This is a genomic window from Aquimarina algiphila (assembly GCF_007489275.1).
Taxonomy (GTDB): domain Bacteria; phylum Bacteroidota; class Bacteroidia; order Flavobacteriales; family Flavobacteriaceae; genus Aquimarina; species Aquimarina algiphila.
Map to the genome: position 1 here is coordinate 1 of NZ_VLNR01000068.1, position 57,671 is coordinate 57,671.

General features: G+C 32.6%; 46 protein-coding genes. 31 read left to right on the top strand and 15 right to left on the bottom strand.

Annotated elements, in window-relative coordinates:
* Window positions 1-461 precede the first annotated feature (461 nt).
* Complete coding sequence (locus FOF46_RS24325; RefSeq protein ID WP_143918258.1) at window positions 462-797, bottom strand: winged helix-turn-helix transcriptional regulator; 336 nt, start codon at window positions 795-797, stop codon at window positions 462-464.
* A 105-nt stretch (window positions 798-902) separates the two neighbouring features.
* On the opposite strand from FOF46_RS24325, the gene FOF46_RS24330 reads away from it, so the two are divergent.
* From FOF46_RS24330 to bla, 15 genes are all read left to right on the top strand, one after another.
* Entirely contained in the window at window positions 903-1,502 is a 600-nt protein-coding gene (locus tag FOF46_RS24330) for a nitroreductase family protein (protein WP_167571937.1), read from the top strand.
* A 10-nt stretch (window positions 1,503-1,512) separates the two neighbouring features.
* Window positions 1,513-1,809: a putative quinol monooxygenase gene (locus FOF46_RS24335; protein WP_109437638.1), complete on the top strand. Its 297-nt coding sequence runs from the start codon at window positions 1,513-1,515 to the stop codon at window positions 1,807-1,809.
* Between the two features lie 257 nt (window positions 1,810-2,066).
* Window positions 2,067-2,420 carry an SPW repeat domain-containing protein gene (locus FOF46_RS24340; RefSeq protein ID WP_109437639.1) on the top strand — a complete coding sequence of 118 codons (354 nt, stop codon included), beginning with the start codon at window positions 2,067-2,069 and terminating at the stop codon, window positions 2,418-2,420.
* Window positions 2,421-2,531: 111 nt separating this feature from the next.
* Entirely contained in the window at window positions 2,532-3,383 is an 852-nt protein-coding gene (locus FOF46_RS24345) for a helix-turn-helix transcriptional regulator (RefSeq protein WP_143918259.1), read from the top strand.
* Between the two features lie 73 nt (window positions 3,384-3,456).
* Window positions 3,457-4,179 (top strand): metallophosphoesterase family protein, encoded by a 723-nt coding sequence (locus FOF46_RS24350; protein WP_143918260.1) that lies wholly within the window; start codon window positions 3,457-3,459, stop codon window positions 4,177-4,179.
* Window positions 4,169-4,372, top strand: coding sequence for a DUF7220 family protein (locus FOF46_RS33130; RefSeq protein ID WP_109437642.1), 204 nt, complete (start codon window positions 4,169-4,171; stop codon window positions 4,370-4,372). The genes FOF46_RS24350 and FOF46_RS33130 overlap by 11 nt, the downstream gene beginning before the upstream one ends.
* 552 nt (window positions 4,373-4,924) lie before the next feature.
* Entirely contained in the window at window positions 4,925-5,437 is a 513-nt protein-coding gene (locus FOF46_RS24355; protein ID WP_109437643.1) for a hypothetical protein, read from the top strand.
* A gap of 182 nt (window positions 5,438-5,619) precedes the next feature.
* Window positions 5,620-7,893 (top strand): catalase/peroxidase HPI, encoded by a 2,274-nt coding sequence (gene katG / locus FOF46_RS24360; RefSeq protein ID WP_143918261.1) that lies wholly within the window; start codon window positions 5,620-5,622, stop codon window positions 7,891-7,893.
* A gap of 145 nt (window positions 7,894-8,038) precedes the next feature.
* Window positions 8,039-8,662: a hypothetical protein gene (locus FOF46_RS24365; protein WP_244299740.1), complete on the top strand. Its 624-nt coding sequence runs from the start codon at window positions 8,039-8,041 to the stop codon at window positions 8,660-8,662.
* Window positions 8,663-8,754: 92 nt separating this feature from the next.
* The gene (locus FOF46_RS24370) at window positions 8,755-9,288 is read left to right on the top strand and encodes a Crp/Fnr family transcriptional regulator (RefSeq protein ID WP_143918262.1); all 534 of its coding nucleotides are present in this window, start codon (window positions 8,755-8,757) and stop codon (window positions 9,286-9,288) included.
* Window positions 9,289-9,341: 53 nt separating this feature from the next.
* On the top strand, window positions 9,342-9,755 hold the full coding sequence (locus tag FOF46_RS24375; RefSeq protein WP_143918263.1) for a hypothetical protein: 414 nt from the start codon (window positions 9,342-9,344) through the stop codon (window positions 9,753-9,755).
* A 348-nt stretch (window positions 9,756-10,103) separates the two neighbouring features.
* The gene (locus tag FOF46_RS24380) at window positions 10,104-10,955 is read left to right on the top strand and encodes an AraC family transcriptional regulator (protein ID WP_167571938.1); all 852 of its coding nucleotides are present in this window, start codon (window positions 10,104-10,106) and stop codon (window positions 10,953-10,955) included.
* A 93-nt stretch (window positions 10,956-11,048) separates the two neighbouring features.
* The gene (locus FOF46_RS24385) at window positions 11,049-11,489 is read left to right on the top strand and encodes an SRPBCC family protein (RefSeq protein WP_143918265.1); all 441 of its coding nucleotides are present in this window, start codon (window positions 11,049-11,051) and stop codon (window positions 11,487-11,489) included.
* A gap of 3 nt (window positions 11,490-11,492) precedes the next feature.
* A complete protein-coding gene (locus FOF46_RS24390; protein ID WP_143918266.1) occupies window positions 11,493-11,816 on the top strand; it encodes a hypothetical protein in 324 nt (107 codons plus the stop codon).
* Window positions 11,817-11,977: 161 nt separating this feature from the next.
* Window positions 11,978-12,718, top strand: a complete 741-nt coding sequence (gene bla, locus FOF46_RS24395) for a subclass B1 metallo-beta-lactamase (RefSeq protein ID WP_143918267.1) — start codon at window positions 11,978-11,980, stop codon at window positions 12,716-12,718.
* Between the two features lie 66 nt (window positions 12,719-12,784).
* Here the strand turns inward: bla and FOF46_RS24400 are convergent, their stop codons facing one another.
* Window positions 12,785-13,702, bottom strand: coding sequence for a hypothetical protein (locus FOF46_RS24400; RefSeq protein ID WP_143918268.1), 918 nt, complete (start codon window positions 13,700-13,702; stop codon window positions 12,785-12,787).
* A gap of 356 nt (window positions 13,703-14,058) precedes the next feature.
* Between FOF46_RS24400 and FOF46_RS24405 the strand changes: the two genes are divergently transcribed.
* Together FOF46_RS24405 and FOF46_RS24410 are read left to right on the top strand one after the other, a co-directional pair.
* Complete coding sequence (locus FOF46_RS24405; protein ID WP_143918269.1) at window positions 14,059-14,778, top strand: hypothetical protein; 720 nt, start codon at window positions 14,059-14,061, stop codon at window positions 14,776-14,778.
* 116 nt (window positions 14,779-14,894) lie between these two features.
* On the top strand, window positions 14,895-15,488 hold the full coding sequence (locus FOF46_RS24410) for a hypothetical protein (RefSeq protein ID WP_143918270.1): 594 nt from the start codon (window positions 14,895-14,897) through the stop codon (window positions 15,486-15,488).
* 14 nt (window positions 15,489-15,502) lie between these two features.
* On the opposite strand, the gene FOF46_RS24415 is transcribed toward FOF46_RS24410, so the two are convergent.
* Window positions 15,503-17,815, bottom strand: a complete 2,313-nt coding sequence (locus tag FOF46_RS24415) for a type IA DNA topoisomerase (RefSeq protein WP_143918271.1) — start codon at window positions 17,813-17,815, stop codon at window positions 15,503-15,505.
* Between the two features lie 103 nt (window positions 17,816-17,918).
* Between FOF46_RS24415 and FOF46_RS24420 the strand changes: the two genes are divergently transcribed.
* Together FOF46_RS24420 and FOF46_RS24425 are read left to right on the top strand one after the other, a co-directional pair.
* Window positions 17,919-18,386: a hypothetical protein gene (locus tag FOF46_RS24420; protein ID WP_109437656.1), complete on the top strand. Its 468-nt coding sequence runs from the start codon at window positions 17,919-17,921 to the stop codon at window positions 18,384-18,386.
* Between the two features lie 44 nt (window positions 18,387-18,430).
* A complete protein-coding gene (locus FOF46_RS24425; RefSeq protein WP_143918272.1) occupies window positions 18,431-19,234 on the top strand; it encodes a hypothetical protein in 804 nt (267 codons plus the stop codon).
* A gap of 51 nt (window positions 19,235-19,285) precedes the next feature.
* Here FOF46_RS24425 and FOF46_RS24430 read toward each other — a convergent pair whose 3' ends face one another.
* On the bottom strand, window positions 19,286-19,951 hold the full coding sequence (locus FOF46_RS24430; protein ID WP_109437658.1) for a DUF4386 family protein: 666 nt from the start codon (window positions 19,949-19,951) through the stop codon (window positions 19,286-19,288).
* 119 nt (window positions 19,952-20,070) lie between these two features.
* Here FOF46_RS24430 and recQ point away from each other — a divergent pair, with 119 nt between their 5' ends.
* On the top strand, window positions 20,071-22,203 hold the full coding sequence (gene recQ, locus FOF46_RS24435) for a DNA helicase RecQ (RefSeq protein WP_143918273.1): 2,133 nt from the start codon (window positions 20,071-20,073) through the stop codon (window positions 22,201-22,203).
* A gap of 3 nt (window positions 22,204-22,206) precedes the next feature.
* On the opposite strand, the gene FOF46_RS24440 is transcribed toward recQ, so the two are convergent.
* The 5 genes from FOF46_RS24440 to FOF46_RS24460 all read right to left on the bottom strand — a co-directional run bounded on the left by FOF46_RS24440 (window position 22,207) and on the right by FOF46_RS24460 (window position 26,382).
* Window positions 22,207-22,857, bottom strand: a complete 651-nt coding sequence (locus FOF46_RS24440) for a hypothetical protein (RefSeq protein ID WP_143918274.1) — start codon at window positions 22,855-22,857, stop codon at window positions 22,207-22,209.
* 71 nt (window positions 22,858-22,928) lie between these two features.
* Window positions 22,929-24,059, bottom strand: coding sequence for a flavin-containing monooxygenase (locus FOF46_RS24445; protein WP_143918275.1), 1,131 nt, complete (start codon window positions 24,057-24,059; stop codon window positions 22,929-22,931).
* A complete protein-coding gene (locus tag FOF46_RS24450; RefSeq protein WP_143918276.1) occupies window positions 24,056-24,856 on the bottom strand; it encodes an aldose epimerase family protein in 801 nt (266 codons plus the stop codon). Before FOF46_RS24450 ends, FOF46_RS24445 begins: the two co-directional genes overlap by 4 nt.
* 27 nt (window positions 24,857-24,883) lie before the next feature.
* Window positions 24,884-25,525, bottom strand: coding sequence for an MOSC domain-containing protein (locus tag FOF46_RS24455; protein WP_143918277.1), 642 nt, complete (start codon window positions 25,523-25,525; stop codon window positions 24,884-24,886).
* A 71-nt stretch (window positions 25,526-25,596) separates the two neighbouring features.
* Window positions 25,597-26,382, bottom strand: coding sequence for a tRNA pseudouridine synthase A (locus FOF46_RS24460; RefSeq protein WP_143918278.1), 786 nt, complete (start codon window positions 26,380-26,382; stop codon window positions 25,597-25,599).
* A 149-nt stretch (window positions 26,383-26,531) separates the two neighbouring features.
* On the opposite strand from FOF46_RS24460, the gene FOF46_RS24465 reads away from it, so the two are divergent.
* Window positions 26,532-26,909 carry a LysM peptidoglycan-binding domain-containing protein gene (locus tag FOF46_RS24465; RefSeq protein WP_109437665.1) on the top strand — a complete coding sequence of 126 codons (378 nt, stop codon included), beginning with the start codon at window positions 26,532-26,534 and terminating at the stop codon, window positions 26,907-26,909.
* 252 nt (window positions 26,910-27,161) lie between these two features.
* Complete coding sequence (locus tag FOF46_RS24470) at window positions 27,162-27,527, top strand: hypothetical protein (protein WP_109437666.1); 366 nt, start codon at window positions 27,162-27,164, stop codon at window positions 27,525-27,527.
* Here the strand turns inward: FOF46_RS24470 and cmk are convergent.
* On the bottom strand, window positions 27,524-28,222 hold the full coding sequence (gene cmk / locus FOF46_RS24475; protein ID WP_143918279.1) for a (d)CMP kinase: 699 nt from the start codon (window positions 28,220-28,222) through the stop codon (window positions 27,524-27,526). The two genes, FOF46_RS24470 and cmk, sit on opposite strands and share 4 nt — an antisense overlap.
* Window positions 28,223-28,503: 281 nt before the next feature.
* Between cmk and mreB the strand changes: the two genes are divergently transcribed.
* From mreB to FOF46_RS24495, 4 genes are all read left to right on the top strand, one after another.
* Window positions 28,504-29,541, top strand: a complete 1,038-nt coding sequence (gene mreB, locus FOF46_RS24480; RefSeq protein WP_109437668.1) for a rod shape-determining protein — start codon at window positions 28,504-28,506, stop codon at window positions 29,539-29,541.
* Between the two features lie 429 nt (window positions 29,542-29,970).
* Window positions 29,971-41,499, top strand: coding sequence for a PKD domain-containing protein (locus FOF46_RS24485; RefSeq protein ID WP_143918280.1), 11,529 nt, complete (start codon window positions 29,971-29,973; stop codon window positions 41,497-41,499).
* 69 nt (window positions 41,500-41,568) lie between these two features.
* Window positions 41,569-42,486, top strand: coding sequence for a PorP/SprF family type IX secretion system membrane protein (locus FOF46_RS24490; RefSeq protein ID WP_109437670.1), 918 nt, complete (start codon window positions 41,569-41,571; stop codon window positions 42,484-42,486).
* Between the two features lie 12 nt (window positions 42,487-42,498).
* A complete protein-coding gene (locus tag FOF46_RS24495; RefSeq protein ID WP_109437671.1) occupies window positions 42,499-44,439 on the top strand; it encodes an OmpA family protein in 1,941 nt (646 codons plus the stop codon).
* Window positions 44,440-44,542: 103 nt separating this feature from the next.
* On the opposite strand, the gene lon is transcribed toward FOF46_RS24495, so the two are convergent.
* Entirely contained in the window at window positions 44,543-46,993 is a 2,451-nt protein-coding gene (lon, locus tag FOF46_RS24500) for an endopeptidase La (RefSeq protein ID WP_109437672.1), read from the bottom strand.
* A 222-nt stretch (window positions 46,994-47,215) separates the two neighbouring features.
* On the opposite strand from lon, the gene FOF46_RS24505 reads away from it, so the two are divergent.
* The 5 genes from FOF46_RS24505 to FOF46_RS24525 all read left to right on the top strand — a co-directional run bounded on the left by FOF46_RS24505 (window position 47,216) and on the right by FOF46_RS24525 (window position 51,055).
* On the top strand, window positions 47,216-47,764 hold the full coding sequence (locus FOF46_RS24505) for an RNA polymerase sigma factor (RefSeq protein ID WP_109437673.1): 549 nt from the start codon (window positions 47,216-47,218) through the stop codon (window positions 47,762-47,764).
* Window positions 47,761-48,321, top strand: a complete 561-nt coding sequence (locus FOF46_RS24510) for a hypothetical protein (RefSeq protein WP_143918281.1) — start codon at window positions 47,761-47,763, stop codon at window positions 48,319-48,321. Before FOF46_RS24505 ends, FOF46_RS24510 begins: the two co-directional genes overlap by 4 nt.
* Window positions 48,302-49,393, top strand: coding sequence for a DUF4097 family beta strand repeat-containing protein (locus FOF46_RS24515; RefSeq protein ID WP_109437870.1), 1,092 nt, complete (start codon window positions 48,302-48,304; stop codon window positions 49,391-49,393). Before FOF46_RS24510 ends, FOF46_RS24515 begins: the two co-directional genes overlap by 20 nt.
* 26 nt (window positions 49,394-49,419) lie before the next feature.
* Entirely contained in the window at window positions 49,420-50,154 is a 735-nt protein-coding gene (locus FOF46_RS24520) for a head GIN domain-containing protein (RefSeq protein WP_109437675.1), read from the top strand.
* 163 nt (window positions 50,155-50,317) lie between these two features.
* A complete protein-coding gene (locus FOF46_RS24525; protein ID WP_143918282.1) occupies window positions 50,318-51,055 on the top strand; it encodes a tyrosine-protein phosphatase in 738 nt (245 codons plus the stop codon).
* 10 nt (window positions 51,056-51,065) lie between these two features.
* On the opposite strand, the gene FOF46_RS24530 is transcribed toward FOF46_RS24525, so the two are convergent.
* From FOF46_RS24530 to FOF46_RS24545, 4 genes are all read right to left on the bottom strand, one after another.
* Window positions 51,066-53,420 carry a GumC family protein gene (locus tag FOF46_RS24530; RefSeq protein ID WP_109437677.1) on the bottom strand — a complete coding sequence of 785 codons (2,355 nt, stop codon included), beginning with the start codon at window positions 53,418-53,420 and terminating at the stop codon, window positions 51,066-51,068.
* A gap of 8 nt (window positions 53,421-53,428) precedes the next feature.
* A complete protein-coding gene (locus FOF46_RS24535) occupies window positions 53,429-54,223 on the bottom strand; it encodes a polysaccharide biosynthesis/export family protein (protein WP_109437678.1) in 795 nt (264 codons plus the stop codon).
* Between the two features lie 178 nt (window positions 54,224-54,401).
* Window positions 54,402-56,330: a polysaccharide biosynthesis protein gene (locus FOF46_RS24540; protein WP_143918283.1), complete on the bottom strand. Its 1,929-nt coding sequence runs from the start codon at window positions 56,328-56,330 to the stop codon at window positions 54,402-54,404.
* The gene (locus FOF46_RS24545; RefSeq protein WP_143918284.1) at window positions 56,327-57,460 is read right to left on the bottom strand and encodes a DegT/DnrJ/EryC1/StrS family aminotransferase; all 1,134 of its coding nucleotides are present in this window, start codon (window positions 57,458-57,460) and stop codon (window positions 56,327-56,329) included. Before FOF46_RS24545 ends, FOF46_RS24540 begins: the two co-directional genes overlap by 4 nt.
* Window positions 57,461-57,671 lie beyond the last annotated feature (211 nt).

Sequence of the window (57,671 nt, forward strand, 5' to 3'; positions counted from 1 at the left end):
TCCTTTTAAAACCTTGAGTATTTTATCGTAATTTGCTTGAAAGTTGTGCATATGAATTATAGTGTCGTAACTACAATTTACTGCCTTTTAGCAGTTTGCGCAACTTTTTCTAAATGCACAACGGGTTTTATTAATATTGTCATAATAAAAGACTTTTCTCATCCTATTTATTTATGTTTTCTCAAAATCAATGTAGTATAGTTCAATAGCAATAAATATGTAACACACCTTTTACAAATAATTATAAATCCTTGTAAAAGGATGTATGTTATAATTTATTAATTATGGTAAATTATAACATATGCTGGTTAAGTTAATTACATATAAAAATAGCTCACCAACTAAAACAATCAAATCAAAAAATAAAAATTTAGATAGTAAGTCAATAGATAATGTAAATCAAATAAAATTTTCAATTTTAATGACCTTTTAAAATAAGAATAGCAAGTTAATTGGAACACTTATTTCGAATAATTTTCAACCACATAGTCGCCCCAGTCAGCAATAGATTGAATTAACGGAATTAAAGTGTTACCAAAATCTGTTAAAGAATATTCTACTCTTAAAGGAGGTTTTGAAGTGTAAACCTTTCTTTTAATAATTCCATCTTCTTCCAAAGTCTTTAACTGTAAACTTAAAGTTCGTTCGGTTACTGTTGGCATTTTCTTTCTTAACTCATTGTAACGCAACGTTTTTCCCATTAAGTAGAATAAGATTACTGTTTTCCACTTTCCTCCAATAATTCCCATTGTTAGGCTTGCACAACAAGGGTATTGTCTTCCATTAAATTTATGCATAACTCATATAAAATTAAACTATCCTTTTTGACCGTTATTGCAAAACTATAATACTATACTTAATTTTGCAACTATAATTAGTATAGTTAAATTAAAATATAGAATATGAGCTTTCTAGAATCAATGCAGCAACGCTACACAACCAAAAAATATAACGCAACAAAAAAAATTGAAAGTCAAAAAATTCAGGAATTAAAAGAGATTTTACATTTAAGTCCTTCTTCAATAAACAGTCAACCTTGGAAATTTACTTTTGTTTCAGATAATGACAAAAAACAAAAACTTTCAAAAGTTTCGTGGTTAAACACAAACAAGGTTCTTGATAGTGATACTGTTGTGGTATTTAGTCGTATTAACAATATAGATGTATTCGAAAAACAAATTGATCAAGAACTACCAAAAGGTGCAGTTGACTATTATAAAGAATTTATAAAGCCCCAATCTGAGGAACAAATAAAAGCCTGGTTTGATCGACAAGTTTATTTAGCTTTGGGTGTTTTATTGAGTGCTTGTGCTGAAATGGGAATTGATGCAACACCAATGGAGGGAATTGAACCAAAAAACTATGACAAAATCTTAAATCAGACAGACTACTCCACCCTTATGGCTGTCGCAATTGGCTATAGAGACAAAGAAGATTTTAATCAACCAAGCAAAAATCCAAAATCAAGAAGAGACATCAATAAAGTTATTACAACAGTATAAAATAGAAAGAATGGAAAATCAAAAGTTAACAATCGTAGCTAGAATTTTAGCAAAAGATAAAAAGAGAGAATTAGTCAAAAATGAACTAATAAAGCTTATCGACATCACAAGAAAAGAAAAAGGATGTATTAATTATGACCTGCATCAGGACAACCAAAATAAAAACTTATTTCTGTTTTATGAAAATTGGGAAAGCAGAGAACTATGGCAAACGCATATGAATAACACCCATTTGGCTGAGTATATAAAAGCAACTGATGGTGCTGTCGAAGAATTTATTCTCAATGAAATGTCCCATATCGGATAATAACCACACACAGACAACATATAAAAATAGCAGAAAAGAACTACATTTTAAAATGTAGTTCTTTTCTGCTATCACAGTTTTAAATCAAGTCCATCAAATCTTTTTGGTTTACAACAATCTCTTATTATAAAGTGCTTTAGTACACTCCTTCTTATCCATTTAAATCAAAAAGTGCAATTTTTAGTCCTTTTTTTGTACTTAAAAAGCTTTAATTCTACTTCATCTTTGTAGTGTATTAATCACTAAAATTTAGAATTATGAAATTTGTAACCAAAAGAATACATGCTTTTTTAGATTATCCAGTAGCAATTGCATTAATTATACTTCCATTTTTACTAGGCCTAGGTGCATCTAACCCATTTGCATTTTGGCTTTCTATTGCCACTGGAATAGCAGCACTAATTTTAACAATATTAACAGATCATCATTTAGGAATAGTACGAGTTATTTCATACAAAGCTCATTTAATCGTAGATTTTCTGGTGGCTATAGTTTTTATACTAGCACCATTTATTTTTTCTTTTAAAGGAATAGATGCGTACTATTATTGGATTAATGGTATTGCTGTATTAAGCGTTGTGAGTTTACATAAACCAGAACTAGCTGTTTAGTATTGACTCACAATATATATAGACAATAGCGATTTGAATTGTAATTCAAATCGCTATATTTTTATTTTGTAAATTACTTTTCGAATATAGAGGTTACATTATTCTAATTTTATGGTAAAACTTGAAGAAGTAATAGATATCCCAAAATTTTCAAATCAGTTAGAAAATAAGGTGTTATATTCTAATCACTCTGATGATATTTCTATATCTTATGATTCTACATATACATTAAAATATGTCATAGAAGGTGTAAAACATTATAGCTTTAATAATCAAAATATTGAGGTATCAAAAAATCAATATTTAATTTTAAATAACAATAGTAGAATTACTACAAACGCAAAAAGAGGAACAAAAGGATTGTCATTCTTCTTGTCACCTAAACTCATCAATGAAGTATATAGTTATCATACCAATACTAAACCTCAACCTGAATTTCTAGAAGTAATTCAAAAACAAACCAATAATAATGTAAGTCTGCTATTGGAAAAAATAACTCATCTTTATGAGAAAGACTCTATTACTTTCAAAAATCAAATAGATCATTTGTTTATTCGACTTTCTGAAACAATTATTCAGGAACAAATCAATATTGATCATAAATTTTCGGCATTAAAAATAATTAAACACAATACAAAAAAAGAGCTCTTTCAAAGGGTATCTTTGGCTAAAGAATATTTAAATGATAATGTAAGTAATACTGTTTCACTAGAAAAAATCAGTAGCAATATTGGAATTAGTAAATATTATTTACATCGATTGTTTACAGAAATTAACGGAATTACCCCTTTAGAATATCTCACTTCTATCCGTTTAGAAAAAGCCAAGAATAGATTACGTTATTCTAAATGTTCTATTTTTGAAATTGCTATTGAGTGCGGCTTTGATAACATTTCCTATTTTTCTAATACATTTAAAAAGCATATAGGTTCTTCTCCAACTCAGTATCGAAATAATGTATAGAAATCTGCAAGATTCTATAAATACATTATCAATCGCATAGGTACTTTTGTTTTCTTAATTAAAATAAAGATTTATGCCTATTAGATTAGCACATATCACTGATTTACATTTGGATGAAGAGTTACCTTCAAAAAATGGTATATCAACAAGAAAACGACTCGATGACATTGTAAAGGATATAAAAAATGAAAAAATCACAGAAGTAATTTGTACGGGTGATATTGGTGAAAATGAAGGAGTATCTTATTTCTTCGAACAACTTAAAACGATCTCTTTATCGATTACTCTTGGCAATCATGATTCATTTACCGAAATTTCTAAATATTATGGTAAAGGAGCGCATTACGATTCTCTAAAATTATATAGTAGTGTGGAGAAAGAAGAATATAAATTCATATACTTAGATTCTTCTGAAGGTATAATTGATAGCCAACAACTATTTTGGCTTGAAAAAGAACTTGTTTCGCCAAAGCTCATTATCATTTTCATGCATCACCCTGTAATCGGTTTGAATTTAGAAGTTGATAATATAGGAAAGCTTAAAAATAGAGACGCCGTACTGTCCATATTAGAAAGTTATCCTAATAAGATTACTATTTTTTGTGGCCATTATCATATGGAAAGTAAAGTTGTTTACAAAAACATCACTCAGAACATAACTCCCGCTGTTTCCTTTCAAGTTGAGAAAAACCCAAATACCATAGAAATAAACACATCTATTTTTGGTTACAGAATTATTGAGTTAGAAAAAAATCATCAATCTTCAACAATTAAACTTTTAAGCGATGCAAACTAAAAAACAGTCGCTTATAGAAAGCTTAGTTAATGTTACTGTTGGTTTTTTTATTACTATGATTTCACTACATATTATATTTCCAATACTGGGAATAGAAAATGATTCTGGAAAAAATGTAATCTTAACAATATACTTAACCTTTTTAAGCATACTAAGAAATTATTTTCTTAGGCGATATTTTAATCAGAAGTAAATACATGATTAGGATTCAAAAATTGGTTTCAATTACTAATAAAAGATATAACAGGATTATGTAAATAATTTGTTAGCTAGCTAACAAACTTTCAAGTTTTATAATATTAGATTTGAAATACCAACTTAAATCCTCTTATTACATGAAAAATCTAATTAAACTTTCCGTTTTCTTGACAAGCGATATTTATGCCTATTTCAACTTTAATTGAAATAGGTATTTTAATATTCTACATTTTTTCCATTTTATCTGACTAGTCACGAAGTGATATAGATTTGTATCTATTTTAACTTATATCCGGTATACCTATACCCATAAGTCAGATCAATATCTTGGTAGAATATTGTTAATTATATTCTGATTCTTTTCTAAATCTAGAGAAACCTTCTGCTACAGCATATTTTTAAACAAAATATGATAATCAAAAGCGCTAGTCTCTACAAACTCTATTTGAAATACTAGGAAGATTAATGCATCGTCCTACATATTACCATACATCATACAATATGTAAATCATTTTTAATTTTTTAATAATCTTTAAAATAAAATGTCATGACTCTAAAACCGTCCTTTTTAATTGTTAGTATTCTATTTCTATCTTTAAGTGTTTACAATGTCCGAGGGCAAAACACTATCGGTGGTCACTTTGGTTTTGTTCAGCCCATAGTAACCATTCAGGATGGAGATACCACTGATGGATTTGATCCGTATACTATTGGATTTCCAATAGGTGTTACGATTCGCAAAAGTGAAAAATTTGCTTTTGATGTAGAACTCGTTCCTTTTATAAGTTCTATTGAAGATTCTGATGGAGATAATACTAGTGCTGTAAATGAGCTTCTAATACATCCTGGTTTATTATGGGGCATTGGTAATAAACTTACGTTTGGAAATCGGATCGCTTATGAAACTAAAAGTGGAAGATATGGAATTACACCACTTTTAAACAGAGGGTTTTCCTTAGGAAAAACTAATGTATTTGCAGAACTCGTATTGCCCATAAGAGTTGGTAATGACCAAGAAATATCATTTACTGCCGCGTTACATTTTGGTATTGGTTTTTAAACTTGTATTCTTTATAAAAGTCTGTTTGACGATATAATTTTTTTAGATGCTTTATGTGTTAAATCATAGATATTATCTATCTAACTATAATTTTATAAATAATATCAACTTTTATCTGCAAAAAAATACATTTAACTTTATGAACCGACAATAAAACCACATATTAACTAAAAATTACACAAATGAAAAACAAACTCTTAATAACATTAGCTTTTGCTATGATTCTTTTAACCGGCTGCCATCAAAGTGAAGTAAAAGGTGATGGAGAAAAAAAAGGAAAATGTCCTTTTGGTTTCACTTCTGAAGGACCATCTGGAGGGCTTAATGTAAGCAACGATGGCAAAACCAATAGAGATTGGTGGCCAAACCAACTTGATCTAAGTGTACTTCGACAACATTCATCGCAATCAGATCCTATGGGGCAGGGTTTTAATTATTCAGAACAATTTAATAGCTTGGATTATGATGCACTAAAAAAAGATTTAACCGAATTAATGACAGATTCTCAGGATTGGTGGCCAGCAGATTATGGACATTATGGGGGCTTATTTATTCGTATGGCATGGCATAGTGCTGGTACATATAGAACTGGTGATGGCCGTGGTGGTTCACGAGAAGGGCAACAACGCTTTGCTCCTTTAAATAGTTGGCCTGATAATGGCAATCTGGATAAGGCAAGAAGGCTTCTTTGGCCTATTAAACAAAAATATGGAAGTAAAATCTCTTGGGCAGATTTAATGATACTCACTGGTAATGTTGCTTTTGAATCTATGGGTTTTAAGACCATTGGTTTTGCCGGAGGACGAGAAGATGTATGGGAACCTGCAAGTAATGTGTATTGGGGACCCGAAGGTAAAATGTTGGATGATGAACGTTATACTGGTGATCGAGAACTAGAAAAACCTTTAGCAGCGGTACAAATGGGACTTATATATGTTAATCCAGAAGGGCCTAATGGTAATCCAGATCCTGTTGCCGCAGCAATAGATATAAGAGAAACATTCGGACGAATGGGAATGAACGATGAAGAAACAGTAGCCCTTATAGCCGGAGGACATACATTAGGTAAAACACATGGTGCTGCAAGTGGTTCACATTTGGGGGCTTCACCAGAAGCTGCCACTATTGAAGAACAAGGACTAGGTTGGAAAAGTGATCATGGAACCGGAAAAGGTAAAGATGCTATTACTTCTGGTTTAGAAGTTATTTGGACCGCTACACCTACCAGATGGAATAATACTTTCTTTGCCAATTTATTTAATTTTGAATGGGAACTAACTAAAAGTCCGGGTGGAGCTCATCAATGGCAAGCAAAAGATGCTGACGAAATATTCCCAGACGCTTTTGATGACAAAAAGAAACATAAACCAACGATGCTAACAACAGATCTTTCGTTACGATTTGATCCTGCATATGAAAAAATTTCAAGAAAATTTCTTGAAAACCCCGAAGAATTTAATGCTGCATTTGCTCGGGCATGGTTTAAATTAACCCATAGAGATATGGGACCTCGAACTACATACCTTGGTCCAGAAACTCCTAAAGAAGAATTTATCTGGCAAGATCCAATTCCATCAGTTGACCACGAATTAATAAATGCAAAAGATATTGCCGCATTAAAATCGAGTATTCTTAATGCAGATGTTACAATTAGTGAACTAGTATCAACAGCATGGGCCTCTGCCTCTACTTATCGTAATTCTGATCGAAGAGGTGGTGCCAATGGTTCTCGTATCCGACTAGAACCTCAAAGAACCTGGGAGGTTAATAATCCAAAACAATTGAATAAGGTTTTAGCAACTTTAGAAAAAATCCAAAGTGATTTTAATACAACAGGAAAAAAAGTATCTATCGCTGACCTGATTGTTTTAGGAGGTTCTGCAGCCATAGAAGAAGCAGCAAAAAAAGCTGGTTATTCTATTGAGGTTCCTTTTACTCCTGGAAGAATGGATGCCTTACAAGAGAAAACTGATATAAATTCAATTGCATTACTCGAACCGATGGCAGATGGATTTAGAAACTATTTAAAAACAAAATACACTTTGACTACAGAAGAATTGCTTGTTGACAAAGCGCAATTATTAACATTAACTGTTCCAGAAATGACAGTTCTCGTCGGAGGTATGCGTGTTTTAAATACCAATCATGATAACTCCAGACATGGTGTTTTTACTAAAAGCCCAGGAACATTAACCAATGATTTCTTTGTTAATCTTTTGGACATGAGTACAGAATGGAAAGCCGTTTCTGAAGCAAAAGAAAAATATGAAGGAAGAGATAGAGCAACTAATGAACTAAAATGGACAGCTACACGAGCAGATCTTATTTTTGGTTCTAATTCTGAATTAAGAGCATTGGCCGAAGTCTATGCTAGTAACGATGCAAAAGAGAAATTTGTAAAAGACTTCGTTAATGCATGGAGTAAAGTAATGAAACTTGATCGATTTGATCTATAGCCATTTATAGAATAAAATGTATATAATCAACCCGCTTAGTTTTAAGATCTAAGCGGGTTTCTTTTAGATGTTTCAATCTTTTGTTCAAAATGTTATAAAGTAACAAACTCTTTGCTTATGCGTCGTAATAAAAACGAACATTATCATGGGAGATATTAAAGAAAAGGTCTGGAGTCAAATTTTTATAATTTACACGAGGTTATTAATTGGTGGAGCATTTGTCTTTGCAAGCATCGTAAAGATTAAAGGAAATCGTTTCACTGCTGAAAGTGGAGAATTGAACCCCATTAATAGCGCTTGGCATTTCTTTGAAACTATGTATCAATCAGGTTTATATTGGAAGTTCATCGGAATTGCTCAATTAATAGCTGGTTTTTTACTAATGACTCAAAAATACTCTAAACTTGGAGCCTTATTTAATCTCCCTATTATTTTGAATATATTCATTATAACCCTATCATATTATTTTGCATATACCCCGGTAATAACTGGATTAATGCTATTAGCCAATTTATTACTTATTATTTGGGAATGGGACGAAATCAAAATTTTATTTAATTTAACTCCGACCTTAGACAAAAGAATGCGACTGGAAAAAGATTACATTTGGCAAGTTATTGGACTGATACTATTCTCTTTTATATTTGCTTTTGGATTATTCTTTCATGAGCATAACTTTGGTTTTTGGATTATAGCATGCTTTTTAATCGCTATACTTGGTTTAATATTAGGAATACTTCGAGAAAAGAAACGAAAAAATTATATATAACAAAGTTTATAATGAGTTCGATAATAGTTCTCCATTCTATAGTTAATAATATACCGAGTTTATATTTCAACTAAGAAATAATCATAATTAAAATGTCTAAAAAAACCACAATTAGCGAATCTCTACATCGAACTGAGTTATTCAATCGCGGGGATTTTTTTCTTCAGTATGGTAAACCTTGCATAGAAATAGGAATGCTCATCAAAGGAATTATGAGAGGGTTTGTATATGATAATGACGGTAATGAAATTACGACTCACTTTTATCAGGAGAACGATATGATTATTGGTAGTTATATCCCGAAAACAAATGTCGTAATGTCCATAGAAGCACTAGAAGAATGTAAGATTTCTATAGCCGATTATTCTGAAGTTATGTCATGGGTTAATAAAGACAAAGAAATCACGAAAATAGTAACTAACGAATTCCAAAAACTCAATAAACAATTACAGTCAAGATTGGTATCATTATTAAATCTGAATTCTGTTGAGAAATATGAGTTATTCTTAAAAGAATATCCAAATTTAATTAATCGAATACCTCATTATTATATTGCAAATTATCTGGGTATTACACCAACACAATTAAGTAGAGCACGAAAACAATTTATCAACAAATGTAAATGAGAAAAAAATAAGAAATCCATTTCTTTACATTAAAATATATAATGTAATATACTATGGAAAAACATTTTGAACTCACAGACAAAGCTTTTGAAAACTCATTTACTGACTGTACTCTTGATCCAGAAATCTTCAGTCACGAAGCTCATTTAAGACTAGCATGGATACATATTAAAAACTATGGAATTGAACAAGCAGAAGAAAATATTCAAAAACAATTACAAAATTTTATAACTTTTGTTGACGCAAAAGATAAATACAACAAAACCCTAACTATTGCAGCAACCAAAGTTGTAAATCATTTCATACGACAATCAAATTCTAATAATTTTAAAGATTTCATACTTGAGTTTCCACAATTAAAAACGCGCTTTAAACAACTTATTGAAAGTCATTATAATTTTGATATTTTTAATTCAAAGTATGCGAAGAAAGAGTTTTTAACCCCTGACTTACTTCCATTTGATTAAAACAAAAAAATAACATTCATAATAAAAGATATAATTAAGCTTCTCTAGATTTCTTCATCAAATCAAACTAGTTATCTTTGAAAGAATACTTAGCAAGTATAAATAATGGGGTTGACTTCACTGATACTTAACGTTATAATTACTTATGGCACCTGCCAGGCTTTTTTCATTGCATTTATTCTATTAAAGTCAGACAATAAAACTCTGTTTAAAAATTTATTTGCATCCCTTTTAATAATTGAAGGCATTACGCTTTTTGAAAGACTTTTAGTAGAAACTCAATTAATTCTTTCTATTCCCCATCTATTGGGTATAAGTTATCCTATTAGTTTTTTAAAACCTCCTTTGATGTTATTTATGACACTTGCAATAACAATTAAAGGTTTTAAGCTATCAAAAAAAATGTATCTGCATTTTATTCCTTTTGGTTTAATATTACTTTCTAATCTTCCTTTCTATTTTTTAAACGGAATTGAAAAATTAGAAACCATAAAAGTCTTCATGGAAAAAGTCCCCTCATTTCAAAGTTTTGATTTTTACTTTAGCTTAAGTTTCTTCGTATATATAGGTGTATACATATATTCAAGTATCAAAAAATTAACTCACTTTAAACTACAGGTCACCAATAATGTTTTGGTAAACTGGTATCATATTGTTTTATCCATTTATTCAGTGTTTTTAGTATTACATCTTATGTATTTTATAATTCAACCCATAGGTAAATACAACTTTGCTTTGGTAAATCAAATGAGTATGCTTGTAATGACTTTTATTATTCAGGCCGTAGCTTACAAACTAATTGACAAATCGACTATATTTAGTAGTAAAACCCCTGATTTAAGTGATTTACAAAAAAGAAAAAAAGATGAAATCCTGATCGCTAATAAATTTGAAATCGACAAAATTTATTTGGATGACACTCTAAATCTTCAACGTTTTTCTGAATCAGTTGCACTTCCTTCTGCTTATGTTTCAGAAATTATTAATCAAAAATTCAACTATTCGTTTAAAAAATTGCTTAATCAATATAGATTAAATGAAGCCAAAAAAATTATGCAAAAAGCTAATGGAGAAAAAATAAAACTAATCGAAATTGCCTTTGAATGTGGTTTTAATAACAAGGTTTCATTTTATAGAACATTTAAAGAATTTGAAGGCATCTCTCCTTCAGAATATCTTGAAAAGATAAAACGTAACTAAAACTGTAAAAAAATAAGGTTACAAAACGATTCTGTAACCAAAATGTAATTTTATCTCTTTAACTATGCCTCAAGAGATTAAACGACTATAATTATGAAATATAAAGGTTCAGTAGCAATACATCAAGAAAGAGAGGTGGTTGTCGCTCTTTTTATGAATGAAGAGTACAACAAAGAATACCAAGATGGGTTTATAAAAAAAGAGTTAATTAATGGTGTTTCTGGTCAAAAAGGAGCAAAATCAAAAATGTATTATAAATATGGTAAACAAGATATGGTAATCACTGAAACGATCACTAAAAATGATTTACCTCAATCTTTAGAAGCTTTTTATCATCACAAACATATGGACAATACCATGAAATATACCTTTACAGAAGTTAATTCTAAAACAACACAATACGATTATGAATGTGAATATATCAGGATTAATTGGTTTTTGCCAAAAATAATAGCCCTCTTTTTTCCGGGTATATACAGAAAACAAGTAGAAAAATGGATGAGTCAATTTAAAGAATTTGCTGAAAAACAATAAACTATGTGGGAAAAAAAGTTAAAAACATACGATCAACTTGTTGCAAAATGTAACCGATTTGAAAGAAAAGGAAAAACAATGCCATACACTTCTGCAAATGGACATATGTTTTCGCTTTTTAATAAGGCTGGAGAAATAGGGTTTAGGTTTTCAAAAGAAGTTCAGGAAAAATATATCAAGGAATTTGATACTACTATTTATAAATCTTACAATGCAGTTATGCGAGGTTATGTACTCATCCCAGAGAATATGCTAAGTGATTTAGACAAATTATCAGAATATTTAAATGAAAGCTATGATTATGTCATGAGTTTACCTGCAAAATAGTAGTTATAGCATACTATATATAAAAGCTTTTTATTAAAAAAAATATAAATTTTACATGAATAGCAAACAAAAGCAATGATTATATTTGAATATTCGCTAATTTACCGCGTCAGGTGTTTTATACCCAATGTGAGATCCAATTAAAAAACAGAATAGTTTTTATGAACAAAACATTTATTTTATTAGCAATTTCTATTGTTTTTTGCTGTTGTAGGTCTAGTGGACAAACAACAAATATTTTTGAATCTGAAATACTAAAAATCAAACAAGTTGGTAATAATGTTTTTATGCATATTTCTTATCTAGAGACAAATGATTTTGGAAAAGTTGCGTGTAACGGAATGGTATATTTTAATGAAGATGAAGCTATTGTTTTTGATACTCCCACAAATGATCAGACCTCAAAAGAGCTTATACATTGGATTGAAAAAGAACGAAAAAAGAAAGTTAAAGCTGTTGTAGTTACTCATTTTCACACAGACTGTTTGGGAGGATTACAGCAATTCCATGATAACGAAGCAAAATCATACGCTAATAATACCACGATTAAATTGGTAAAACAAAATAATCTAAAAGTAGTACCAGAATATGGTTTTAAAAATAAAATGAAAATTAAAATAGGTGCTCAAAACGTTCATGTTAAGTTCTTTGGTGAGGGACATACCATAGATAACATTGTCGGATATCTCCCCAATGAAAAAGTATTGTTTGGAGGATGTTTAGTTAAATCAGCCAAAGCAGGCAAAGGTAATCTTGAAGATGCTAATACTAATGAATGGTCTAAAACTGTTGAAAAGATAAAAAAGCAAATCCCTGATTTAAAAATTATAATTCCTGGGCATGGTAAACCGGGAGGAACAGAACTTTTGGATTATACAATTCAATTATTTAAGAAGGCTTAACAATCTAGCCTAACTTATCATAATACTAGAAAAGCATATTTACTCCTAATCATTAAACCAGAATTACTACTGCTTAAAATAGGTTGTTTTGTATTCTAGTCCTAATTCTTTTTTTATAAGCAAGACCTCTGGTTTATCTTTTCTTAAACCAACTTGCCAGTTATTGAAAATCTCCCAAGCATCATTTACAAAAATTGGATCACCATATTGATTAGTTAAAGCCTTGCGAATTCTATCTTCCTCCCCTTTTCCTGTTAAAATCCATACCACATTAAGCTTGTTATCTCCAAAACGCGCTTCTACTTTTCTTGGAAACCCTAAATAATCAACTCCAAAACAGTTTATTTGCAGTTGTGCATTAGGGTCAGAGCCATCTAATTCTTCTATATTTATAAATTTACTATTGGCTTCTAATACTGGTTTTAATTCATTCAAAGTCTTTCCTGTCTTAAGAAATGGTGGTATTTTACTTGAATCATTGGATTCAATTTCAGTTGTCGATGGAAAATTGAGATATGGATTTTCCCAAGTAAATAAATTGGTATGCATAGCTTCTTTGGTAATTATCCAGGCTATATCTTTTTTCTTGTTTAAGAATAGTTTATCCTTAACATAAACATCATAATCTATATACGTTCTGGCAGTGTCATTACGTGTCTCTGTAAATGTATTAAAAACATTTCCTTTGGCTTCAATATAACTAAGTTTGTTATCGGCAAAAGTAAATACCGCTTTTTCAATTATCCCATGCTTTGTTTTTATTTTTGAACAAACCAAATGTTCTTCTTTGGTTTTGGCTAAAGGAAAACTTGGATTATCAATCGAAATTACATTCGTAGTTTCAGAGATATCTTTTAATTTTTGAGTTACGGTCTCCAATGATTCATTCAATTGAGTATCATTGAATATCATTTCTGCTTGTGCACAAAGTACCATGGGAAGTGCAAAAAATAGAGAGATTATAAATTTTTGCTTTAATTTCATAATTATTATAATTAAATCATCTTTTATATAGATAAAAATTCAGAGCCCATGTTACAGTATTTTAAAGTAAAAAATAATTTAAATAGTTTTCATATCATCAACTGTCAAAAAAAGAAAGAAATTAACATCCATATAATATTATAGAAGGTTTAGTAAAAAACAAAAGGTCTTTACTTTTTTGTAAAAGCCTTAAATTTTTATAAGTTTAAGAAAAAACCAAAACATACAAGGTTTAAAATAAATATAGTCTGGACAAATACCTAAGAAGCTTCATGAAATATAGATATATATCAATAATTGTATTGTCCGTTTTCACACTTTTCTTTAGTGGAAAAAAACATCAAAAAAATTCAGCTATGGATATCCCCAGAGGCCTGCAATCTTCTATTTCAGAATTTACAAATCTAGAACAAAAACTTATTTTAAAAGTTGCTAAAAAACTAGAAAACAATGGGTTTCCCATAAATCAATTGACGAGAATTCATCTCAAAAAAAGAATTGATAATACTACAGATTATTATTCTGATAATGAAATTACTTTTTTTGTTAATCCAGGAATTTACAAAAAAGATAAATTTAATTGGGGAATTGAGAACATCGGTATCGGTTGGGAGGATCCTTCTTTGATAAGAACACCAGATGGAGGTATTGAATTTGAAGTTGGTCGCAAAATAAAACCCGAAGACCTTATCATGAACCTTTATCGCTTACAAGATTCTTATGATTATGGCACTCTATTAAAAGATCATAATGTTATCCTGAAAAAAATAAATAAAACCATCGTAAGCAGCACACTAGAAGAAATCAAATATTTCACTGCAAACGGGGTAGCAGAATTAATTAAAAATTATCTTATTGTATTGACCCAGGAGCAAGAAAACATATATGAAATGACAATAAGAAGAATGGACAATGAATTTATTGATGTTAAACATTTTAATACACTTTTTGAGCAGTATCGTTTAAAAATAAATTTAAATACATCAAGGATCGAAATATTAGATAGATTTGATCCCACTTTTTTCCCTACTCCTGTTGCTCATCCTCCTACGCCTATTATTAAAAACAAGAATTAAAGATTAAATTTTACACATCAAAGATTAATTACAATACATTAAATAAAAACGTGAAAAAAATTATAGTATCCATATTTGTATTCTTTATATTATATAACATTAGCGCACAAAAGAGTATGAAAAAGATATCATTAAAACATGGGCAAAGTGGTATTATTGAATATAATGAGCTAAAGATAACCACCAACTTAAATATATATGATAAAAGTTCTGCGGCTCACTTAATTGGAGATATATCTTTAGAAGTCCAAAACAATGGCGAATCCATTGCCTCTTTTTATATTAATAATGATCCATCAGAAAGCTCTTATTATACTAAAGCATATAAAAAATACTTCTTAACATTTTTGATTGAAAACAGCAATTATTATTTAAGTATTGAGCCAATACGATTAGGAAAAACGTTTGCATTATTAAATACAGGAAGTATAATGGTGGGTGATAAAAGTGACTTAGAAATAGAACTAATCGATTGCTATCATGAATGGGGATATGATGGACCTCCCGAAGATAAAGACCGTAAGTACTTTGATACTGCAAATTACACGCTAAAAGTGATAACAAAAGATACCATAAAAAGCTTTAACTTTTATGATAGTATAATCAAAAATAAATATACTATTGCTTTAGAAAATTATACTATTGATATTCTTTCTGATCGATATACACACACCTCTTGCTTACTAGAAATGATTATTAATAAAAAATAGATATTAGATATTAATCATTCTGCTTTTACACTTTCATTTAGCAAAGAAAAAACTAATGAAGTTGTCAATGGTTTTCCATTAGCCTTTTCTCGTATAGTATCGAAAGCATATCTAAAATCACATCCATTTTTATACGCGCTACATCCGTACGCTGTTTTACCTTTTACAACAGTTCCCTCTTGACAAATGGGGCAAGACATGGTATTAGGATTTTGTTCTTGATGAGTGGTCTTAGCAACTTTCTTCTCTTCTAAGAGTAATTGAAATTGATCATCGAAACGAATAAGTCCTTCTTTATTCCCTTCAGAAGTTTTAAAACCTTTAAGGTTAACGGTACATCCTTTTTGGAGTAATCGTAAATACTGTTTTTCTGATATCTTTTTTCCCTCAAAAGAAAACGGAAGTACAAAATCACATCCATTTTTATAATCACTACATCCAAAAGCAGTTTTCCCTTTCAGAAGTTTCCCATGCTTACATTTTGGACATACTTGTTCATTAAGTTTTGCTTGTTGTTTTTTGTTTCCTGAGATGGGTTTCTTAGCCGATGTTGTATGGGAGATATTAGCTCGTACTTTTTCTGTACGAACTTCATATACCAAATGATCCACCATTTGTTTCATGTTTTTAATAAAGTTACCAGCATGAAAGTTCCCTTTTTCAATCTCTTTTAGTTGTTTTTCCCATTGTCCTGTAAGCTCTGCAGAAGTGAGGAGTTTATTCTGTATAGTATCAATAAGTTGTATTCCTGTTACTGTAGGAAGAATTTGTTTTTTATTTCGCTCAATATATTTGCGCTTAAATAGAGTTTCGATAATGTTTGCTCTTGTAGATGGTCTTCCAATACCATTTTCCTTCATTAGTTCACGCATTTCATCATCATCTACTTGTTTTCCGGCAGTCTCCATAGCTCTTAATAAAGTAGCTTCAGTATATTGATTAGGAGGTTTGGTTTCTTTTTCTAAAAAAGAAGGTTCATGTGGACCTTTTTCTCCTTTTACAAAAGAAGGAAGTATCCCCTTTTCTTTTTTTTCTTTAGTATTTGGGGTTTCAAAAACCAATCTCCAACCTTTTTCCAAAATCTCTTTTCCTGTAGTTTTAAAAGTTACGGTATCTGCTTTACCAATCACAGTTGTATTGGCTACAGAACAATCATCATAAAACACAGCTATAAATCGTTTGGTAATAATATCATACACCTGTTGTTGGTTATATTGTAAATTGATCTGAACTCCGGTAGGAATAATAGCATGGTGATCTGTAACCTTCTTATCATTAAAAACTTTAGTTGACTTTTTAATCTTTTCATTAAGGATTGGTTCGATCAACTTTTGATAATTCGTTAATTTTCCTAATATGCCAGGTACTTTAGGGTAAATATCATTAGGTAAAAAAGTGGTATCCACTCTAGGATAGGTAATTACCTTTTGCTCATATAACTTTTGTGCAATTTTTAATGTTTCATCTGCAGAAAAACCAAACTTAGTATTACAATAAACTTGCAGTCCAGTAAGATCAAAAAGTTTGGGAGCATATTCTTTGCCTTTTTTCTTAGTGATAGATACAATCTCAAAATCACTTTCTTTAACGACTTTAGCAAAGGTCTCTCCTTCTTCTTTTTTTAAAAACCTTCCTTCCTCACAATTAAACAAAGTATCTCTATAAACCGTTTGTAACTCCCAATAAGGTTTTGGTTTAAAACTCTGAATCTCTTTAAATCGATTTACCAGCATCGCAAGTGTAGGCGTTTGTACTCTACCAATAGATAATACTTGTTTATATCCACCATGCTTAACGGTATATAATCTTGTGGCATTCATACCTAATAACCAATCTCCAATTGCTCTCGAAAACCCTGCATAATACAGATTATCGTACTGCGTAGAGGGTTGTAGCTTTTCAAAACCTTCTTTAATCGCTTCTGTGGTTAATGATGAAATCCATAAACGTTGCACTTCTCCTTTATAATTTGCCTGGTCTATAACCCATCGTTGTATTAGCTCTCCTTCCTGACCGGCATCACCACAATTAATCACTACTGTAGCTTTATCAAACAATTTTTTTACAATACTAAATTGTTTTTTGATTCCAGAATTGTCAACCACTTTGGTTCTGAATTTATCGGGCAACATAGGAAGATTATTAAGATCCCAACTTTTCCAGTAAGGTTTATAATCATTAGGTTCAAATAATGTACAGAGATGACCAAAAGTATAGGTTACAGCATATCCATTACCTTCATAATATCCATCGCATTTTACATTTGCTCCTAGTACAGAAGCAATTTCACGGGCAACACTTGGTTTTTCGGCAATGCATACTTTCATAACTAAAAACAAAAATAGTCAAAATATAGATTGATTTTTAACAAAACAATTTGACAAAACTCTGAATTAACCAATACATTAGATTTACAATTAAAATTTAACCATGAGTGTAACAAAGACCGTAACTATTAATTTCTATACGATCCTAAAAGCCAAAGTATATAATTTTATAAATCGAAGTATTATTAAATATATAATAGCATCTATTTTAATTGCGATTGTAAATCCAAACCTTTTTGGATCAATGCTTAAAACGGCAATAGGAATCACGTTAATCATTATATTTATCTCACTAATAATCATAGTATTAAGTGCAAAAATTCAATCAAATCGTTTAATATTCAATGCTGTTATCGAATTTAACAATGAATCTATAGCAATACATCATGTTGGTAGTAAGCAAAAACCTGAATACAAGAACTGGGATTGGATAACTAGTATTACCGAGAAAAATAATGAAATTTGGTTAAAAACAAATGAAACAAGACTGCGCTATATCAACTTTAATAAAAAGAAATTGACAGTAGAAGAATTAGATTTCTTTAGAAAACAGATGAAAAAATATAACTAGTTAAGTACAAGGTTAAACTTGTTCTTACGACAACAATCAAACTAATGAAAAGAATACAACTTTTTGAATTTGAAGATTTTGATTGGTTCCCGAATACAATAAGAACCAGTATGACTAATCTTATAGTAGTTTTACACAAAATACTAGGAACTAGCGAGGTTATTACCAATCTAATTATAAATATAAAGAACAGACACGATTTTTCACAAATTGTTGATTTAGGCTCTGGATCAGGTGGTGCCATGTTGGAAGTAATAAAAAAAATAAATGACACTAATACATCAGAGTTGGTTCAACTAATTTTAACTGACTTACACCCCAATCCTGATTTTGTAAATCGAATTAACAATAGCCAATTAGCCAACATTATTTATGAACAGACATCTATTGATGCTACTAATTTAACCGAAACACCACCTGGATTAAAGACCATGATGAATAGTTTTCATCATATGCCACCCAATCAAGCAAAAAACATACTAAAATCTGCTCAAGATAATAACGAACCTATTCTTATATATGAAATGGGAGAAAATTTTGTTCCTACCCTTTTATGGTGGTTATTTTTACCCCTCTCGTTAGCTATACTTTTTATAATGTCACTTTTTATGACACCATTTGTAAAACCATTAACATGGCAACAAATTGTATTCACTTATATCATACCCATCATTCCTCTTTTTTATGCATGGGATGGTCAGGCATCAACAATGAGAACTTATACCTTTAGTGATGTAGAACATCTATTAAAAGACATAAAAAATGACACATACTTATGGGAAATTAAAAAAGCAAAAAAAGATAATGGGAAAAAATTAGGATACTATATTTTAGGACTTCCAAAATAAGCAAAGTAGTTACCCTTATTTTTTATAAGAACTTTTGATCGTTAACGATTTCTAATGTACTGATTTTTGACTGTTACGAAGCATGAATATTCCTAACCAAATAAACCATATGATCTGACTTAAGCCAAAAATTTCAGTAAATATATCTGCTGGATATATAGTTAGAATACCAGCTGAACCAACTATACATCCTAAAAAAACTAAAGGTTTTGAGAAACTTTTCCCTTTTAAAGCTGCAATACTAAGAAGCAATACCCAAACTCCGCCAACTATTTCGTTTCCTCCTCCCAAGCCTTCAGTAACTATTTCAACACTTTTCCAAATCAACATCGCCTGTTCTGGTTCTTTGGCACCAATTCGAATTACAGAGTCTAAGCCAATATTAGCTATCATTCCGCTTGCTATTACTAATCCAACCCAAATTAAACCAAATACAGAAGCTATTTTTGAAAGAACATGAGAAGTATTTTTTAAGCGTTCATGAATAGCAAGAACCAATACGGATAGTAAAACCCCAAATAACACATAAACTATTAAATTCAAAATCATTAAGATAGTTTGGTTATCAGATAGAAACTTAAGTTCTTGTATCGTATTCGCATCGCTTGGAGGATATACTAATACTGCTCCATAAATGATAAAGGCAATACCATAAATAATAGCTTCAAGTATTGCTGAAATTCCACCTAATTTTTGTACGTTTTTTAGTGCTGCCATAAAATCGCTGTTTTATTTGAAGACGGATCAAACCCAATTTTGTTACTAGATTTTCCTAATGTGTTATCATTGTACAAAACACTTTTATTTTCCCATGCTAATTTTGTTCCTTTGCATTTATGCCAGACCTACAACAAATTAAAAGTACATTAAAAGAATATTTTGGTTATGACACTTTCAGGCCATTACAACAAGAGATTATAGATGCTGTATTTAATCATCGGGATAATCTTGTTATTATCCCTACTGGTGGCGGAAAATCAATTTGTTATCAACTTCCTGCATTATTGCTACCTGGTGTAACTCTGGTCATTTCACCTTTAATCGCATTAATGAAAGATCAGGTAGATGGTTTATTGGCCAACGGTATACATGCTGCCTTTATTAATAGTAGTCAAACAGAAAGTGAGCAGCAAGACATATACCAGAAACTCCTGGATAAAGAAATAAAGTTACTCTATGTCGCTCCAGAAAGTTTAAGTTTTTTGGATACTATATTTTCTCAAATAGAACTAAGTTTAATTGCAATAGACGAAGCACATTGTATTTCGGCTTGGGGACATGATTTTAGACCTGCTTATACTCAACTTGGGTATCTCAAAACCAAATTTCCCAAAACCCCTGTGATTGCATTAACGGCAACCGCTGATAAAGCAACACGCCAGGATATTTGTGATCAACTTAACATCCCTAATGCCATACAGCATTTAGCTTCTTTTGATCGAAAAAATTTAAGCCTTGAGGTACGACCGGGGAACAAACGAATAGAACAGATCATTAATTTTCTTAAAGACAAGCCTAATGATTGTGGAATTATTTATTGCTTAAGTAGAAAAACTACAGAAGCTATTGCAGAAAAATTACAGCAACAAGGGTATACTGCAGAAGCATATCATGCAGGTATTGATCATCATAAGCGATCTAAAGTACAAGAGGGTTTTATTAATGATACAGTACAAATTGTATGTGCAACTATTGCATTTGGGATGGGTATCGATAAATCAAATGTTCGTTGGGTTATTCATTATAACTTGCCAAAAAACATTGAAGGGTATTATCAAGAAATCGGCCGTGCGGGACGAGATGGACTCCCCTCTTCTACACTACTGTTTCATAGTTATGCTGATGTTGTACAATTGCAAAAGTTTGCCAATATGTCTGGTAATCAAGAGGTCCAGCTAGCAAAACTTGATCGTATGAAGCAGTATGCTGATTCGCTGAGTTGCAGACGTAAAATTCTACTGAGTTATTTTGGAGAACTGATCGAAGAAGATTGTGGTAATTGTGATGTTTGTAAAAATCCACCAACTTTTATTGATGGAACAATCATTGCTCAAAAAGCATTATCAACGGTTACCCGAATCAAAGAACAAGAACCTATTGGAACTGTGATTGATATTTTAAGAGGTGCACAGAATGCAGCAGTATATGATAAGGGATATCAAAACCTTAAATCGTATGGTATTGGTAATGAAATATCATGGAGAGATTGGCAACAATATATTATACAATTAATTAATCAAGGGTATTTAGAAATTGCTTTTCATCAAAACAATAAACTAAAACTTACTTCACGTTCTAAGAAGGTATTATTTGAAGGCAAAAAAGTAAGTATAGCCCATTTACAAGAGTTTGAAAAAATAAAAGAAGTTGCTATAGAACAAATTGCTAAATCATCAACTCCTGATCTATTTGAAAAACTAAGATTACTGCGATTAGAGCTAGCAAAAGAAGCCGGTATTCCCGCCTATCAAATTTTTAGTGATGCCACATTAAAAGAAATGGAGAAATCCCGTCCGATGAGTGATGATGAATTCATGCAAATTAATGGTGTTGGAAGACAAAAAATGCAAAATTACGGGTATCAATTTATAAAAGCGATTATTGATTTTTCTCAAGAAAAAACGACAAAAAAGAAAAAGAAAAGTTCAAAAAAAGGAAATACACATAAGGAAACATTAACGCTTTATAAAGAAGGGTTATCAATAGAAGAAATAGCCATAAAAAGACAACTAGCCGCTTCCACAGTATTTTCTCATATTATGAAATTACATGAAGATGGTGAGGATATCGATCTAAAACAATTCGTAAGTGCTGCGGATCTATCGGCAGTTAAAAAAGCAAAAGAAGAACTCGACCAACCTGATACATTAAAACCATATTTTGAACATTTTGAACAAGCTCTTGATTATAATACAATCAAGATAGCCTTAACTGTTTTAAAAGATGAGAGTATAGATGTAAAGAATTAAAAGTTATTCTTTTAAAAGAGGTGTTACAGTATAGTATGGGCCGTCATCGCAACCATCGGCAGGATGTGTTACACCTGACTCTATAAGTAATAATTGATGCTTTTTACTTAACCAAACATTTTCTATACTTTGACTTACATCACAGCTTTCTTTACTATCATAATCTCCCGTACAGCAAAATCCATGAAGTTTTGACAAAGGTAAATTCACACTTTTACTTGTGAAAGATTGAGTTAGTAATTTGGCTTTTACAAATAATTCATTATTATCCTTTTGTTGAATTTGTTGATGTTTTTTCACTTCAAATAACTTAAAATAGCTCGTTTCTTTTAATAAATCTTGTACCTCTTTAATGATAGTAGCTTTTTTCTCTGAAGAAAACTCTATTTGATCAGTTTCATTGGGATATAAAATAATTTCTTTATTAATTTCTCCAGTAGTAACACTACGTTGTTGTAAAATACTTCCGGTATCCACACAACAAGAATACTCGTTGTAAATAATTAGATAATATGATCCATCTTCTGAGATCGCAGGAAAATTCTGCCATGACAAATCGGTATCGTTATATACAATAGAAGGAGTATCTAACTCCTGAGCTAATAATCGATAACTAATCAAAAGTAAAGCAACAATCAAAAATTTATTTTTCATACTATTAAAAACTATCACAAATATCATTCAATAACAACTGGTACAGAACACGGTAAACAGTGAAATCACTTCTATTGTTTCAAAATTTCATCTACTATCGTTTTAGAATCATTAAAAATCGTACCTAAAATTCCGCCAAGCTTATAATTATCAAAACCTACAAAAAACAACCCTTGATGAGCCCCAACTGCAATAGGACTTTTTGGCACTCCTTCAACATCCAAAAGCTCATCTGTATCTTCTATAAAATCTTCTATTTTTGCTCTATACCCAGTAGCTAGAAGTATAACATCAGCCTCAATATCAATTCCACTCTTTAGTTGAATACCATTTTTATTAAAATGATCTATATCTCCAACTACTTTAATTTTACCTTCTTTAATTCTTTTAACCGTTCCCAAATCAATCACTGGAGTTTTTCCTGTCTTTTTTAAATGATCTATCGGATCTTCTTTAGAAATAGAAATTCCATATTTTGATAAATCTCCAATAACAATATTCCGAACCTGCTTACCAATCCATCTGCCTAATCCAAAAGGTAACTTTTCTAGTTTCTTTGCTGTGGTCTGTACGGGGCGACCATTAATATCTCTTGGAACAATAAGTAATGGACTTCTCACCGATAGTGTTACATCTATATGAGCTTCGCTAAGATCTAATGCCAATTCTGCACCAGTATTTCCCATCCCGACAATGATTACTTTCTGTCCCAAAAATGGTTTACCATTTTTATATACTCTGCTATGAATTATTTTTCCTTTAAAATCATCCTGACCTTTCCATTTTGGAGCATAAGGAACTCGATTTACTCCAGTAGCAACAATTACATTTTTAGCCATAAACGATATATCAGTATTGGTGTCAACTATCCAATGATTTCCTTTTTTTTGTATTGTTTCTACTTTGGTATTATACTGAGGTTCTATTTTAAAATGCTCTGCATACTTCTCATAATATTCTGCTAACAAGGATTTGGGGATATATCTTGGATATTCTTCAGGAAATTTTAGATACGGTAAATAAGATAATTCTTTTACTGTATGTAGCAGTAATCGATCATAATGATTATGCCAACTCCATGCTATTTTATTGGATTGTTCTATAATTTCAAACGGAATATTATTTTTTCGTAGTCTCCCTGCTACTGCTAACCCTGCTGGTCCTGCACCTATAACTAAATTTTCAAGTTCTTGAATTTTCATAATAATAAAGGTGAAATAGTAACTTGATATTTCTCATATTCAGAACTATAGTCAAATCCTTTGTGCAATTGGGGTATCGATACACTTGATGGATAAAAGGTAATAGGTTCTATGCATACCATATTGCTAACTTCACTCCAAAGCATCATATGCCGAAAACCCTTTGTTTTAAGATTAACTATAAGGCTATCATTATTTTCCAGTACTAACTCTTTACATTCTTCGAGAAGGAAAGCAGATGAGCCGACCTCAAGAACCTCGTCCAAAGAAACAAGTGTATTTCCAGTTCTTAAAATCGGATTTTTGCTATAAATTTTAAATGCAGGATGAAAACCTAACATAAATGGCATCCCATCTTCTGATTTTATTTCGAAATAAATGGTTAGACTTCCATTTGTTAAATCAAAGATTTTTGTAAACTGAAAATCATATGGCCAATGCATATATTGCTGTGTTGATTTTTCAGGAAATTTAGGATTCTTAACTTCTGTATTTGCCTTGTATGTTTTATAAAAAGAAGCTTTACTCCTTTCTTCTTGCATTGGAAGATATTCCATTCCTCTCAAAATCCCATGTTGATCTAGCTTTGCTTCTCCTTTTGCTGTTTGAACAGAAAAATCATTTGCTGCAGTTGCTCCAATAATAGGAAACATTTCAATTTCTGTACTTCCCCATCCAGGATCTCCTTTCTGATGCATTACCTCTACACCCATTAGTTGATAACTTATCAATTCACCTTTATAAATGGTAACAACAGAATGGTTGTCATCGCTACGTAATTTTATAGTATCAGCCATAAAAAGTTGATTAGATAATTTTGAATATTATGATGCATGCTTTTTAAAATACTTCTTATCACTTTCAGAAATTAAAGGATCATCAAGTGCCTTTTGTAATAGGTTTTTGTGTAATGTATCATCATAATGAAATAGCAAGGTATTTAATTCTGAAATTGAAATCCCTTCACTATTTTCTGTATCCAATACAAATTCATCATTCACCTTAACTTCTCCAGGGACTAACACTCTTACATATACTCCAGAAAGTAAAGAATCAACAAACTGTTTAATAATTGCTTGATTCCCAAACCTAATTCCTAATTTGTAACAAGGTTGTCTCGGTCTTGATATTTGTACAGTGGCCTCTCCCAAGGCATAAATAGAACCTATCTTGATCTTTTTTTCATCAAAACCTGAAACTGTTAGATTCTCTCCAAACATCCCATAATTCCAATCCAAATCGGGATATTTTTCTTTCCAATATGAATAGTTGTCTGTAGCATATATATAACATGCTTTATCTACACCTCCGTGATATCTTCGATCGATCACATGATCATTTTTCACGTCTTCTTTATCCAGATATATTGGTAGGTTAACAGGATGTTTATAGATTCCTGTTTTAACTTCTTTCCCTCTCCAAGACACTATTTGTGGTTCACCAATATTTGTAGATATTACCTTCATGCTTATATATTATTTTAAAAAGATTATAAAACTACTATTACCTCAATTATCCAACATAGTGTACAGTATGCTTATTTAAACTCTACTGAGTTTAGTATTAAACCTGAACCAGGAACAATATGCTCTAAGACAATTTCTTCTTCATTTGGATCTAACGTTTTTTTAAAAAAATCTAAATCAATTTTCCCCTTTCCTAAATCTAGTAAAGCTCCCATCATTAATCGAATTTGGTTTCTCTTAAACCCTTCTCCTTTCACTTGTAAAAGATAACTCTCTTTTGGAAAAAAATTAGCAACATAGACATCATTTTTTTTTATTTCGCAATGTGTTATTTCTCCTTCTAAAATTGTTTTTTCGGTAGGACGATGACAATAAGATCTAAAATTATGTTTCCCTTCAAATAATACAGCTGCCTTTTGCATTAAATCAATATTAAGGTCTTCTAATATATTATACATAAATGGTGCGCAGAAAGGATGAAATTTCTCTCCATAAGAAAATAAATATAGATATTCTTTAATTTTAGGAGATTGAATGATATTAAAATTTTCATCAGTTTCTTCAATACTTAAAGCTCTTATATCTTGTGGTAAATTTTGGTTAAATACCGGATAAAAAATCTCCAAATCTAAAGGTTCTTTATCAACAAACAATTCTACATAAGCTTGGTTTGCAGACACCTTTGCATCTGTCCTTCCCGCAGCCAAAACTTTAAAATTCTTATGATCCAACACATAAGCGACAGTTCGTTCTACCATACGTTGTAAGGTGTTTACTGTAGGTTGTTTTTGCCACCCATGATATCTAAAACCAAGATATTGTAGCTCAATTATATAATAGAAACGTTTACGAAACATCAAATATCTTTTAAAATCTGTCCGAATATAGATAAATTATGTATTTCAACGATATTTATTCATTTTTTAATCCTAAAATTATGTGAACACAACTTTATAATTTCCTATATTTGAGTAAAGCTAATTAATAATTTAAAATCAACTTAGTTATGGTAAAAGCAAAGTATCAAGATGTTCTGGATTTAGGGCAAAAGTTAAATATCCAGGACGGTGATGTATCTGAAGAAAACGGAACTCTTAAAATAAAAGGTACGGCAAATACTCAATATGAAAAAAACCAGCTTTGGGATAAAATAAAAGAAATTGGAGGCGAATCTCCTTCTGATATTGTAGCTGATATCAATGTAGCAGATACTTCTGTATATCATAGACATACTGTAAAAAGTGGAGAATCATTAAGCAAAATTGCTAAACATTATTATGGAGATCCAATGAAATATAAAGCTATTTTTGAGGCAAATACCGGTATTCTGAAGAACCCTGATGTTATTCATCCTGATCAAGAATTAGTTATCCCTAATCTATAAGTTTTATAAACAAAAAAATAGAAGTATATACTATATAATACATACACAACCTTAGTATTAAAATCTAGTATTCAATACTTTACACAATAAAAAAAGCCACTAAATTCGAATTTAGTGGCTTTTTTTGATCTCTTACCTGATTATACAACCTTAAATCTTGTATTTTATCGAAAATATATTAGAAAACCGGTAAAAAATATTTTCTTTTTACGGTTTTACCGTAATTTTGTAATAGACCCAAAATAAATCATTATGAAAAGAATATTATTTATAGTCTTTTTATGCATTACAATTAACAATTACGCTCAATCGATATCCAAGACTAATATCATATATGAACGTAAAGATCAGATTGTGTTGAACAATGGGAAACAATATCAAATTCTGGTAGACAAACCTTTTTATCAAGTTACCGATACTAATATCCAAAAATATAAACAAGTTGTAAATGATCTATTACGACTAAATCGCGTATTAATTCTTCGTAATAATGATGAATACGTTGAACTTGTAGAATGGGTTAAAGAAGATATAAAATTGTATCAATCCAAAGAACTTGTGGATGCTAACTTAAAAGAGAATATAATATCTGATTCTCTTGCCTCTCCAGAAGACTAAGATTTTTTTATTGTAATTTTTGCTAATTGTAAAATTTGATCAAATTGTTCTTCTAATGTAAGGTTAGAATTATCAATCTTGATAGCATCTCCAGCTTTTCGTAATGGTGAATCTTTTCTTGTGCTATCAATGTGGTCTCGATTTACTACATTTTTTAAAACATCTTCATAGGTTACATCCTCTCCCCGATCAGAAAGTTCAATAAACCTTCGTTCTGCCCGATCTTTGGCAGTTGCCGTCATGAATAACTTAAGCTCTGCTTTAGGGAATACAACAGTACCTATATCTCTTCCATCCATTACTATCCCTTTATCCACGCCCATTTTTTGTTGTTGTTCAACTAATTTTCTACGTACACTGGATACCGCAGCGATTTTACTCACATGTCGAGAAACTGCAAGAGTTCTAATTTCTTGCTCTATATTCTCTCCATTAAGTAATACTTCAGCCAGGCCAGTTTTTGGACTAATTTCAAACTTAAGATTGATTTTAGAAAGATCATTTTCCAAAGCTTCTGTATCAAAATGAGATTCATCAATAAAACCAGCTCTCATAGCATATAAAGAAACTGCGCGATACATCGCTCCCGTATCCACATAAATATATCCTAGTGCCTTAGCCAGTTGTTTAGCAACCGTGCTTTTTCCTGTAGACGAATGGCCATCAATAGCTACAATAATCTTTTTTGCTTCCAACTATATCTAGAATTTATATGAATAAAATTATTATGAGTGCCAAAAATACACGAAACTATCCTGAAAATACAAGCTAAAGAAAAAAAGTTATGATTACATAGTCTTTACAAAATACTAACATCTTGTATATTAAATCATAGGTCAGAAACCTTGTTAAAATAAGATGCCAACACAATAATTACATTTTATCCAAGTTATTTACCTTTGAACCCCCTTTGTATGATATAAAGTTACTTTAGTTTACCTTAAAATCAACATACTTAACCTAAGTAACACAAATCATGGGCTTTTTTGACTTTTTAAACGAAAAAATTGCAATAGATCTAGGCACTTCTAATACGCTTATTACTTATAAAGGAAAAATAGCGGTCGACAATCCTTCTATCATTACTATAAATCAAATTTCAGGAAAAATTATTGCCGTCGGTAAAGAGGCTGGTATGATGAGAGGTAAGATCAATAAAAATATAAAAACAATTTATCCTTTTAGTAATGGTGTCATTTCTAATTTTGATGCAACAGAAAAAATGTTGAAGACATTTATAAAACGATTATCGTCTCTTAATTCTTCGTTATTTTTTTCTTCATATAATATGATTATTGCTATTCCTTGCGGAAGTACAGAAGTAGAAATGCGAGCAGTACAAGAATCTGCAAAACGATTAAATGCAAAAAATATATTCCTTATACATGAACCTATCGCTGCAGCTATTGGAGGAGGTATAAACGTTTTGGAACCTAAAGGTAACATGATTGTTGATATCGGAGGAGGAACTACAGAAATTGCTGTAATCTCTTTGGGAAGAATAATTAGCGGTCAATCGGTAAAAATCGCCGGAAACACTTTTAATGAGGACATCACTCAATATATACGTGAGTTTCGTAACCTACACATTGGAGAATCTATGGCGGAAAAAATAAAAATAAAAATTGGTTCTGCAATACATAATTTAACTTCTCCTCCAGATAACATCCAAATAGAAGGAAGAGATTTACTTACCGGAAAACCTCAACAAATACAATTATCATATAAAGAGATAGAAAAAAGTCTAGATAAATCTATCACACAAATAGAAAATGCCATCATGGAGACGCTTTCTGAAATTCCTCCAGAAATATCTGCCGATATTTACAATACAGGTATCTACCTAACTGGAGGCGGATCCATGCTTAGAGGACTTGATGAGCGATTATCAAGAACTACAGAACTTCCTGTACATCTTGGGGAACAACCTCTTAAAACTGTAGTAAAAGGAAGCGATATTGTGCTTAAAAATCTCGATAGATATACTGATGTACTTGTACAAAAGAGGAGGTAATACAAGACATGGTTCTATAAAATTTAATTTTCATTTTTTCTTCAATCATTATATATAGTGTTAGGAGTTCATAGTTTATCTCTAATCATTTCTCTAAAAAAGAAATCTCCTTTTTTCATATTTAGTACAGCATCATTTTTTAAAATAATTCTTTAATATTTTGATGTCCCACACATCTAAAAACCAGATAGTAATCTAAAAAACAAGAACTTAGGAAAAACCTTAAAAATATTACGTTTTAGCCGTATCCAAGAGTGTTAAAATTATGTTATTTTTATACGGTACTACAATAAACCCCAAACATTGTCAAAAAACATACCCCCTGTATTTTAAAGAGTTTTGTTTATACCCAAAACTCTCAAGTAATAAATACGCCCTTTGACGAAACATAAATAAGATTTTTTACCATCAGTTTTCTAATTACATTTTATGAAACAATTTTACTTAACCGAAAAAAAGAAAATCCCCAGTCGATTGCTAACTAGAACAAATAAGTTGTTTTTACAATTTTGTGTACTCTTAGTAGTCTTTTTTGCAGGGGTTACTACCGTCAAATCCCAAAGTTGTACCATCAATGCCGGATTAAACCAAACGATATGTATCAATGATACAATGCAATTACAAGGTAGTAGTCCTGACACTTATGCCAGTGGTCCAACATGGAGTCAAACTGCTGGGCCAACAGTTATCATTAGCGATCCTACAATAGACAACCCTATAATAACAGGTTTTATTGCTGGTAATACTTATGAATTTGAGTATACTGCAGAATGTTTTAATGGTGATACCCCATCTCAAACTGTTTCTATTGTGGTAAACCCAATAACCATTGCAGATGCTGGTACAGATGTAGCTTCATGTCCTGATAATACAGGCTCTATAGTTGTTAATGGAAATAGTCCTGGGAATATTAATGAAACAGGACAATGGTCAATAGTGGGAGGAAATGGCGCTGGTGTATCTATTAGTTTACCAAATTCAGCTAGTACTCCTATAACCCTATCAGAAACTAATGCAGGTAGTACAACATTACGATGGACGATTACAAATTCTGTTTCTTCGTGTAGTTCTTCATCAGATATTACAGTTACCAATTATGGTGGTGAAATCCCTGTAAATGCAGGACCTAACCAAAGTTTAGATCAATGTTATACAGTAAGTCGATCCACAAATTTAAATGGTTCTTTTGGAGGTAATAATCTTAATGGGCAACAAGGAACCTGGACGTTCGTTAGCGGACCTTCGTTTCCATCCATAACAAATCCTAATAGTGCTAATACCAATGTCTCTGATCTTATAGAAGGAACGTATACGTTTCGATGGAATGTTGTCGGACCTTGTGCAACGGGTAGTGATACGGTTAATATTGTTATTGATCCTGCAACGCAGGATATTACACCTGCGACAATACAAGATAATAATCAACGGTTTTGTGATGCTTCGATTACAGAAACCACATTAGTAGGTTCTACTCCAGATTTTACTAATGAAACTGTAGAATGGAATCAAACTGGAGGTCCTCCTGCTACCATTGTAAGTCCAATGAATAGCACTACTCAAATAACAGGTCTTGCATCTCCAGGAGATTATACATTTACCTATACCATAACTAATAATGTAACACTTTGTACAGAAGTAGCAACCGCTAGAGTACGTTATAATGTAGGTGTAATAGATATTGTTGTAAATTCTGGAAATGATATTGTTGCTCCATGTGGAGACACTACTGTAAATGTTCCTTTTACATTTACTAATGGTAATAACACTCAATATAGCATCATTAGTGGGCCAAGCGCTTCTGCTATTTCATTTCCTACTTCATACCAAAATGCGGTAAGTAGTCCAACGACAATTAATATATTTGACGTTCCTGGTACATACACCGTTAATTTCAGAAGAAGAAGAACCGGAAATCAGCTAACAGGATGTGATGAAGCTAATGATGCCATTAATATAATCATATCTGCCCCTCCTAGTGGAGCTAATGCTGGTGTGAATCAAGATTTTGCATGTGGTCAGGTAGGCGGAACCCTTGCTGGAAGTCCTATTCTTCCACAAGAACTATCAGTTTGGTCACAAGTATCTGGTCCAAATACTGCTACTATTTCTGATATTTATGCACAAAATCCTCTTTTATCAGATATGATTCCTGGTACTTATGAATTTAGATATACTGTAACCGCAGGACCTAATTGTGTACCTCCTATAACAGATGAAGTAATAATTGAAGTTTCACCAATAAGTAATAATCCTGTAGACGCAGGTCCTGATCAAATTGATATTTGTGTTGGAGCTAATGTAGAGCTAGCTGCAAATGCAGGCTCCGCCGCTCAGACTGGAACCTGGACTGGTCCTCCCGGGATAACATTTTCTGATATAAATGATCCAAATGCAGTAGCTTCTGGGTTTTCTTCACCTTCTACGACCTATACACTTACCTGGTCTTTAGATATTGTAGATAATACCGCTTGTACACTAGCTCCTGCTACTGACACAGTAGATATAACCACTTCTGCAGATATATCGCCTACAGCTGCCGCTGCCGGAGTTGATCAATGTTTGGCTGGAGGAACTACAAATGTTTCATTATCAGGAAATGCTCCTGCTACCACACCTAATCCCGAAGAAGGGCTATGGACCGTTTCACCTGCTGCTGGAGTTACTTTTGCTCCGGATGCAACACAACCTAATGCTGTTGCCACGGTCCCTTCGGATGGTGTCTATATATTTACATGGACGATACAATATACTGCTCCTACTCCTAATGGATGTGCTAGTACTTCTGATGATGTTCAGGTAGTAATAGCCGACACCAATCTAAGCGTAAGTGCAGGACCAGATCAAGAATTATGCTTAGATCCATTATTATTATCTTTTGATATGAATGCTACTCCAGCACCGGCTGGAGGTACAGGAACATGGAATTTAGTTTCTGGTGGGCAATTCTCTGTAGATGATGAAAATAGTCCAACCGCTACATTCTCTAATCTTTTAGATGGAACTTATGTTTTTGAATGGGTTATCTCTTTCGAAGATTGTCCGGTGACGAGCCCGGCAGATCAAGTTACTATTGTAGTAGGAATTCCTCCAACAGTGGCAAACATTCCAGCTGGAGATCAAGTGATTTGCGCGACTACTAATGCAGTTATTACAGCAGATCCCTTATTGAACCCTATCACAGAGTCGGGAGTATGGTCATTGGTATCGGGTCCAAATACGCCTAGCATAGATAATCCTAGCAATAATAATATTAATGTTTCTGGTTTAACAACAGGTACATATGTTTTTAATTGGACCGTTACTTCAAGTTCTCCAATATCCTCAGTAACCGGTGATCCGTTATGCCCTACCTCATCACAAAATGTCATGATAGATGTATATGCTCCGTCTAGTGCAGGACCTGATCAAGATTTATGTGAAGTAACCAGTGTATTTCTAGAAGCTACTCCAGGAACTACAGGAACCTGGACACAAGTTGCTAATGGTGCCCCCGTATCAACCATTAATCAATCTTCACCGGGTAGTAATACTGCAAATGCTTCAGTTATTCCTGGTAATACTTATGAGTTTCAATTCGAAACTAATTATACTACTCCAGGAGATGTTTGTAACAATACAGATACGGTTATTATTACGATAAGTGATGGACCTTCGGTAGATCCTATAGCGGGTACGAGTCGTTTTATTTGTAGTGATGATACTACTTCAATCACATTAGCAGGGAGTACACCGCCTGCAGATCCTGGGCTTACAGCTACTTGGAGCATCTTAGAACAACCATCTGGTACAGCTTCTATTCCAATAGGGGATATAAATAATCCCAATGCAACATTAAATGGTTTGAGTGAAGCTGGTGTATATATTCTACAATGGAATTACTCTATTGATAATTGTACCGATAAAGCTAGTATAGTAAGAATAGAGGTCTTTGGAGGACCAATCAGCGCTGGTTCTGATCAAACTAATGCATGTCAAGAAGATACTCAACTGAATGCTACATTACCAGAATTTGCTGAAGGAACATGGTCTTTTGCAAATCCTGGAGACGATCCTTCAGGTGGAGTTGTAGTAATAAACGATATTAATAATCCACAAACTATTTTATCTAATGTTCCTGGTGATGTTGGTAATGATGGTATCGATGATATTTATGTACTAACATGGACAGTTTCTTACTCTAACACCAGTCCTTTTACAGATCCCGTATCACCAAATCTGTGTGATCCTCAATCCGATACTGTAACATTAACATTTACTGGAGTTCCTCCTACTCCTGCAGATGCAGGACCTGATCAAAATCTTTGTGATGAAACGCAAACGTTCTTAAATGCTGTCCCCCTTGCAAGTGGCACAGGTACCTGGACTCAAACCGGCGGACCAGCGGGGCCTATTATTACAGCTCCCAATAACCCTAATAGTCTGGTTATCGATCTTGCACCAGAAACATATGAATTTACCTGGACCACAGTTGGTGGAGGATGTACATCAACCGATATAATGGAAGTTACCGTCGTTTCTGATCCCATCATAGCGGAAGCTGGACCAGATCAAAATTTACCTGAATTCTCAATTGTGACCTTAGGTGCTACAGCTGCCTCCCCACCTTCAGTAGGAAGATGGACTCAAGTCTCAGGTCCAAATGTAGCTAATATCGATGATAATACAAATCCAAATAGCAATGTAACAAGTACCATTGCAGGAACCTATATATTCGAATGGACTGTTACCAATGGGAGTTGTGATCCCAGATCTGATCAAGTAACTATTGTAATTATTCCTATAGTAGATTTAGAATTATCCAAATCAGTCTTACCAGCTGCCGCAAAAATTGGTGAAACCGTAACATTTACTGTTGCGATCACTAATAATAATGCGAGTGGAAGTTCTGATGCCACAGGAGTTGAAGTGGTTGATATTATACCTGCAGGGTATAGTTTAGTTCCAGGTACAGTAAGCAACTCCGGACTTTATAATGCTGGTAATTTATCCATAACATGGAGCGGTGTAAATGTACCTAACGGAACCACTGTAAATCTTACATTTGATGCAACTGTGAATGCTACGGGGCCTTATAATAACTCCGCTCAAATTACGGCAAGCAATGAGTTTGACCCGGATTCAACACCAAATAATGATGTTCCTGGAGAAGATGATCAAGATGAAGCTACTATAACGATTACACCAAATGATCCTCCTGTTGCGGTTAACGATCAAAGTTTAAATAATACTCTAGGAGACCCTGTACCTGTTATCATTCTTAATAATGATTCTGATAGTGACGGAACTTTAGACCCAGAAAGTGTTGATCTGGATACTCCGGTTGGAGCAACAAGTATCATTACAGATCTTGATGGTGATGTGATTGGATTTACAGCCCCAGGAGAAGGATCATGGGCGTATGATGATGATACAGGTGAACTTACATTTTCGCCAGAACCTGGTTTTACAGGCAACCCAACTGATATTACATATACCGTAAGAGACGATAGTGGTAATACTTCAAATGTTGCGACAGTTAATATTGAATACACGTTCACTCCTCTAGTAGCCAATGATGATACTAATTTGACTCCTACTCCTATTAATGATCCTACAATACTTAACATTATCAATAATGACTTATTAGCAGATGGAAGTACACCAAACCCTTCAGATGTAGATGTGGATTTAGACCTTACTACTCCTGGAATACAGAACACACTTAATGTTCCTACTCAAGGAGACTGGGTGTATAATCCAGGAACCGGACAAGTTACATTTACTCCGGTAGGTGGATTCACAAACAGTCCAACGCCGATTACTTATGAACTTACCGATTTAGATAATAATCAGACCGATACAGCACTTATCACTATTGTCTATCAACAACCTCCGGTTGCTAATGATGATCAAAGCTTAGCTAATGCTGTCGGAACAACAGTTAATTTACCAATTACAACTAATGATAATGATCCTGATGGGCTTATTGACCCAGCTACGGTAAATCTTATCCCCCCAGGCGGAGCGATAGGAATCGTTACTGACCTTAATGGAAATGTAATAGAATTTATAGTTCCGGGTGAAGGGACATGGAGTTATAATGGTATTACTGGATTATTAAGCTTTTCTCCAGAAACAGGGTATACCGGCAACCCAACAGATATTACCTACACAGTTAGAGATGATGATGGTAATTTATCCAATGTGGCATCCATAAATATAGAATATACTCCAACTCCTCCTATAGCAAATGATGATACTAATACCGTTGCAACTCCAATCGGAAATAACACAGATGTATCTGTATTAGATAATGATACCCTTGGTGATGGAAGTACTCCCGATGTTACAGATGTTTCTATCGACTTAGATCCAGGAACTCCTGGAATACAAACGACATTGAATGTTCCTGGGCAAGGAGATTGGACCTATAGTCCCGTAACTGGAATTGTAACTTTTGACCCCATTCCTGCCTTTACAGGAAATCCAACACCAATTACTTATGAATTAACTGATCTGGATAACAATCAAACAGACACAGCTTTAATTACTGTGATCTATCAACAACCTCCAGTAGCAGATAATGATGATAGCTTGGCGAATACTGTTGGTACTACGGTAACTGTTCCTATTCTTAATGGAGATACAGACCCAGATGGTACTATTGATCCGACATCTGTTAATCTTACTACTCCAGGTGGTGCAACAAATGTAATCACAAGTCTTGATGGTGATGTGATTGGATTTACTGTTCCCGGAGAAGGTGTTTGGTTGTATAATGAAACCACCGGTGGACTTAGTTTTGATCCTGTAATTGGTTTTACAGGTAACCCAACCGATGTTACCTATACTGTAGATGATAATGATGGAAACACATCAAATCTTGCTACTGTAAATATAGAATATACGCCTACTCCTCCTGTAGCCAATGATGATACGAATGCGGTTGCAACTGTGATAGGAAATAATACAGATGTATCTATATTAGATAATGATACGCTGGCAGATGGAACTACTCCAGATGTTACAGATGTTTCTATCGACTTAGATCCAGGAACTCCTGGAATACAAACGACATTGAATGTTCCTGGGCAAGGAGATTGGACCTACAGCCCTGTAACAGGGATTGTAACCTTTGATCCTATTCCTGCCTTTACAGGAAATCCAACACCAATTACTTATGAATTAACTGATCTGGATAACAATCAAACAGATACAGCTTTAATTACTGTGATCTATCAAATACCTCCAGTAGCAGATGATGATGATAGCTTGGCTAATACGGCGGGAGATACAGTTAATGTACCAATTCTTACTGGAGATACTGATGCCGATGGAACTATTGACCCGACAACAGTCGATCTTACTACACCAGGTGGAGCAACAAATGTAATTACAAGTCTTGATGGTGATGTGATTGGATTTACTGTTCCTGGAGAAGGTGTTTGGTCATATGATGAAACTACAGGACAACTTAGCTTTGATCCGCAAGATGGATTTACGGGTAATCCAACCGATATTACCTATACTGTAGATGATAATGATGGAAACACATCAAATCTTGCTACTGTAAATATAGAATATACGCCTACTCCTCCTGTAGCCAATGATGATACGAATGCGGTTGCAACTGTGATAGGAAATAATACAGATGTATCTATATTAGATAATGATACGCTGGCTGATGGAACTACTCCAGATGTTACAGATGTTTCTATCGACTTAGATCCAGGAACTCCTGGAATACAAACGACATTGAATGTTCCTGGGCAAGGAGATTGGACCTACAGTCCCGTAACTGGAATTGTAACTTTTGACCCCATTCCTGCCTTTACAGGAAATCCAACACCAATTACTTATGAATTAACCGATCTGGATAACAATCAAACAGATACAGCTTTAATTACTGTGATCTATCAAATACCTCCAGTAGCAGATGATGATGATAGCTTGGCTAATACGGCTGGAGATACAGTCAATGTACAAATTCTTACTGGAGATACTGATGCCGATGGAACTATTGATCCTATGTCTGTAAATCTTACTACTCCGGTTGGAGCAACTAATGTAATTACAGACTTGAATGGAGATGTTATTGGATTTACAGTTCCAGGAGAAGGAATTTGGTCCTATAACGAGATTACCGGAGAACTTAGTTTTGATCCGCAAGATGGTTTTACTGGTAACCCGACTGATATTACCTATACGGTAGATGATAATGATGGAAACACATCAAATCTTGCTACAGTTAATATAGAATATACGCCTACACCCCCAGTGCCCAATGATGATAATAGTTCTAATAATGTAACTAACAATTCGGTAACACTCAATATCATTAATAATGATGTATTAGCAGATGGAAGCACTCCTTTACCCACTGATGTTTTTGTGGATTTAGTTATTCCTATCACAGCAACCAGTCCTGTAATCGGTGCCAATTTTACAACTATCGGTTTTACTGTTCCTAATGAAGGTGACTGGCTATACAACGAAGCAACGGGACAAATGACATTTACACCTGAAGCAGGATTTACAGGAGACCCAACACCTATTGATTATAATATTATAGATTCAGACAATCTAGAAATAAGTGTTGCTCCAGCTACTATAACTATTGACTATGCAATCCAACCGCCGGTTGCAGTTGATAATGAGGATTTAAATAATACTCCGGGCGATACTGTAGATATAACAATACTTACTAATGATAGTGATCCGGATGGTACCTTAGATCCAAATGGAGTAAATTTAATTCCACCCGCAGGTGCAACTGGTATTATCACAGATGGTGATGGTGATGTAACAGAGTTTACTGTTACAGGAGAAGGAACCTGGACATACAATCCTGCAACACAAATATTATCTTTTGATCCTGATCCAGGATTTATAACTGATCCTACACCAATTTTTTATACCGTAGATGATAATGATGGAAACCCTTCTAATCAAGTAGAAGTGAGAATTGATTATTTAGATGTCGCAGATTTATCTTTAATTAAAAGAGTTGTTGATAATGATATTACGCCATTTACAGGAACAGAAATTACATTTGAGGTCAGAGTAACCAACGATGGACCTGCTCTTGCAACAGGAGTATCTGTAACCGATCTTTTACCAAATGGATATGACTTTGTACTCTATAGTTCTACTGCAGGTGTTTATGATGAAACTACAGGAATATGGAATATAGGTACAATACCTAGTGGAGATACAGAAACGTTATTGATAGATGTTTTGGTAAATGAAACCGGTAATTATACAAATGTTGCACAAGTTACTGCTTCTGGGGTACTAGACTTAGACTCTACACCAAACAACAATATCCTAGCAGAAGATGATCAGGATGAAGTGGTGGTAACTCCGGTTCTAACTCCTCGTATTGATCTTTCTGTAACCAAAGTCGCAGATGATTTAACTCCAAATGTTGGTGGAACTATTACCTTTACCATGACAGTAACCAATGATGGTCCTAGTAATGCTACAAATGTTGTTGTTACCGATTTATTGGCTTCTGGATATCAGTACGTAAGTTCTACCGTCACCGTTGGAACATATGAACCATTAAATGGTTCCTGGACAATAGGTAATCTTGCTAACAGTGTTACTCAAACACTTACAATAACCGCTAATGTATTGGCAATGGGGGATTATACCAATGTTGTTGAAGTTACTGATGCAACAGAAAACGATATTGATTCTACCCCTGCAAATAATGATGATACAGAAGATGATCAAGTCACTATAGAACCTATTCCTATTTCAGTATCTGACTTAAGAGTAACTAAATCTGTAAATAACGCAACTCCACAAGTAGGTAGTGATATTCAGTTTACCATTCTATTAGAGAATTTAGGATTAAGCAGTGATAGAAACATTGTAGTTACTGATTTGTTACCCACAGGATATACCTTTGTTTCTTATGAAGCAACAGCTGGAGTGTATGATGATGTTTCTGGATTATGGACAGTGAATAGAACGCTTATTCAAGGAGATATCGAAAGACTAACGATTACTGCAACCGTTAACCCAACGGGTGTATATACCAATATAGCAGAAATTACAGCTTCAGATAATTTGGCTACTGATCCAAATATTCCTAATAATACAAGTACTATTGGTACTACTCCTATTCCTGTTGCTGATTTATCTCTAGCAAAAACAGTTAATAATACCACCCCAGATGTTACTGATAATATCACATTTACTCTTACACTAACTAATGATGGACCGAGTGAAGCAACCGGGGTTGTTGTAACTGACCCTATTCCTTCTGGGTTTAATTGGATTTCAGATACTAGTGGAGGTGATTATAATTCTGGCACTGGTTTATGGACTATCGGAAATTTAGGAATTGGAGCAACAACAAGTATTGACATAACTGTCTCTATTAATACACTAGGAAATTATACCAATGTAGCAGAAGTAACTGCTGTTAATGAATTGGATCCGGATTCAACACCAAATAATGACATCTTAGCTGAAGATGATCAAGAAGAAGTTCAAGTATTTCCAAGAGTAATCACTGATATATCTGTTACAAAAGCAGTCGATGTGATGAGCCCTGCTGTTGGTGATCAAATTACATTTACAATAACAATAACTAATGATGGACCTAGTAATGCAACAGGAATTGTTGTCGAAGATGTACTAGCCTCTGGTTATATGTTTGATAGTGCAAACCCTTCGGTTGGTATTTATGATGAAACCATAGGTTCTTGGGATATAGGAAACCTCGCTAATGGTATTACAGAAACTCTTACGATTACAGTAACTGTATTACCTACTGGTAGTTATTCTAATACTGCAGAATTAATTGCGCTAGACACTTTTGATCCAGATTCTAACCCAGATAATAATGTAGATTCTGAAGATGATCAGGATACTGTAAATCCAATGCCTTCTGGTCTTGCTGATTTATCAATTGAAAAAGTAGTAAATAATGCTACTCCTTTGGTTGGAGATACTGTAGAATTTGTCATTAATGTGACTAATAGCGGAGATAGTAATGCCACAGGTGTAGAAATTACCGATCAATTACCGATCGGATATACTTTTGTTTCTTTTGTAGCGACCGCTGGGTTGTATAATAGTACTACCGGAATTTGGTCTATTAATGGTACAATATTAAATGGTACAACTGAGTCTTTAATTATTCTGGCAACTGTAAATGAACCTACGAATACAGCTGATGAGTATATTAATATAGCAGAAATCACCAGATCTGATCAAGCAGATCCTGATAGTGATACTACCTCTGGAGTTGATAACGATGATTTTGCTGATGGTATACCAGATGATGATGAATCCACTGTGGTTGTTACTCCACAATTTGTTGATATAGGTGTTGACAAAATAGTAAGCCCAGTAAATGTTACTATAGGTGAAGAAGTGATGTTTACCATTACAGCAACCAATAATAGTAATACTAACGTTGCAACTAATGTTCAAATACAAGATGTACTACCAACAGGATATCGTTATGTGTCTTCATCTGCTTCATCTGGTGATTATAACCAGGTCTCAGGTCTATGGATTGTTCCAACAGTGAATACTAATGAAACCGAAACATTAACTATAACTGCAGAAGTATTAGATATAGATGATTATATCAATGTAGCTTCTTTGTTTGATCTAGATCAATTTGATATTAATACAGATAATGACTCTGGAGAAGCATTTGTTGTAACACAGTGTTTAACTGTTTTCAATGAGTTTTCACCTAATAATGATGGAGTAAACGATACTTTTAGTATTGACTGTATTTCGCAATATCCAGATAATAGACTTGAAATTTATAACCGATGGGGAAATATTGTTTTTGAAAAAGACGGTTATGATAACTCTTGGGATGGTACCTCAAACGGAAGAGCTGTAATCTATGTCGAAGACAAGTTACCTGTAGGTACATATTACTATATTTTGGATCTTGGAGATGGTACCAAACCAAAAGCCGGTTGGGTTTATTTAAACAGATAAATTTTTAGAATAAAGTTATAAGGAGGTATATCCATTTTGATGTACCTCCAAACCAAATCAAATCAGAACATGAATATAATTACTAAAAAAATATTAGGGATTTTAATGATCGCGTCCACATACTGCGTTTTTGGGCAACAAGATCCTCAATTTACCCAGTATATGTATAATACATTAAGTGTTAATTCTGCATATGCCGGTTCTAGAGGTCATATGACTGTAACAGGAATTCACAGATCACAGTGGGTAGGAATTGATGGAGCACCAAGAACACAAACCTTAACCGTTGACAGTCCGATAGGTAAAAAAATTGGATTGGGTTTGTCCATAGTAAATGACGAAATTGGTCCATCTGATGAATTCTATTTTGATCTAAATTTCTCATATACTATAAAAGCTTCAGAAACTCATAGACTTTCTTTTGGAGTAAAAGGAGGAGGAAGATTATTCAACATTGATTGGACAAAAGGCCAATCACAGAACCCGGATATTCTATTTCAACAAAATATTAATAATCAGTTTTTTCCAACAGTTGGTGCCGGGTTATATTTACATAGTGAAAAAAGCTACTTAGGAGTTTCTATACCTAACTTTTTTACAGACGACCATTATGATGATATTCAACAATCTGTAGCATCAGAAAGATTACACTTCTTCTTTATAGGAGGTTTAGTTTTTGATCTTAGTCAAAAAACAAAATTTAAACCCGCTTTTTTAGTAAAGCATGTAGTGGGAGCTCCTCTTATTGTTGATCTATCTGCTAATTTTATGTTTTATGATCGTTTACGGCTTGGTGCTTCCTATAGATGGGATGATTCTGTAAGTGCTCTCGCAGGTTTTCAAGTTACTCCAGGATTACTTATAGGTTATGCTTTTGATTATACCACGACAGAATTGCAACAATTTACAACAGGAAGTCATGAAATCATGGTAAGATTCGAGCTTAAATCACAGGAAAAACGATTAAAATCACCAAGATTCTTTTAAAAAGTATAGTGTATGAAAAATATAATTACCCTAAGTCTAATCTTACTCTCTCTTTTTGGTTATTCTCAAAAAAAACACAAAAGAGCGGATGAATTCTTTGACAAAATGTGGTATATCGAAGCTGCAAAAGAATATGAAGCAGCGATAGAAAAAGGAGATAAGTCTAAAGAAGTACTTCAAAAAGCTGGAGACGCATATTATTTTAATACTAATATGGAAGAGGCCCATAAATGGTATGACGTACTACTATCTGAGTATCCAGATAATGTCGAAGCAGAATATTTATTTAGATATGCACATACATTTCAGGGAATTGATGATAATCGTTCTGCCAAAAAATGGATGAAAAAGTTCTCTCAAAAAGCTAATAATCAAGACCCAAGAGCTCAGAAGTACTCTCAAGAAAAAATAAGCATTGAAGATGTGCTGGACCTTGAACCACAATTTACATTAAAAAACCTGGAAATTAATTCCGAATTTTCTGATTTTGGACCCATGTATTTTAAAGATCAACTTGTGTATTCATCAGCAGTCGATACTTCAAATTATCACACCAGAAATTATCATTGGAACGAGCAACCTTTTCTAAATATGCTTTTAGGAGAAATTAACCCCGCTCAAACCGATGTTAAATTTCTTGAGGAGTTTTCGAGAGAATTAAATACCCGATATCACGAAGCAACATTAGCATTCTCTCCAGATGAAAAAACAATCTATTTTACCAGGAATAATTTTAATGGTGATTTGGGTAGAGATGATGAAGGCATTAATCATTTAAAATTATATAGTGCAAAAATTGTTGAAGGAGGTGAAAAAATTGAATGGACAGATGTTCAAGAATTACCTTTTAATAGTGATGAGTATTCTGTAGGGCACCCAACAGTAAGTAAAAATGGTAAAAAATTATACTTTGTATCAGATATGCCTGGATCTATAGGAGGAACAGATATATTTGTAGTAGATATTCTCGGTGATAACAATTATTCTCAACCCAAAAACCTGGGACCTAATATTAACACCTATGGGAGAGAAATGTTTCCTTATATTACCGACAATGCTCTTTATTTTGCTTCTGATGGACATTTAGGATTAGGTGGTTTAGATGTTTTTGAGAGTAAATATGAATATTCATTTGATACTCCTGTTAATTTGGGTGCGCCTTTAAACAGTAATCTTGATGATTTTGGGTATATAGTTGATGAAAACACTAATAAAGGTTATGTTTGCTCTAATAGAAAATCAGGAAAAGGAGATGATGATATTTATTCATTTGAGAGAACTCCTATAGAAGTATGCGATCAAACTATTACTGGTGTAGTATCTAATGCTACTACAAAAGGTTTTATTAGTGGTGCTAAATTGACTTTACTTTCTGAGAATGGAGAAATACTTGAAGAGACTCAAAGTCAGTCTGGAGGTAAATTTTCATTTAATTATGAAGTCGATTGTAATACTCCATATGAAATAAAGACCGAAAAAACAGGATATAAACCAAGCACTACGCCTGCAATAACAAATAAAAAATCTGGAGAAACTAACGTACCTGTTACTTTATCTACAGTAAATAAGCTTATTGTAGAAGAAGATGGTGTTCTAAAAATAAAAATCGGTATCATTTATTTTGATCTAGATAAATCTTTTATACGGAATGACGCTGCTTCAGAGCTAAATAAAGTAGTTCTTTTGATGAAAGAATATCCAGATATGGTTATAAAAGTAGAGTCTCATACAGATTCTAGAGGGAATAATGATTACAATGCACAATTATCGGATAGAAGAGCAAAATCTACTCGTAAATATATCATTTCACAAGAAATTGAAGCCAATAGAATTGAAAGTGCTATCGGATATGGAGAGTCTCAACTCATAAATGAATGCGCTGATGATACCCCTTGTTCAGAAGCCAGGCATCAACTTAACAGAAGATCAGAATTTATTATTATCAAAATGTAAATTTCTTTTCTCCTAATGTTGAAGTAATTTTAAGGTAAGGATATATAAAAAGCCCCAATATGAATATATTCATATTGGGGCTTTTTTTATTAATAATTACTTCTTAAAGTTTTTTAGCATTCTTAACCTTAGTATTCGTTATGGCTATTTTTAGAACATCTTCCATATTTTTCACATAGTGAAAAGTTAAACCTTTTAGATATTCTGATTTAATCTCATCAATATCTCGCTTATTATCTTCACAAAGTAATATTTCTTTTATGTGTGCTCTTTTTGCTGCAAGAATCTTTTCTTTTATTCCGCCAACCGGAAGTACTTTTCCTCGCAATGTGATTTCACCAGTCATTGCCAGACTTTTCTTGACTTTACGTTGCGTAAATAAAGATACCAGAGAAGTAAGCATAGTTACCCCTGCACTTGGACCATCTTTTGGGGTAGCTCCTTCCGGAACATGAATATGTACATTATAAGTATCAAAAATTTCAGGTTTAATACCTAATTCGGCTGCATTTGCTTTAATAAATTCCATCGCAATAGTTGCAGATTCCTTCATTACTTTACCTAGATTCCCTGTTATACTTAAGGTTCCTTTTCCTTTAGAAAGAATAGATTCTATAAATAATATATCTCCTCCAACTCTCGTCCAGGCCAAACCGGTTACAACTCCTGCAACATCATTATTTTCATATTTATCGCGTTCTAGTCGTGGCGCTCCAAGAACTTCTATAACATCTTCATTACTAATCTTAATATTGTACTCCTCTTCCATCGCTATATTCTTGGCAGCATATCGTACCATTTTAGCGATTTGTTTTTCTAATCCTCTAACACCTGATTCTCTGGTGTAGCCTTCTATTATTTTTTCTAATTGTGCTTTTCCTAGTTTGATATGAGATTTATCCAGTCCATGCTCTTCTAATTGTTTAGGTAATAAATGTTGTTTAGCAATCTCTACCTTTTCTTCAATCGTATATCCTGTAACATTAATAATTTCCATTCTATCCCGAAGCGCTGGTTGAATTGTACTCAAACTATTCGAAGTAGCAATAAACATTACTTTAGAAAGATCAAATCCCATTTCAAGAAAATTATCATGAAATTCTGAGTTTTGTTCTGGATCTAAAACCTCTAATAACGCAGAAGAAGGATCTCCTTGATTACCAACAGAAAGTTTATCAATTTCATCCAAAACAAATACTGGATTACTAGTTCCTGCTTTTTTAAGGCTTTGGATAATTCTACCTGGCATCGCTCCAATATAAGTCTTCCTATGCCCTCTAATCTCTGCTTCATCGCGCAATCCTCCCAAAGAGATTCTTACATATTCTCTTCCTAATGCCTCTGCCACAGATTTCCCTAAAGAAGTTTTACCAACTCCAGGAGGCCCATATAAACACAATATTGGGGATTTCATATCATTACGAAGTTTTAACACCGCCAAATATTCTATAATACGGCGTTTTACTTCATCAAGACCATAATGATCTCTGTCTAAAACTTTTTTGGCAAACTTTAAATCAAATTTATCAGTACTAAACGTATTCCATGGTAAATCAAGAAATAGGTCCAAATAATTACGTTGTATAGAATATTCTGCTACTTGCGGATTCATACGCTGCATTTTGGCGAGTTCTTTATCAAAATGCTTTTTTACATCCTCATCCCATTTTTTATCTCTACCTCGCATACGCATTTCTTCAATCTCATCTTCATGTGAAACTCCTCCAAGTTCTTCCTGGATAGTTTTCATCTGTTGATGTAAGAAATATTCGCGTTGTTGCTGGCTCATATCATGCTGAACCTTATTCTGTATATCATTTTTAAGTTCCAATTTCTGAAACTCTACATTCATATATTTCAAAGTAGCTAATGCTCTTTCTTTTAGATCATTAACCTCTAATAGTTTTTGTTTTTCCTCTACAGGAAGGTTAAGATTAGAAGACACAAAATTGATCAAAAAGGAATTACTTTCTATATTCTTAATGGCAAAAGAAGCCTCTGATGGAATATTTGGACTTTCTTTTATAATCTCTAGAGCCAAATCTTTAATCGAGTCTATTATCGCACTAAATTCTTTATTTTCCTTAGCTGGTCTCGCTTCGGGAACTTCTTTTACTTTGGCTTTTATATAAGGTACTTCCTCTACTACTTCATCGATATGAAATCGTTTCTTACCCTGTAAAATAACAGTAGTATTGCCATCTGGCATTTTTAAGACTCTTAGAATACGAGCTACAACTCCTACTCTATTAATATCTTTTAAAGATGGATTCTCTATTCCTTCTTCTTTCTGAGAAACTACGCCAATTGTTTTATTTCCATTATTAGCTTCGTTAAGAAGTTTAATAGATTTATCTCTCCCGGCTGTAATAGGAATAACAACTCCAGGAAACAAAACCGTATTTCTTAAAGGCAAAATAGATAATATCTCTGGTAGATCTTCTTTGTCTATTTCTTCTTCATCTTCAGGAGTCATCAAAGGTATTAACTCTGCATCTTCTTCTATTCCTTGAAATGACAAACTGTCAAGTGTTGTAAATTTGGTTTTCGCCATAAGTATATATCAAAGTCATTTTGTCATTACTACAAAACAACATTTCTTTTTAAAATTTATTTAAATCAACTAAAACTTCATTAAACCTAATAAAACTAGGGTTTTAATATACGTTCATTATTTATATTTCAATTGTTATGCCATAAGTTTTTAAAAAAAATATTTTAAAACTGTAACAAATCAAATCAATATATATCTTTATTTAAAAGTAAATTAATTTTTTTGTCACTAACCCAACTAAATACAGAGCAACTAATAGCCAAATGTCGAGAGCATGATCAAAATGCGCAGCTCGAAACATATAACCGTTATTATAAAGCAATGTACAATACGGCATTGAGAATCATAAAAGATAGCGCAGAAGCTGAAGACGTCATGCAAGAAGCTTTTTTGACAGCTTTTACCAAGCTCTCTATGCTAGAAGACAATAATATGTTTGGCGCATGGTTAAAAAGAATAGTTATTAATGCTAGTTTAACTGTGTCACGTAAAAATAGTCTTCATCGTGAAGTAGCTTTAGAAACTGTAGAATATGCTCTTTCTGATAGTACAGGAATAGCAGAAGAAGATTTAGCTTCTGTAAAGGTGAATGCTGTATTAAATACGCTAACTGAACTAAAAGACAGCTATAGCACTGCATTATCATTACATCTAATTGAGGGGTATGATTATGAAGAGATCTGTCAAATTATGAATATATCATATTCTAATTGTCGTACGCTTGTTTCGCGCGCAAAAGAAAGCTTACGAAAAAAAATACAATTTGTATGAACAATGACAATATAGAAAAGTTATTTGAACGAATGGAGGATCAATTAGACATATACGAACCTTCGGCTAACCACAAGGCGCGGTTTTTAGAAAAACTGCAAGGTCAAGGTAAAGTCGTTCCGTTAAAGCCTAAAAAGAGGAATTGGTATACACCAATTGCAATCGCAGCTTCTGTTGCCATTCTATTTGGAATTGTGACTATGACCTCTAAAATTGATACCAAAGAAGAAGTAGATTTAGCTAGTGTTTCACCTCAAATGGAAGAAACTCAAAGTTTTTTCACTTCTGCGATTCAAGTGCAACTAGAGGAAATCAATAAGATTTCTTCTCCAGAAACGAAAAAACTGGTTACCGATGCAATGTTGCAATTAGAAAAATTGGAATCGGATTATGAAACCCTAAAAAAAGATCTTTTTCATAGTGGAAATGATAAAAGGGTAATTAGTGCAATGATTCAAAACTTTCAGCAGCGAGCGAATTTGTTAGAAGATGTACTTCAAAAAATTAATGACATTAAAGAATTTAAATTATCAGAAAATGAAAACTCTATACTATAATATAATCTTATTATTACTCATTCCAGCTTTAGCGTTAGCCAATAATGGAGATTTAAAAGGGAAATACACCAAGGAAAAAAAATTGAAAAAAGAATTCTCGGTGAACGCAAATGCTTTACTAAAAATTAGTAATGATTATGGTAATCTGGATATTACTTCATGGAATGAAAACCGGATCGTCATGGAAATTAATATTAAAGTAAGCGGTAATGATGAAGAAAAAGTTATAAAAAAATTAGAATCAATAGGTGTAGAATTTGATGCTTCATCTCAAATGGTTAGTGCCAGAACTACTTTTAATAAGAGTGATAGCTCATGGTGGGATAAATGGACCAGCGGTTGGAATAACAATCTAAACATGAAGATCAACTACACCGTAAAAGTTCCTGTAACCAATAGTATCGACCTTAATAATGATTATGGAAATATTAATCTTGATAAAATACAGGGTACTGCAAAAATCAATTGTGATTATGGACAAATTATCCTTGGTGAATTGTTAGGAAATGACAACTACATCAATATAGATTACACAAATAATAGCACCATAGAATATATGAAAAATGGAAAGATTAATGCTGACTATTCTGATTTTGAAATAGGTAAATCCGATAGAATTGATCTTAATGCCGATTATACCAAATCAAAGTTTAAATCGATAAAAAACCTAAATTATAACTGTGATTATGGTTCAATAAAAATAGAAAATGGAGGCGATGTAACTGGGCAAGCAGATTACGTAAGTACAAAAATCGGAAGTATTTCTGAGGCACTAAATATAGATTCTGACTATGGATCTATTACCATTCAGTCTTTACAACCTTCTTTTAGAAATGTAACTATCAAAACAGATTATACTTCTGCAGATATCGGATATGAAAACGGTTGTACTTTTGATTTCTCAATCAAAACTTCGTATGGAGGTGTAAAGGTTGATGAAAGCATCACTGTTCAGAAAAAATATGTGAAAAGTTCTAAAAAAGAGTATCAAGGATATCAAGGTGAGGCAAATAGCGGAAATACAATTAATATTACGTCTAGCTATGGAGGAATTAAACTAAGAAAAAACTAATACACAAATTATAATACATCAGCAAAATGAAAGTAACAACAATTATATTAGGTATAGCACTATGTAGTATAACTACAGTACAGGCTCAATGGTGGGGAAATGGAAAAAAAATTAAAGGTGACGGTAATATGACCACTAAAGAAAGAACTACATCTGATTATGATCAGATTAAAGTAAAAGGAAGCCTTGACGTCTCTTTGGTTTCTGGAACTGAAGGAAAAATTTCTATTGAAGGAGAAAGTAACCTTATTGATTATATCGAAACTAAAGTTGAAGGTGATGCATTAAGAATATATGTTCAAAAAGGATATTATTTAAAACCATCTATTGGAAAAAAGCTATTAATTACAGTTCCTTTTAAAGATTTAACTCAAGTGACTCTATCTGGATCGGGAGATGTCTACAGCTCTGATACTATTAAAGCTGCAGAATTTAAAACAGCAGTATCGGGTTCTGGTGATATCAAACTTATAGTAGACACAGATAAGACCTATGCTCAAGTATCTGGATCCGGAGATTTAGTTTTAAAAGGAAAAACAGATAGTTTTAACTGTAGTGTTGCAGGGTCTGGAGATCTCGAAGCTTATGAATTAAATGCAAAAAATGCCAATGCTGCTGTATCAGGATCTGGAGATATTCAACTCACCGCGACTTCATTTTTAAAAGCACGAGTATCAGGATCTGGAGATATTGCATATAAAGGAAATCCAGAAAAAGAAGACAAAAAAGTATCTGGATCTGGAGATATTACAAAACGTTAATATCACAATTTAAAAACAATTAAAAAAACTGTTTATGGAGTTCATTCTTAAACAGTTTTTTTTATGCTCAATAATCTCTATTTTTGAAAAATACTTGCAGTTATTGTTAAATATCAATATAATAAGTATTTTTTAGTTTAAATTCACCCCAAATAAAACAATATTGTCATTTTTATCAAAAAAAGAAACCCCTTTTTATGAAGTTGTTCCTAACGGCTATGTAGATATTCATTCTCATCTTCTTCCTGGTATTGATGATGGAGTGAAGACTGTATATCAATCTGCTTACATCCTAGAGCAATTAGAAAAAATTGGCATCAAAAAAGTAATCACAACTCCCCATGTTATTCAGGACGTTTGGCCAAATTCATCACAAACCATATGCACCAAACTAGAAGAAATGCAAGAGATTCTTACCCCTCTTGGAATAACAGGTGTTGAATTATTATCTAGTGCAGAATACATGATGGATGATTTGTTTTATGATCGTTTAAAACAAAATGACATTCTACCTCTTCATAAGAATTATATCCTTGTAGAGATGTCGACATTTGGTCCTCCTATAAATCTTAATGAAATATTATTTGAAATTAAATTAGCTGGATATATCCCTATTCTTGCACATCCAGAACGATATTCTTTCTATGAAGATGATCTTAAAAAATATGACGAACTTAAAAAATCTGGGTTTTTATTTCAGCTTAATTTGTTATCTGTATCTGGATATTACGGGGAAAACATTAAGTCTTTTGCAAAGAAATTAATCGATCTTGATTATATAGATTTTACCGGATCAGACATACATAATTATCATCAACTCGGAATACTACAACAAGGATTCCCTAAAAAGGTAGCTGAAAAAATAACTAGGTTAATGAAAAAAAATTCTATTTTTTCTTAATATAACGTATCTATTTCTTTTTACCATATCCATACCCATAATTATAACCAGTTTTGGTAGCTGCTGCGTTAAGTAATACGGCAATATTAGGCAAACGTTTCTCTCTATAGAAGTTTTCTGGAACTTGTAAAACTCTTTTGTCAGAATAATTTTCTCTTACTATATAAATACTAAGATCTGCAAATTTTGCTATTAACAGCGTATCTGTTACTAGACTAACCGGAGCAGTATCAACAACAACATAATCATACTCACTTTGCAAATACTCAAACATAGAATTAACTCGTTCTTGCATAAGAAGTTCTGCAGGATTTGGAGGAATAGCTCCAGATGGTATAATATCAAAAGAATTTTCTTCTTTGTCGTTGTATATAATATCTTCTGGATTTAATTCAGCATTCATTATATAGTTAGTAAGTCCTTTTGTATCTCTTCCATTAGGTAAATCGAAGAACTTATGAAACTTTGGGTCTCTCAAATCTGTCCCCAAATACGCTACTTTTTTACCAGAAATGGATAAGGTCTTAGCCAAGTTTGATGAAATTAATGTTTTTCCTTCTCCTGAGATTGTGGAAGTGACAAAAATAACTTTTCCTTTATCCTTATTAATACCCGCTAAAAGGAAATCAAGATTAGTTCTCAAAATCCTAAATGCCTCAGCAATACCAGATCTATCATTTTGAGAAATAACAATTTGTTTTTTTGATTTCACCTTTGGAATAGATCCAATAATTGGCATTGAAAGTACTTTCTCCAGATCTTCTCTAGAACGTATTTTTACATTTAATAAGTCAGAGGTATAAATAATCAAAAAAGGTAGCACAAATCCTAAGAAAAAAGCTCCTGCAAATATTGTTTTTTTATTAGGAGACACAGGATATGAGCTCAAAGTTGAGGCTTTATCTATTACTCTGGCATTAGATAATGTTATATGGCTTGTAATCTCTGCCTCTTCTCTTTTTTGTAAAAGATAGAGGTATAACTGTTCTTTAATTGTTTGTTCTCTTTCAATTACTCGTAGATCTTTTTGCCGTATTGGAGCGTTATATAATTTACCACTAAAATACTGGTCCTGTGTTCTAAGACTTTTTAATCGTATATTAATTGAACTTCTTAAACTATTCAAACTACCAATAAGTACTTGTCTTAATCCATCTATTTGTTGGTCTATGTTTACTACAACAGGATTCTGTACACTTGACGTTTTCAATAATCGTTGTCGTTGAAGGATTAATCCATTATATCTAGATACTGTAGTAGTAATCGTAGGGTCATCAAAACCAAGGTTTGCAGGAACTAAATCATACCTACCTTCTTGACTTAACACAAATCGTCTCATCGATTCTATAAGACTAAGTTGTGTATTTAGCTGAGCTATTTCTTGTACATTCCTAGAATCTATATCAGCAACCCGTTGTGTTTGTGCTCCTATATCATTTGTAAGTCCATATTTGGATAAATATCCAGCAGCTTCATCATCAACCTCTGTTAAATCACCAGAAATAAGATCTAAACGTTCGTTTATAAAATCTGCTGTTCTTGCAGAGGCTTGTTTTTTATTCTGTATCGTAGCTTTATTATATTCTTCAACAAGATTATTGATAATATCTTTTGCTTTTTCTTTTACCGGATCATTTAATGAAATTCTAACTATAGAAGAATTCTTTAGCGGAGAAATTGATAATCTACCTCTATATCCTTCTGCTACAGACTTTACAGGAGCAATTTGAATCTTTATGGTTTTGTTAAGGTGAGGTTCGATATCTTCAACACTTGGAGTAATAACGATATCCCCTACACCACTACTTATTGTTTTTCCAAAAGAATGATCACTTAGTTTTTTACCTTTTTTATCCAGAAAAGAAAAAGATGTTCCTGAATTGATTTTTACATGAAAAACCTGAGATTTTGTATGTACAATAGTATCATCTGACAAAAAGTTGATCTCAATTAAAGATTTTGGATAATTCTCAACCTCTAAGATTCTTCCTTCGCTAAAGTAGCGTACATTTAAATTTAGATTATTAACTACATTTGTCAACAATGTTCTAGATTTGATAATCTGAATTTCGTTCTCGATTTTATTTTGAGAATCATCTAATAAACCCAAATCTTTAAAGGCAGACAACTCGGATTCACTAATACTTTCATCTTGAGAAATTATTATCATAGATGAAACATTATACTGAGGAATGGTATACCTTACCTTTACATATGCCAAGGAGACAAAAATAACAACACTCAATACAAACCAATACCATTTCTTAAGGTATTTTATAATCTGATCTCTAAGATTAAAACTAAAACTAGAAGATGAATCAAAATTTGTATCGGTAGTAGGTGTATTATTTGTATTGGAGATCATGTATTATATTATCTTATGATTAAACCAACAGTAGATATAATAACTCCAACTATACTAATAATAATACCTACAGTATTATTACGGGTTTTGGATTCTCTTACTCTAGACTGATTAGGTTCTATGTAAAGTACGTCATTTTGAGCCAAATAGTATACAGGAGATTCAAAAATTGATTTAGAAGTAAGGTCAACACGATGATATGTATTTACGCCTTTATTTTCTCTAATCACCATAACATTTTCTCTTTTCCCTTTGATCGTCATATCCCCAGCCAAACCAAGAGCTTCTATTATTGTTACTCGTTCATTAGGTATTGTATATGATCCAGGTCTTGCAACCTCCCCCATTACTGTTATTTTAAAATTTTTGAGTCTTACACTTACAATAGGGTCATTAATATAAATTTTCAATTTTTCTTTGATCATTTCTTTTACCTCAATACGTGTAAGTCCAGCTATTTTTAATCTTCCTAATACTGGAAAATCAATATTTCCTTCTTCGTCTATTAGATATGTTGGTTCTGGAGCACCGTTCCCGGCAGCACCCGCACCGCCATTTTCTCCCAATGAAGAAGAACTTATAGAAGATCCCTGCATTAAATTAAATGGCCTTGCAGCATCCATATCTGCTGCAGATATTAATATACTTACGATATCATCAACCTTAAAAACCGGTGTAAATGAGTTAGTTGAGGAAATTTCTTCCTTATTTGCAGAGTCCTGAAAATAAACCACATCTGTTGGGACTTTACATGAAAATACCAAAATTACTACCAGAACTAAAAACAAAAATCTAAATCTCATACTTTTAAAACTTTATAAGTAAGTGTTTATAATGAATCACAAAAATATAACTTTATTTAGTTTAGCAATGAAATTTTGCCTTATCTGTTATATATTGGCTTTTAATGGTCAGATAAAATTGCAATAGTTTATTTCATTAGATTTGAAATAAACTATTGCAATCTTTTTTTAAGGAATATTATACAAGTACTCCAGACTTATTTTGAACACTTTCTTTGTTTATTTTATCAATACTTTCAAAAGTAGAATTGTTAGAAATAAATTCAGGTACAATTTCTTTTAGTTTTCCAACAATTTGATGATCCTGATTAAGTAAATTCATGATACAAAGATCATCTATCTTATCTTTAATCATTAAGCAATCATTATCATCAAATCTACTTATCATTATTTTCTTATGATATGTTGGTAAAGTATTTTCAGTATCGGCTAAAAGCTCTTCATATAATTTTTCCCCCGGTCTAAGGCCTGTGATTTTTATATCAATGTCATCAGGATAATTAAGCCCGGATAGCCTTATCATTTTTTTAGCAAGATCAAATATCTTAACCGATTCACCCATATCAAAAATGAATATTTCACCACCATTACCCATTGTTCCTGCTTCAATTACTAGTTGTGATGCCTCTGGAATTGTCATAAAGAAACGAGTTACGTCTTTATGAGTTACGGTTAATGGACCTCCTTTTTGAATTTGTTTTTTAAACAATGGTATTACAGAACCATTAGAACCTAATACATTTCCAAATCTGGTTGTTATGAATTTAGTTTTACTACTTTTATGTAGACACTTAATATACATTTCGGCAACTCTCTTAGTCGCTCCCATTACATTAGTAGGATTAACCGCTTTATCGGTAGAAACAAAAACAAATTTATCGACTCCAAACTCAGATGATAAATCAGCAAGTTTTCTGGTTCCTAAAACATTAATCTTTATAGCCTCACAAGGATTATTTTCCATAAGAGGTACATGCTTATAAGCCGCTGCATGAAAGACCATATTAGGTCTATACTTTTCAAAAATAGTTTCTATCCTTTGATGATCTCTAATATCTGCAACGATTGGAGTGAAATTAGTAACTCCCTTACTAAGAAGCTCTTGTTGCAAATCATACAAAGGAGATTCTGCTTGATCCACCAATACGAGATGCTTATAGCTATAATATGACGCCTGTCTTACAATCTCACTACCAATTGATCCGGCTGCTCCAGTGATCAAGATAACCTTATCATCAAGTTCCTCCTTAATATTCTGATTATCCATATTAATAGGAGCCCTCTCTAAAAGATCTTCGATTTGAATTTCTTTGATCTGAGAAACTTTTAGTTTTCCATCAATCCAATCATTAACCGCAGGTATAATTTTTACAGTAACCGAAAGTTTTAGTAAGTTATCTGAAATCTCAGACAATCTCTTCTTATTGATATGAGGAATAGATACTACAATCTCTTTAATATTGTTCTTTGTAACAAAATTTTGATTGACAGAACCTGACGAATATACCTTAATTCCGTTTATGGTTTTCCCAATTTTTTGGGGGTTATCATCAACAAATCCAATTACTGATAGTGATCGATTAGAATCATTAGTTATTGCTGCTTGGGTAATTAAACCAGAATCCCCAGCACCATAAATCAAAATTCTTGAAGTTTCACCAATTTTTGATTTGACATAATAGTAACAATACTTGAATATCAAACGACTTGTTGTAAGTGTTATAATATTTAATAAATAATGAATACATATTATTGATACAGGAATATTTAACAATTCTGGCATTAGAGACATTCTACTAAAAGCCATTAAAAATCCGGTAAGCGTAATTAGAATAGTAACTGCCAAAAACAAATTGTATGCATCTCGCATTCCTGTATGTCTCACTACACCTTTGTAGGAACCTATTAACAAGAAACTTAATGCCGACAAACCTGCAACTATTGGTAATTGATACAACAGATTTGTAGTATCAAAATTTAGTGTAATCCCGAACCTAACCACGTATGCCAAAAAGAAATTAAAAATCGTTATGGACACGTCAATTGATAACACAAGCCATTTAGACGCGTGTTTATGGGAATTATTTATTAGGTAATTCTTAATCATCTCAAAACATTTTTAATTACTGATACAATTCTATATAAATCATCTTCTTCAAGATTAGACCCGCTCGGTAAGCAAAGTCCTCGATCAAATAGGTCATCAGAAATTCCATTGAGGTAAGCATCACAATCTGCAAATACAGCTTGTTGGTGCATGGGTTTCCATAACGGTCTTGACTCTATATTTTCTTCTGCTAATGACAAACGTATTGCCTCTCTTAGTTGATAAGAGCTAGTCTCAATACATGTAAGCCATCTATTAGAATAATATCCTGAAGGCTCTTCTAAAAACTTAATTTCAGAGGAATCTTCAAGATTCTTTTTGTAAAATTCAAAATTACTGCGTCTGTTATTTACATGAGGTTCCAAAACTTCCATTTGTCCTCTTCCAATACCTGCGGTAATATTACTCATTCGATAGTTATATCCTATCTCTGAGTGCTCATAATGAGGTGCATTATCTCTGGACTGTGTTGCCCAAAAAATTGCTTTATCCCTATGCTCTTTGTTTTTAGAAATTAATGAGCCTCCTCCCGATGTAGTAATTATTTTGTTACCATTAAAGGAAAGGATTGATATATCTCCAAAAGTACCACACTTAATTCCTTGATAAGAACTTCCTAAGGCTTCTGCACTATCTTCTAATATGGGGATTCTATATTCTGAAGCAATGTTATGAACTGCTTCAATATTATAAGGCATACCGTACAAGTGTACAGCAATAATTGCCTTTGGCTTTTTACCTTTAGCAATTCTATCCTTTATTGCAATTTCAAGTTGTTGAGGGCAAATATTCCAGGTATCTCTTTCACTATCTATAAAAACAGGTTTTGCCCCAAGATAAACTATTGGATTAGCCGAAGCAGCAAAAGTAAAACTCTGACATAGAACTTCATCATCAACACCCACATCAAGTAATTTTAAACCCAGATGCAATGAAGCCGTACCAGAACTTAATGCGGCAGCATGAACATTTTCTCCAAGATAAGTTTCAAGATCACTTTCAAATCCATTTACGTTTGGACCAAGTGGAGCCACCCAATTTGTATCAAATGCTTCTTTAACGAATTTTTGCTCTGTTCCACCCATATGCGGTGAAGAAAGCCATATTCTTTTAGAATCAATTATATTCATAATTTTCCCATTAATAATGAACAATAATCTACTGTTGACTACAGACTACACAACAGTATAATCATTAATCAAACTTCTTTTCATGACAATCTAAAAAACGCTGGAAGAAGGGGGGTAGAACTTCCTTTTTTCGAATTTATTCTTAATTTATTTTCCACGGCTAAAATAGTTTAGTTAAATCAATTATCAACTTAAAATTTGATTTTTTAGA

Excerpts from the sequence above, each read along its gene's own strand:
- FOF46_RS24510 (WP_143918281.1), top strand. The coding sequence starts at position 47,761 with ATGAACAATGACAATATAGAAAAGTTATTTGAACGAATGGAGGATCAA.
- FOF46_RS24520 (WP_109437675.1), top strand. The coding sequence starts at position 49,420 with ATGAAAGTAACAACAATTATATTAGGTATAGCACTATGTAGTATAACT.
- FOF46_RS24445 (WP_143918275.1), bottom strand. The coding sequence starts at position 24,059 with ATGAAAATTCAAGAACTTGAAAATTTAGTTATAGGTGCAGGACCAGCA.
- FOF46_RS24355 (WP_109437643.1), top strand. The coding sequence starts at position 4,925 with ATGACTCTAAAACCGTCCTTTTTAATTGTTAGTATTCTATTTCTATCT.
- FOF46_RS24325 (WP_143918258.1), bottom strand. The coding sequence starts at position 797 with ATGCATAAATTTAATGGAAGACAATACCCTTGTTGTGCAAGCCTAACA.
- FOF46_RS24415 (WP_143918271.1), bottom strand. The coding sequence starts at position 17,815 with ATGAAAGTATGCATTGCCGAAAAACCAAGTGTTGCCCGTGAAATTGCT.
- FOF46_RS24545 (WP_143918284.1), bottom strand. The coding sequence starts at position 57,460 with ATGAATATAATTGATTCTAAAAGAATATGGCTTTCTTCACCGCATATG.
- FOF46_RS24340 (WP_109437639.1), top strand. The coding sequence starts at position 2,067 with ATGAAATTTGTAACCAAAAGAATACATGCTTTTTTAGATTATCCAGTA.
- FOF46_RS24465 (WP_109437665.1), top strand. The coding sequence starts at position 26,532 with ATGGTAAAAGCAAAGTATCAAGATGTTCTGGATTTAGGGCAAAAGTTA.
- FOF46_RS24380 (WP_167571938.1), top strand. The coding sequence starts at position 10,104 with ATGTTATTTATGACACTTGCAATAACAATTAAAGGTTTTAAGCTATCA.
- katG (WP_143918261.1), top strand. The coding sequence starts at position 5,620 with ATGAAAAACAAACTCTTAATAACATTAGCTTTTGCTATGATTCTTTTA.
- lon (WP_109437672.1), bottom strand. The coding sequence starts at position 46,993 with ATGGCGAAAACCAAATTTACAACACTTGACAGTTTGTCATTTCAAGGA.
- FOF46_RS24470 (WP_109437666.1), top strand. The coding sequence starts at position 27,162 with ATGAAAAGAATATTATTTATAGTCTTTTTATGCATTACAATTAACAAT.
- FOF46_RS24515 (WP_109437870.1), top strand. The coding sequence starts at position 48,302 with ATGAAAACTCTATACTATAATATAATCTTATTATTACTCATTCCAGCT.
- FOF46_RS24345 (WP_143918259.1), top strand. The coding sequence starts at position 2,532 with ATGGTAAAACTTGAAGAAGTAATAGATATCCCAAAATTTTCAAATCAG.
- FOF46_RS24495 (WP_109437671.1), top strand. The coding sequence starts at position 42,499 with ATGAAAAATATAATTACCCTAAGTCTAATCTTACTCTCTCTTTTTGGT.
- FOF46_RS24420 (WP_109437656.1), top strand. The coding sequence starts at position 17,919 with ATGAGTGTAACAAAGACCGTAACTATTAATTTCTATACGATCCTAAAA.
- FOF46_RS24540 (WP_143918283.1), bottom strand. The coding sequence starts at position 56,330 with ATGATTAAGAATTACCTAATAAATAATTCCCATAAACACGCGTCTAAA.
- FOF46_RS24350 (WP_143918260.1), top strand. The coding sequence starts at position 3,457 with ATGCCTATTAGATTAGCACATATCACTGATTTACATTTGGATGAAGAG.
- FOF46_RS24385 (WP_143918265.1), top strand. The coding sequence starts at position 11,049 with ATGAAATATAAAGGTTCAGTAGCAATACATCAAGAAAGAGAGGTGGTT.
- FOF46_RS24405 (WP_143918269.1), top strand. The coding sequence starts at position 14,059 with ATGGATATCCCCAGAGGCCTGCAATCTTCTATTTCAGAATTTACAAAT.
- FOF46_RS24450 (WP_143918276.1), bottom strand. The coding sequence starts at position 24,856 with ATGGCTGATACTATAAAATTACGTAGCGATGACAACCATTCTGTTGTT.
- FOF46_RS24390 (WP_143918266.1), top strand. The coding sequence starts at position 11,493 with ATGTGGGAAAAAAAGTTAAAAACATACGATCAACTTGTTGCAAAATGT.
- FOF46_RS24430 (WP_109437658.1), bottom strand. The coding sequence starts at position 19,951 with ATGGCAGCACTAAAAAACGTACAAAAATTAGGTGGAATTTCAGCAATA.
- FOF46_RS33130 (WP_109437642.1), top strand. The coding sequence starts at position 4,169 with ATGCAAACTAAAAAACAGTCGCTTATAGAAAGCTTAGTTAATGTTACT.
- FOF46_RS24485 (WP_143918280.1), top strand. The coding sequence starts at position 29,971 with ATGAAACAATTTTACTTAACCGAAAAAAAGAAAATCCCCAGTCGATTG.
- FOF46_RS24490 (WP_109437670.1), top strand. The coding sequence starts at position 41,569 with ATGAATATAATTACTAAAAAAATATTAGGGATTTTAATGATCGCGTCC.
- FOF46_RS24400 (WP_143918268.1), bottom strand. The coding sequence starts at position 13,702 with ATGAAATTAAAGCAAAAATTTATAATCTCTCTATTTTTTGCACTTCCC.
- FOF46_RS24375 (WP_143918263.1), top strand. The coding sequence starts at position 9,342 with ATGGAAAAACATTTTGAACTCACAGACAAAGCTTTTGAAAACTCATTT.
- FOF46_RS24530 (WP_109437677.1), bottom strand. The coding sequence starts at position 53,420 with ATGATCTCCAATACAAATAATACACCTACTACCGATACAAATTTTGAT.
- FOF46_RS24425 (WP_143918272.1), top strand. The coding sequence starts at position 18,431 with ATGAAAAGAATACAACTTTTTGAATTTGAAGATTTTGATTGGTTCCCG.
- FOF46_RS24535 (WP_109437678.1), bottom strand. The coding sequence starts at position 54,223 with ATGAGATTTAGATTTTTGTTTTTAGTTCTGGTAGTAATTTTGGTATTT.
- mreB (WP_109437668.1), top strand. The coding sequence starts at position 28,504 with ATGGGCTTTTTTGACTTTTTAAACGAAAAAATTGCAATAGATCTAGGC.
- FOF46_RS24330 (WP_167571937.1), top strand. The coding sequence starts at position 903 with ATGAGCTTTCTAGAATCAATGCAGCAACGCTACACAACCAAAAAATAT.
- FOF46_RS24410 (WP_143918270.1), top strand. The coding sequence starts at position 14,895 with ATGAAAAAGATATCATTAAAACATGGGCAAAGTGGTATTATTGAATAT.
- FOF46_RS24335 (WP_109437638.1), top strand. The coding sequence starts at position 1,513 with ATGGAAAATCAAAAGTTAACAATCGTAGCTAGAATTTTAGCAAAAGAT.
- bla (WP_143918267.1), top strand. The coding sequence starts at position 11,978 with ATGAACAAAACATTTATTTTATTAGCAATTTCTATTGTTTTTTGCTGT.
- FOF46_RS24455 (WP_143918277.1), bottom strand. The coding sequence starts at position 25,525 with ATGAAGGTAATATCTACAAATATTGGTGAACCACAAATAGTGTCTTGG.
- FOF46_RS24370 (WP_143918262.1), top strand. The coding sequence starts at position 8,755 with ATGTCTAAAAAAACCACAATTAGCGAATCTCTACATCGAACTGAGTTA.
- FOF46_RS24440 (WP_143918274.1), bottom strand. The coding sequence starts at position 22,857 with ATGAAAAATAAATTTTTGATTGTTGCTTTACTTTTGATTAGTTATCGA.
- FOF46_RS24460 (WP_143918278.1), bottom strand. The coding sequence starts at position 26,382 with ATGTTTCGTAAACGTTTCTATTATATAATTGAGCTACAATATCTTGGT.
- FOF46_RS24365 (WP_244299740.1), top strand. The coding sequence starts at position 8,039 with ATGGGAGATATTAAAGAAAAGGTCTGGAGTCAAATTTTTATAATTTAC.
- recQ (WP_143918273.1), top strand. The coding sequence starts at position 20,071 with ATGCCAGACCTACAACAAATTAAAAGTACATTAAAAGAATATTTTGGT.